Source organism: Paenibacillus sp., from assembly GCF_035645195.1.
Taxonomy (GTDB): Bacteria; Bacillota; Bacilli; order Paenibacillales; family YIM-B00363; genus Paenibacillus_AE.
The window spans coordinates 115,343-158,915 of the sequence record NZ_DASQNA010000027.1; the positions used below are offsets into that span (position 1 = coordinate 115,343).

The following is a 43,573-nucleotide window of genomic DNA, read 5'->3' on the forward strand; positions in this document are numbered from 1 at the left end:
TGCTACGAATGTTATGGGGACAGTTCATCTTCTAGAAGCCGTCAGAAGTTGCCGGAACGTTAAAGCGGTTGTGAATGTGACGACGGATAAATGTTACGAGAATAAGGAATGGGTTTGGGGATACCGTGAAAACGAACCCATGGGTGGCTACGACCCTTATTCGAACAGTAAAGCCTGCTCTGAATTGGTGACGTCCGCATATAGGAGTTCTTATTTTAATCCAAGCAAATATGAAGAACACGGGGTTGCGCTGGCATCCGCAAGAGCGGGTAACGTGATCGGCGGGGGAGATTGGGCTACGGACAGGCTGATACCTGATTGTGTTCGTTCACTGTTAAATGGCGAAAAAATCGTTATTAGAAATCCAAGCGCTATTAGGCCTTGGCAGCATGTTTTGGAACCGCTCAGCGGTTACCTATTGCTTGCTGAAAAGCTATTCGAGGGTAACGGCAAATATGCGGAAGGTTGGAATTTCGGTCCGAACGACGATGACGCCAAACCGGTCGAGTGGATTGTGCGGAAATTGTGTGAAAAATGGCCCGATTCAGCTGGTTATAATGTTGATAACAACCCACATCCACATGAAGCTAATTTCTTAAAGTTGGATTGCTCTAAAGCTAAAACAGTTTTGGGATGGCATCCGGCTTGGAGTCTCGATGAGGCGCTTAGTCAAATACTCAAATGGGTATATGCATATCGGGATGGGGAAGACATGAGGAAGATATCCATGGAACAAATTGCAGAGTATACGAGGACGAAAACATATGTTTGAACTTAAAAAGACGATCTTTGACGGTTGCTACGAAATGATCCCCCGCGTCCTATCGGACCAACGGGGGAAATTCATAAAAACATTTCATAGCATTGCATTCTCAACTTTGGGACTTGATTTCCAATCACAGGAAGAGTACTATTCTGTGTCACACAAGAACGTGATCCGCGGGCTCCATTTCCAGATTCCGCCGATGGACCATAAAAAAATAGTCTACTGCGTATCAGGAGAAGTATTGGACGTTGTCGTCGACCTTAGGGTCGGTTCACCGACCTATGGTCAATTTCAAATGTTTGAACTTAATGAGGCTAAGGCGAATATGATCTACATCCCGAGCGGGTTAGCACATGGATTCCTTACTTTAAGCGAATCCGCGATTTTATTGTACAAAGTGACGTCAGTCTATTCACCAGAGCATGATGGAGGAATTCATTGGAATTCCATTGGGATCCCTTGGGGGGTTGATCGACCGATCATTTCGGATCGAGACAAATCTTTTCCGAGTCTGGTGGACTTCGAAAGTCCATTTACATTTTAATAGGGGATTGCGGATATGTTTAACAACGTAGTGGTGACGGGTGGAACTGGTTTTGTCGGATCCCATCTGGTGAAACGTTTGGTAGATTTAGATTGTCAAGTTCATGTAATAGTTAGGCCCTCTTCGGAACTACACTTACTGAAGTCCGTCGAAAACAAAGTCAACTTTCATGTGTTTAGCGGTGAAACGAACCACCTATCCGAAATGTTCAAGCAATTTCAACCAGAACTTGTGTTCCATCTAGCCTCGTTATTTATTTCCGAACATACTTCGGAACAGGTCTTGCCATTAATTGGTAGTAATGTCGCTTTTTCCGCGCAAATCCTTGAGGCAATGGCGGTATCGGGTACCAATTATATCGTGAACACAGGAACAGCGTGGCAGCATTTTAAGGGCGAAGATTACAACCCAGTAAATTTGTATGCTGCAACCAAACAGGCGTTTGAAAGTATTTTAACATACTATGTTGAGGCTAGAGGGGTTAGGGCTACAACACTAAAATTATTTGATACTTACGGGCCCGATGATCCGAGAAAGAAATTGTTTCATTTGTTGCACCATGTCTCAATGAGTGGACAAAGATTGGATATGTCACCGGGGGAACAACTTATTAACGTCGTTTACATCGATGATGTAGTCGACGCTTTCATATTAGCCGGTCGGTTATTGATAGAACAAGCGATAGGGAATAATTCACACTTTGCTGTAGCTTCTAATGAAGTAGTTTCTCTAAGAAAACTAGTATCTATATATTCTGAGCTAACTGGAAGAGATTTAAATATTAATTGGGGCGGGAGACAGTACCGCTCGCGCGAAGTAATGTTTCCCTGGAGTAATGGACCAACATTACCTGGCTGGACACCCAAAGTAAGCCTTGAGAAAGGGATTAGATTGCTTGAACAAGCGGTCAGATCGAATAGCAAGATATGAGTCCCATAGCAAAGAAAATCGCATTCGGCATCCTTAGCGGTGGCGGGTTAACCCTCATCCAAATCTTTGTGTCCTTGGTTCAAATTCGGTTGGTTGTCGAATTTTTGCCTGATAGTCTCGGCGGAGTTTGGTTTTTGTTTCTAACGTTTGGATTATATATATCCTTTTTTGATTTGGGGATAAGTCCCACTATAAGTAGGGAAATTAGTTTTATTCGCGGAACAGCAAACGTTTCGGAACCGGAAAAACAAACACAAATTGCCGACTTAATCCAAACAAATTTACGGATGTTTCAAATCATTGCCTTAATCGTTTTTGTAGTTGGTTTGTTTGCCGGGGAGGGGTATTTCCATGCAATCGGTCATGAGGGCGTTTGGTGGGCTTGGTTCGTCTTCATGCTGGGCGCTTCCTTTAACCTTTGGGGAAATGCGAATTTTTCAGCTTTGTACGGTCTCGGCAATGTTGCCGAGGAACGAGTGATCCGCTCAGTTACTCAAATCATTGGGTTAATCTTGAGCATCGTTTTATTGTACTTAGGGTTTGACTTGTTGGGCCTGGCTTTTGCCTGGACGTTGCAAAATTCGTTGGCAAGAGTAATTGGAAGAATAGTGTTATATCGGAGATATCCATTTCTTCGGGAAGTACAAGGAAGATACTCGAAGGAGCTCCTTAAAAAAATTGTAATGCCCAGTTTAAAATGGGCAATTACGAGTTTAGGGGCTTTATTAATTTTGAATACAGGAAATGTCATTATTTCCATAAATCTTGGAACAGAAAAAATTCCGTCATATGAGGCTGTAGTTAAAATTGTAACAACACTATCGACACTGTCCATCATGATCATTAATACTTCGACCCCTTTCGTTTCAAATGCTTTTGCTGCCGGAAAAATTGAGGATGTAAAGCAATTGTTCACGCGAAATGTAAAGTTGGGTATGGCTTTAATGATCTCCTTAGTTTCATTCATCGCGGTGTTCGGTAGGGGGATCGTCGGTATTTGGCTTGGGGAAGAGAATTTCGCCGGGGAACTAGTCTTATGGACTCTGCTACTTATGCTTACATTGGAAGTTCATCATGTCATACACGCTACAGTCATAATGGCTTGCGGTAAAGTTATTTTCCACTGGGTTGCCATTTTTGCGGGAATTTTTAATGTTATCTTAGCAACTGTTCTTGTAAAGCATTATGACCTTTGGGGCGTTGCCTTAGCAATTTTTCTAGCCCAAATTTTAACGAATAATTGGTACGCACCATATAAAACGTTACGTTTTTTCAAGATGTCTATACGTAAATATATATTGAGTACAGGGTTACCGTTAACGATTTATTCCATAATCGGGTTATGCGTGGCGGTAGGATTACAATTAGTAACTCAAGGACTTCCCTCTATTTTGTCGATTGTAATTTCGTTCCTCTGCTGCATTGCGGTATCTGTGGCTCTAACATACATTTTACTGCTGAACGAGAAGGATAAAGACGCAATAAAAGCGGTGTTTACAAAATGGAGGCTTGTTTATGGCACCAACCGATAATATGTTGATCAGTGTTGCTGTCCCTACATTGAACCGTTGCGCCTATCTTAGAGAAGCGCTCGAGAGCATCTTAAGCCAGACCTACACCAATATTGAAGTCATTGTTTCTAATAACCAATCTACGGATGAAACACGGGAATTTCTTGATTTAATAAGAGACCCGAGGGTAGCGGTCTTCCACCATGAAAAAAGGCTCTCTATGGTGGAGAATTGGAATTTCTGCCTTAGCAAGAGTTCCGGTGTTTATTTCCTTCTGTTATCCGACGACGATTTTCTGGACGCGAAATTTATCGAGGAATGTATATCGGCTATTAATAGGCTCCGAGTGGAGGAGAAGGAAGACATTTCAGTAATATATGGGAATGTCATAACAGTTGATACTCACGGGATGCAATTATACAGTCGAAAGAATGAAAGTATTACAGAACCCGAATTAGGTTGGCAGTTTCTTGCGGGTTGGTTCCGTGAAAACCGAAATGTTCAACTATGTTCTACGCTTTTTGAAACGGAACAATTGAAGGCCATCGGAGGCTTCACAAGTGATAATTTATATGCACCGGATGCGATTTCCAGGAATTTGTTATTAATTAATGCGAAAACGCTGTTTGTTCCGAATGCCAAATCCTATTACCGAGTGCACCTCTCAAGCGAAACCAATTCGACTTTTAGTGCTTCGACAAGATTAGATTGGGATTTGAAGATGGTATCACTGATCTTATCAAAGATGGATAAAGCCGAATATATCCCTTGGTTAACGAAACTTGGTTTCAGGTACGCAAAAAAACGGTATATTTTAAGTTCTTTGGAACGCATTCAATCGGGGAATTGGCTGGAAAACCTAAGTTCCTTCAACCAAAAATATGTTCGGGTTTTTGGGCGCAAGGACTTATTCTTGCTGGGATTGCCGGAGTTGGCGCTGCGCTTTATATTGAACAACAGATTAGGCCGACAATTTAAAGGTGTTGTAAGAAATGTTATAAACTTAAGGAGTGCTTGAGGTGAGTGAAAGGAACGAACCGGAAATCTCAATCGTAATATGCACGTATAACAGGGCAGACGTCCTTGAAAGAACGCTAACGTATTTGTTAGGAGTTAACGGGATCAACCTTACTGAAGTGATTATTGTTGATAATAATTCAACGGATCATACGCGGCAAATCGTCGAGAAGTTCGTACCTCGCTTTCAGCGGATGATTTATGTATTGGAGATTAAGCAAGGCCTTTCCATTGCTAGGAATACTGGAGTCAAGCGTGCGCAAGCACCCATTATTGCATTTTTAGACGATGACGCTTTTCCGGAAAAACATTGGTGTAAAAGCATTCTTGAGGGATTCCAGGTAAATGATAAGATCATGGCGCTTGGCGGAATCATAGAATTGGAGTTCGATGGGGAAAGGCCTTCATGGCTGTTGCCCCAACTGGAACCTTTATACTCCTGCTTGGATTTAGGAGATACACAGGGTCCGTTTCCAAACTTGCTCCACCCGCTAGGGGCTAACATGGCCTTTAGGTGCGAAGTGTTCCACCAACATAAGTTTCCAGAAAATTTAGGTAGGAAAGGGAAGTCGTTGTTATCGGGTGAGGAGTCGTATCTATTTTCCTTAATACGTAGAGACAAGGGAATTATATATTATTTTCCTAAAATGAAGGTTAGGCATTTTGTAGCAAAAGATAGGCTTTCTAAAGATTGGTTAATCAGGCGATACAAGGCGGAGGGGGTTTCTAAGGCGATGGGGGCAATGACCATTTTCCGACGGTTCGCTCTGTTTGCCGTCACCATCACTAAAATTCTCCTTCTGATCGCTGAGAAACCGTTTCTCAAACTAAAAGGGGACGGGCACACTTTGTTAAATAATTGCAGGCTAACAAGTCAATTTGCTGCAATGAATGAATTGTTTCGTGGGAAGACAGGTACGTGACAAGTATAAGAGGAGGGTTTCCACATGGATATACTTGTCGTTACCGACAAGCTATACCCCGATGAATCAGGTGGTTCCTGCACCTACGCATTTGAAACAACAAACCACTTGACCAAACTAGGGAATAACGTAAGTATTTTTACGGGTTATCCGGAGAAACGAACGAATGATGCCTTTTTCCCTGGTATTACCATATACAGAGATCTTGAAAAGAAAAACTTGTTAAAATCCGCTAAAAGTTTAGAGACGGTCTTGAAGTCAAATCATTACGACGTTATTATCTTCCATTCCATTATATCATGGTTTCTATATTATCTTGCTGTACGTCTCTTTAACCACAGGAAAACGTACACCACGCTCGGCATTTACCATGGGCCGTGGTACAAAGAGGCTTTATTAAAATTCAAGGGGAATAAATCCTATTTTAAATATTCGTTAGTTCCGGTAATGAGATTGTTAGAATATTTTTATGCGAATTCAGTCGATTCTTTCCTTTTCTTGAGTAATTACATGAAACATCAACTGGCGAATACAAATAAAAGAGTATTGAATAAAACCTCCAAAATAATTCCAGGAGGTGTCAATGTTGCTGAATTTCAGAGGAGGATGGACAAAGCCAATGCCCGAAAGATCCTCAAAATACCAGAAAATAAATTTGTAATCTTTTCACTTAGAAGATTAGAATATAGGATGGGAATACAGAATGGCATTGAAGCTATTTCAAGAATCCCAAATGATAATATAATATTTATGGTTGGCGGCAAGGGTCCTTACGAAACAGTTTTAAAGGAGAAGGCGGCAACATCAGGAATCGATTGCGTGTTTCTTGGCTATATCCCTCAGGATCAGTTGCATCTATATTTTTGCGCCGCGGACCTTTTCTTGGTACCGTCCATCGATCTAGAGGGCTTCGGTTTGGTTAATCTCGAAGCATTGGCTATGGAATTGCCCGTATTAGTAACCCCACAAGGCGGTATGAAGGAAATCCAGGGTGTATTTAAATACTTTTACGTGTCAGAGAGCAATACCGTAGAAGACTTGGCAATAAAAATTAAAGAACTGCAAGATAATCTAAGAGGAACGGAATCATTCGTTGATGAAACAATCAAAAGGTTTGATTGGAGTCATATAACGGAGGAAATATACCTATATGTTAAAGAACTCGCAGCTCGAACCCAAGCAGATTAACTCACTGTTATGGCTTTTTATTTTATATTGCGGAAGTATTGGATTTGCTTACCTTGTGCCGCATATATTGCATGGAAAATTTTATATTGATAGTTACTCGATTATTCATAGCCCGTCCGCCATTGGGATCGGGGTAGGGTCTTACCCATCTACAAAATTTCTGTTGTCACCGATTTTAGCATTTTTGGAACTATTGGGTGCGGATGTGGAGCAATATTCGCTAAGATATGACTTGGATTTCATGCTGGTCAATACGGTCTTTATTTTCTTGTTCTTAGCTACATTTACGGTTACGTTTTTGTCGAAGCCGATGAAGTGGAATGTTATCGGCATTTTCACGTTGTTCATGATGATTGTTATCTATGCCCCGTATTACGGCGTGCCTAACAAAGAAGTCATTCCGTACTTCATAACGTTTCTGTTTGTGTTGAAGGTTGTCAGAAACGAAACAAGGAATATACCTATTCAAACCGTATTACTAATCTACAGCTTATTAATTTGCATTTATTCTGTTTATGGGAGATTTTATTATCTAATTTTCGTGATTTTATTTTTAACGCATTGGTTCTTCAGAAAAAGCTATCCAAAAATATTACTGGTATATTTCCTTGGATGCTTAGGAGTTTTGCTTGTATTTGATAAAAGCTTTTTCTCAATCATTTATTATGCAAGACCGTCAACTATAATAGATATTACGAACACGTGGATACACTATTACTTTCCTGATGACCAATACATTGGATTTATGCTGAACAGAGGTACGGAGCTATTTAGATTGCTGTTTCCGTTTGAGCTGCTATTAAGTTCGCCTGAGTACCTCCCATTCGTATTTTTCCAGCTCATGACGACATACTTAGTCTTCCTTTATATCGTGAAACGTAAATATAATATCACTTATATTTCCGCGATTGGTGTTCTTGCGTTTACAATAAGCCAAGCTGTTTTCGAACCCGATTTCGGATCTTATTTTAGGCATAAAATATTTATATTTCCATTCTTATATATTCTGTTTTATCAATTTGCTAAGGATTATAAGGGGACCGTTTTCGGCAAGAAAATTACTTTCAAATAGGGCTAGGAGCTTACGCGACTATGAGAATACTGCATATCGGCGAATATGCCAAAGGTGGGGTGGCAACGTACTTAAGAGGTGTCATCGACTGTCAACTGCAAAACCATGATGTTCACTTAATGGTATCAGACAACAGTGAAGAGTTTCCGAACATACCTCCTGAAAAATTACATCGGTACCAATATAGAAGGAGTGTTGGCGATCTCATTCGGGGGGCATTACAAATTCACAAGGTAATCCGCAAAATTCGACCCGATGTGATCCATGTTCATAGCAGTTTTGCGGGATTCATGGTTAGGGCAATGTTATTAATTAAAAAAAAAGGATCGTATAAATTGATATACTGTCCTCATGGATGGTCTTTTTTAATGGAAACAGGATCGGTTCGTAAATGGATCTATTCTTTAATCGAAAGAATCTTATCCGTTAAAACAGACATTATTATTAACATATCGAAGTTTGAATTAGATCAAGCTTTAGCCAGAAAATTGCCTAGTTCCAAAAACGTGCTCGTGTATAACGGAACTAAAGAATGTCCTGTGAAGATGGATAGGAATGGACTGGAACCGGGGAAGGAGATACGGTTATTATTCGTCGGGCGACTAGACCGCCAGAAAGGACTCGATATACTTCTTGATATTTTCCGTGAGTATCCAATGGGGCACATTAAATTATTTGTTGTAGGGGATAGCGTTCTTAAAGATCAAAAGATAGATTTCCCCAAAAACGTGGTACACATCGGTTGGGTAGAAAATGATCGAATTGACGAGTATTATATAAGGTGCGACGCCGTCATTATCCCGTCTCGCTGGGAAGGCTTTGGCCTGGTTGCTATTGAAGCAATGCGGAATAAAAGAGCGGTACTTGCCAGCAATCGAGGCGCGTTGCCGGAACTCGTGGAGCATGGGGTTAATGGCTACATTTTTGATATCAACAACAAGTCGGAAGTTGCCGATTTGCTGTCGAATATAAGTAAGGATACTTTAATTCAGATGGGGGATAAGGGTTATAGCTTATTTCAAAAGAAATTTACATTGGAAAGAATGAATGAGGAAATACTTAGATTATATACGAATGGAGTGCGGTAAATGAAACAGGGAGATCTGTTGAAGATAAAGGGAGAATTGTTTGTTGTTGTCGAAGTGCTTAAGGCAAGCTTGAAAACAATTCGGGTGACGGAAAATCCAGAAAGTGAATACAGTTTCCACGATGAAATGGAGTGGACACATGAAGAGCTGAAGCAAATCGGTGGTTTTACACAAGCAGGGCAATTAACGCAACAACATCTTAACAAGGCAAAACGGGAAGAAATTTTCAACAAAGTGAAGCAATTTTACAACCTATTTCATCAGCGTCCTGATTTTGTCCCCGGAAGTTCTCATATAAACTATGCAGGAAAAGTGTATGACGAGAAAGAAATGGTCGCGCTCGCCGACGCCTCGTTGGATTTTTGGCTTACATCAGGGAGATTCAGTAAAAAGTTCGAGCAAGAATTTGCAAGGTTTTTAGGAGTTAGATATGCATTATTAACGAATTCCGGTTCATCGGCGAACTTGTTGGCAATGTCTGCTTTGACATCGCCAAAACTTGGTGAACGCAGACTGCGCCCGGGGGATGAAGTGATTACGGTTGCTGCAGGGTTTCCTACGACTGTTGCACCAATTGTACAAAATAAGCTGATTCCGGTTTTTGTTGATGTAGATTTGGCGACTTACAATATCAGCGTGAATGAAATTGAGCAGGCAATTTCACCTAAGACCAAAGCAATTATGATTGCTCATACAATGGGCAACCCGTTTAATCTTAAAGCTGTTATGGAAATCGCCGAAAAGTACAAACTTTGGGTTGTCGAGGATAACTGTGACGCACTTGGCTCTAAATACGACGGAAAATTAACGGGGACCTTCGGGCATATCGGCACATCCAGCTTTTACCCACCACATCATATTACGATGGGAGAAGGTGGGGCTGTATATACTAATGATCCCATTTTGAAAATGGCGATCGAATCATTCAGAGACTGGGGAAGGGATTGTTGGTGCCCATCTGGATGTGACAATACATGCAACAAACGTTTCGGTTGGCAGTTAGGCCAGTTGCCGCACGGGTACGATCACAAATATACTTATTCGCATTTAGGATATAACTTAAAAGTAACGGATATGCAGGCAGCAATAGGATTGGAGCAACTAAAGAAACTGCCGGAATTCGTTGAAAGACGGATTCATAATTTCAACCGTTTGAAAGAGAAGCTTAGTGTTTTGGAGGACATTGTTATACTGCCGGAAGCAACGACAAACACTGAGCCAAGCTGGTTTGGGTTTATTATGACGGTGCGCGACGGGAATATGTATTCTAGAAACAAAATCACTCAAATGCTAGAAGCATCTAATGTGCAAACGAGAATGCTCTTTGCCGGAAATTTAATAAAACAGCCTGCATTTGAAGGCGTCGAATATAGACAGGCGTCTCATTTAACGAATACAGACAAAATTATGAACGATACCTTCTTGGTCGGTGTTTATCCGGGTTTGAACGATGATATGATTGACCACATGGCGGAAAAAATAATTGAATCTGTAAACAAGGCGAAGTTATGAATCCGGCAACTCAAAACATGCATTTAGTTTTGTTGTCCGGGGGTTCGGGCAAACGGCTTTGGCCCCTCTCAAATGACTCCCGCTCAAAACAGTTTTTGAAAGTGTTGAAAAATCCCGAAAATGGGATGGAATCTATGGTACAGAGGGTCTGGAGACAGATTACTCTTGCCGGATTTGCCGACCAAACCACAATAACGACAAGCAAAGCGCAAAGCGAACTACTGGAGAACCAACTGGGGAACGTGCAATCTCTTATCATTGAGCCGGAAAGAAGAGATACTTTCCCCGCAATCGCTCTTAGTGCAACCTATTTGTATTCGAAAAAAAGAGCGAGACCGGATGATGTCGTTATTGTTTTGCCGGTGGATCCTTATGTCGAGTCAGGTTTTTTTGAGAGGATTAAATTGCTTGGAAACGTGCTGCAAGAAAGCGGATCGAACCTCGCCTTATTAGGAGTACGACCGACATATCCTTCAACTAAATATGGGTACATTGTGCCGCAGGAAGGAACCGTAAATCTAAATCATTTCGCGAAAGTAAGTCATTTTAAAGAAAAGCCGACTATAAGTGAAGCGGAAGTTCTGATAGAGCAAAATGCTAAGTGGAATTGCGGAGTATTCGCATTCCGTTTAAACTACTTGTTTAAAATATTAACTAACAAAGGTTTACCCGTTGAGTACGATTTTCTATACCGCGAATATCGACGCCTGCCCAAAATCAGCTTTGATTATGAAGTCGTGGAGAAAGAAAATAGTATTGTAATGGTTAGTTACGATGGGTACTGGAAAGACTTGGGTACTTGGAACACTCTCACGGAAGAGATGGACAGCTTGGTGATCGGGAATGCATTTTTAGACAATACCTCCGAGAATACACACGTGATAAATGAATTAGATATCCCGATTACCGTCTTGGGAACCTCCAATGCAGTTATTGCCGCAAGCCCGGACGGAATCCTTGTCTGCGATAAAAACCATAGTCCTTTTATAAAAGATATCGTTTCAACTTACGACAACCTCCCTATGCATATGGAGAGACGGTGGGGATATTACAGGATATTGGATTATACGCAGAAAGAATCAAAAGAGATTTTAACAAGAAGAGTGACATTACACGAGGGAAAAAATCTAAGCTACCAATTCCATAACCATCGTACCGAAACGTGGACAATTATCTCTGGCAAAGGTGAGGTCGTTATTGACGGTAAAGCGAGAAAGGTTCTTCCGGGCGACGTCGTCAAAATTCCAAATAAGTGCAAGCATTCGATACGGGCAGAGACAACGCTTGAATTCATAGAAATACAGTACGGGACGATTTCCGAGGAAGATGTCCACAGACTCACGTATTCTTGGGAAGATGCACTTATTATTAAATAAGCGGGGGAGTGCTTTGAGGGTAACAAAAGCTATTATTCCAGCGGCTGGGTTGGGCACAAGGTTTTTGCCGGCGACAAAGGCGCAGCCGAAAGAAATGCTTCCGTTGGTAGATAAACCGACTATTCAGTACATTGTTGAAGAGGCACTCCGTTCCGGAATTCAGGATATCATAATTGTTACCGGTAGAGGAAAGCGCGCAATTGAAGACCACTTCGATTATTCCGTTGAATTGGAGTTGGCTCTTCTGAAAAAAGGAAATACAAAAGTCGTTAACGAACTTCGGGCAATCACGGAAATGGTTAATATCCATTACATTCGCCAAAAAGAGCCTAAAGGTTTGGGGCATGCGATATGGTGCGCAAGGAAATTTATCGGCAATGAACCATTTGCGGTATTGCTTGGTGACGATATTGTGGTTTCCGATACACCATGTTTAAAACAATTAGCAGATGTTTACGAAGAATACGAGGGTACCGTGTTAGGCGTGAAAGAGGTTGCGTCATCGGAGGCGTCGAAGTATGGCATCATTGCGCCTGATCAACGTTACAGTACTGATCTCTATAAGGTAAACTCTCTGGTAGAGAAACCTAAAAAAGAAGAGGCGCCATCTAATATAGCAATAATGGGACGTTATATCTTAACGCCTGATATATTCGATATTCTGGAGCGGTTAGAACCCGGAGCTGGCGATGAGATTCAACTTACGGATGCGCTAAACGTATTGGCGAAGACACGGCAGGTGCTGGCTTACCGGTTCGAAGGTGAACGTTACGATGTAGGTGATAAATTTGGTTTCGTAAAAGCCACGATTGATTTCGCATTAGGACGAGAAGATTTGGGCACAGAGGTTGTAAATTACTTGCAGGAAGTATTGGAGAAAAAATTGGTTAAGAAAGTATAGTTACTGAGTTTACTACGTAATTTCCCCATACTACTCGCATATATTAGTATGGGGTGATTACTTATGAAAAATAGTGACATTCCCGATGCCGACCGGAAAGTTTGGCAGGGGATTTTTTTTGGACTGTTGCTGGGCACTTGGATGTGGGCAGGAATCCTATGGCTGTTATGGTTGTGTTGCTTTTAACCAACTTGATGCGTCGAACTCGAATTATACTCGAATCGGCGCCTTTTTATTTTAGTAGTGTTCCAATGAAATATTTTGCAGTAACGAAGGTGTTGATTATCATATTAGTTAAGTCTAGTTGGCATTATCGTTTCCTCCTTGTTATCCCGCTTCTTTTGATTTGTCTATACACATCTTATGCGCCAATACTCAAATCGGCAGGAAACGTTCTAAAGATCAACTGCTCAGATCCCGCTCGCTCCGACGTCATCATCGTCCTCGGCGGCGAGATGGACGGCGAGCGTACGCGGAAGGGTGCGGAGTTGTACAAGCAGGGGGTCGCGCCGAAGGTGATGCTGTCCGACGGGACGAAGATGTCTTGGCGGACGACGGCGATCAAGGAGATGTACGATTTGGCGGTGCTGGAGGGCGTGCCGGAGGAGGACATCATCCAGGAGAATCGGTCCCGCAGCACTTATGAGAATGCGTTGTTTACGAGAGAACTGATGGAACGGCACGGGATGACGTCCGCCATCGTGGTAACGTCCGATTGGCACGCGAAGCGGTCCGAGTTTATCTTTAATAAGCTGTTCGAAGGGAGCGGCATCCATGTTAATGTTTGCGGAACGCCCGACGACCGCAGCGACTTCAACGAATGGTGGAAAGACGGCGAGAAGCAGCAGGTCGTACTGACAGAGTGGGCGAAATTGCTAACTTACTGGGCAAGATACTTATTCTGATGCAGCAGGTTTATCCGTCTATCCATTTTCCCATACTGAAAGCATATACTACTTTCGGGAGGGACGGCCATGAAAGACAAGCAACGGTATTTGGACGAGACGGGATTATCGGTGTGGCGCGGCATCTTCTATGGGATCTTGTTCGGTGTATGCATGTGGGCGGTTATTTTGTGGCTGGTTTGGTCATGGCTGTTCTAATGAATCGGTAGATGAGACGCCGAGCGCAGCAGCTCGGTCTTTTTTTTTTGCTCGGATGGGAAAAATGGGCTGTGATTCGGAGCGGTTTTCAAGTATATCTTTAGTAGGGCTAATGGGTGATTGGGCGAAAAGTTAACCGTCGAAATGAGCCGAAGGGTATGGTACGATGGAGGTGTCCGCGGATCGGCAGGCCTTGCGTTTGGTGCGGTTTTTCCGATGTTGGAGCGAAGGAGTACGCCCTTTGGAAAAAATATTGGTGATTGTTCCCGTCTACAACGAAGAAGCGACGATCGTGAATACTGTGAAGCTCCTCGAGCAGATAGATTTTGTCGATTATATCGTTGTTAACGACGGATCGACGGATCGTACGCTGGAGAGGTTAAGGGAGTATAATTTTAATTTTATAAATCTTTCTACCAATCTAGGCATCGGGGGCGCGGTGCAGACCGGGTATCGGTATGCGCTGAAGCATGGGTACGATTATGCGATTCAACTTGATGCGGATGGGCAGCACAATCCGCGCGATCTGCTGGCCTTGTACCGCGAAATGGTTGAGCGGAAGTGCGATATGGTGATCGGCTCGAGATTCGTGAAGAAGACGGGGTACAGGGGAGAGAAAAGCCGGCGGTTCGGGATTTATTTCTTTTACCGGCTGATTTTCCTGCTGACGGGGAAGCGGATTACGGATCCGACCTCCGGATACCGGTTGGTGAACCGGAAGGTGATCGAAGAGTTCGCGGCGTATTACCCCGTGGATTACCCGGAGGTGGAGGTGCTCGTGCTGCTCTTTAAGAAAGGCTTCGACATTCGCGAGATCAGCGTGGAAATGAACGAGCGCCAGGGAGGCACGTCGTCGATCAATTTGCGCAGGGCCATTTATTACATGATCAAGGTCACCATATTCTCGATTATCCGCAAGGCGTTCTAGGAGGGGTTATGAGCAGCGTCCAAGTGATTTCCTTGGTGGTGAGCTTCGGGTTTACGTTGATCGTTATTTACTTTACCGGGAAGCATAAACTCAAGGATAAGTACGCCTTCTTTTGGCTTGTGCTGTCATTCATTTCGTTGCTGCTCGTGCCGTTGATTCCGCTGTTGAACCGCTTTGCGGAGACAGTTGGCATCCAGTATATGCCGAGTTTATTTTTCCTGTTGGCTTTTATTTTGATGTTTTCCATCTCTATATATATCATGACCGTGCTCAGCAACCATCAAGAGTCGATTCGACGATTGATCCAAGACAACGCGTTCTTGCTGCGCGAGGTCGAAGAATTGAGAAAGCAGCTCGAGCGAACGAGGGGAAAAAACGATGTCGATCCATAATTTGCTGCTGGTGTTGGCGAATGCGGTGTTGCTGATCGCAGGCCAGTTTTGCTGGAAGCTCGGCGTCGAAAGCCGCAAGATCCATTCTCTGGCGGATTCGCTGCATCTGCTCTTCACGCCGATGGTGATGGCGGGCCTGATTTTGTACGGCGTAGCAACGATTCTGTGGCTGTTTATTTTGTCCCGCGTACCCCTCAGCGTTGCGTACCCGATACAAAGCGTCGCGTACGTCTTCGGCGTCGTCGGGGCGCATTATTTGTTTAAAGAAACGATCACCGTTTGGAAGATCGCTGGCTGTCTGCTGATTGTGGCGGGCGTGTCATTGATCGCGATCAAAGGGAGGTAAGCGTCAGGCCGAGGCGGTCTGGCGCTATATCCATTTGCGGAAAAAAGGATCCTGCCGCATCCGATCGGCGGCGTCCGGGCAGACGTTCTGTTCGGACTCGATGACCCAGCCGGCGACTTTGGTGCCGCTGACGACGGCTTGGTCGAGGGGCATACCTCGCGAAAGCCCCCACACCGTGCCTGCGGAGAAGGCGTCTCCGGCGCCGCTGGCGTCCCGGAGCGTCGCCGGGAACGTCGGCTGGAAGCCGCGCAGAAGCGCCTCGCGGTCGCAATAGACGGCGCCCTCGGCCCCGAGGGTGACGACCATCGCGCGGACGCCGCGCGCCTCCATGAACGCCTCCAGCGCCTCCAGACGGCGTTCGTTCGACAGGCCCTCCCAATCGTCCCCGGTCAGCCGCCCGGCCTCGACATGATTGCAAATAAAACAATCCAGCTCTCCAAGCAAATCCTGATGCTCCATGACGATTTGGAAGTGGCCGGGCAGGCCGTAGATCGGCTTCCGATGCCGGCGGGCCAATTCGATGCTGCGGCGGGCGATCGGCTCCGTCAGATCGACGGACAGCACGATGCGATCCGTGTCCCGCATCAGCTCCTCCCCGCGCTGCTCGAGCGTGCGCTGCAGCGCGTCAAACCGGGGCTGCTGCGAGATGCCGCCCCGTACGTTACCGGCTTCGTCCATGACCGCGAGCCACATGCCCATGCCTCGCTCCGCGACGGCGAGATAGGCCGTGTCGACGCCGGCATCGGCCAGCCGGCGGACGACCTCGGCGCCGAGGGCGCTCTCGTCGACGGAGGCGACGAGCCGCGTCGGCGCGCCCAGCGCAGCCAAGTTGTCGGCGACGTTGCGGCCGACGCCGCCGTGGACGAAACGCACGTCGCCGATGTTTTTGCCGTACGGGTCGTAGGCGCGGTGCGCGAAGCCTTTGATATCGATAAAGACGTTGCCGATAACGGTAAGATACGATAGCATGCTGCGTGTTCTCTCCTCGAAGATTGGTACGCTTATTGTAGCCGACAAGAAACGACCCCCACAAGCCGGACATCCCCTGCGAACGATATAACAAACCGGTGAACAAATAGGCTGCTGCGGCAAGCGAAAAAGTCGAAATCCAAGGAGGAGTATGAAATGAACAAGACAGCATGGAATCGGAGAGCGGCGATGACGGCCCTGGCGGCGTTGGTGGCGAGCATGAGCATCGGCGCGGCGATCGCGGGTGCGGAGCCGGGCAAAGGGAAAGGCAAGAGCGCGGAAGCGTCGGCGCAAACGGAAGCGAGCGCGCAGACGAAGGCGGACGCGAAGACGAAGAGCGAAGCCGGCGGTTCCGCGAGCGTCACGGCGGACGTATACGGCGGCGGCAGCGCGAATGCGAATCATGGCGGCGGGCAGACGCACGGCGTCGAAAACGCGGCTTCGCATAAGAAAGAGGGCAGCCCGGCGGCGGCGATCCTCGCGGACATCCTGATCGACCGCGAGGCGGCGCTGGCGGCGGCGCAAGAGGCGCTCGCACTGGAGGCGAAGGGCGAGCTGCAAGCGGCGATCGAGGCGCAGCAGGAAGCGGCTGTCCTGGATCCGACCGATGCGAAGCTGGTGAAAAAGCTGGCGAAGCTGCTCGGCAAGGCGGGCGATACGAGCCTGAAGGCGTTCGTCAACGGCAAGCAGCCGGAGTTCGACGTGCAGCCGTTCGCGAAGAACGGGCGCACGCTGGTGCCGTTCCGCGCGATCGCGGCGGCGCTGCAGGCGGACGTGTCGTTCGACGCGGCGACGCGGACGGTGACGGTCGTGCGCGGCGGCACGACGGTGCAGTTGACGCTCGGCAGCGATACGGCGTACGTGAACGGCGCGGCGGTTAAGCTCGACGTCGCGGCGGAATCGGTCAGCGGCCGGACGGTCATTCCGCTCCGTTTCCTGAGTGAGGCGTTCGGTGCAGACGTGCAGTTCGACGCGGAAACGCAGAGCGTGATCATTACGGAGAAGCCGGCGAAATAAGTTCCTAGGACCCAAGGTTCCTGCTAAAGATCTATAACGCCCCGTTCGTTGACGGGGCGTTTTTGCCGTTGGAGCTCGGGGGCGGGGCGGTCCGACAAGCGGATAATGTCGCAACTTGCAGAAACTTTTCGGATTATGCAAAAATCCCGTTGTCATTATTTGGGGATTCTACTATAATAGGACACACGACCCACTAGAGTTGACGCGCGTAAATAACGCTTGACAGGAAGGGGGTTGATTATATATGGAGATGTCCGAGGGCTTGACGAAGCAGCTGAACATGGTGTTCGGGAAGCTGAACGAGGAGCTGGCCAGTCTGTCTTCCGGCATCGTATTCGTTCAGATCCGGAATAACGTGATCGGGAAGTTCGGCATCCGTCACGATCCGTTCGAGACGAGCAAGACGAGGCCGTTCCAGGGGACTACCGGGCTTACCGAGACGCAGCGCAACGATTTCCGCCGCATGGCCATCCAAGCGCTGACGCACAAGGTCGGCTGGACGCACGGGGAAATTCAGTTCGAGTTCGCCGTTCGCCAGGGGAAGCTGCGCCTCAGCATTACGTTCGAGTCGAATTACAACATGGCAAGTCTGCTGCCGAAGTTCGACATCGGCGGCGGTTGGGGCGGCACGGGAGAACGAGAAGTGGAAGGCGCGTAACCGGGTTCGGAACCGAAGGATTCCTAATTTCATATACCGATTGTAGTTTCAGGGCAAACCCGCCGAAAGTCGGGGACGCAAAGCTATAGGGGCTATCGTTCTTCGGAGCATGCCAGCCAGCTGCCGCAATTGGAGCCACGTTTTTTAACGGACGAAGCACGTACCGGCTCACTTGCAGCGCCAGCTGTCAGTGAGCTTTTGTGTTTTTCACTTTGAAAATAGGGAAGGCAGGAGGGTCTGAAGCATGTGGGGAATCCTTTTCCGCGTCGTCATGTTAACGTCTTTGGCGGTGCATTCGCTGCAAGCCGCCGAATTGGAACGCGCCGCTTCGCGTTGGGACGGTACACCCTCGGCGGCGGCAGCCGCCGCGCAGGCGCCGCCGAGCGACCCGCCTTCGGAACGGAGCCAAGACGCCGTGACGAGCAAGGGAGTGCTGGAACGCAGCTTACGCCTCCGCTCCCGATTAAATACGCATATCATGATGCTGCGGTTCAAGATGTAACCAAGCCCCGTTTCGCCCCCGCGAACGGGGCTTGTTGCCGCCTCGGGCCGGGCGCGCCGCTTGTCATGCTAGTCTGCATATTTGGCCAACCCCTCTCATAGACATGTTATCGGGAATCAAGAAATCGATCGGAGGGGTGCACCTCATGAAGCGGAACAGGTGGTTCGTCGCCGTAGCGCTCGCGCTGGCGGTCGCGATGCTGCTCTCGGCGTGCGGCGGCGGCACGAAGGATGCAGCGGGTGTCGTCAGCGACATCGAGAAGTTGTCGGGCAAGCTGGAGAGTTACCATGCGGAGGGCACGATGGTGCTCAATACCGGGCAGGAGCCGCAAACGTACGGCGTCGTCGTCAGTTTCCAAAAGCCGGACTATTACCGGATCGCCCTGACGAACGAAACGAACGACATTACGCAAATCGTGCTTCGCAACGACGAGGGCGTGTTCGTGTTGACGCCGCATTTGAATAAGAGCTTCCGCTTTAAAAGCGATTGGCCGAACAATCAAGGGCAGGCGTATTTGTTCGAAACGTTGGCCCAGTCGATCATCAACGACGACGAGCGGCAATTCGCGGCGGAAGAGAACGCGTACGTGTTCGATGTGTTGGCGAATTACCAGAACGCATCGCTCGTGCGGCAAAAAATTTGGCTGAGCAAAAAGGATTACAAGCCGCAGCGCGTCGTCGTAACCGATGCCGACGCGAACGAAATGGTGACGGTCACGTTCAACTCGTTCGAATTCGATAGAGACTTCGAAGACAATTGGTTCGACATGAACCGGAACATGACGAGCGTCTCGATTCAGTCGCTGCCGGTCATGGCCGAAGAGGGCGAGCCGGCGCAGACGGTCGAATCCGCGGACGTCGGCATCATTTATCCGGGGTACGTGCCGGAAGGCGTGGAGGAGCGCACGGCGAAGGAAATCAAGCTCGGCGAGCGGGATGCGGTCATGATTCGTTATGTCGGCGAATACGATTATACCCTCGTACAGTCGAAGGCGGCCGAAGAGCGGATGGCGTCCGGCTCCGTCGGCACGGTCATCGAGCTCGACCTTGGGCAGACGGTCGGCGTGCTGTTCGGGGAGAACGAGCAGCGGACGCTGATGTGGACGCACGGCGGCATCGACTATCGGCTGTCGACGGGCAATCTGCCATACGAGGAAATGGTGAAGGTCGCGCAGTCGGTGTTCGACCAAGTCGGCAAGTAAGGGCGGCAGCGCCAACGTTTGGCAGGAGACATTCGTTGACACGACCTCTCTTAGATTCTAAGATAATACAATGGTAAAATCTTAGACGCTAAGAAAAAACGGTTCGGATGTGACATCTGAGTGGATACGTATCGATGGACGCGGGCCGAGATCGATCTGGACGCGCTGCACCATAACTTGGGGCAGTTCCAGGCGGCGCTCGGCCCGGATATCAAGCTGATGGCGGTCGTGAAGGCGAATGCGTACGGCCACGGCGCGGTCAAGGTGGCGGAAGAGGCGATTCGGTTCGGCGTCGAATATTTGGCGGTCGCGTTCCTGGACGAGGCGCTGGAGCTTCGGCACTTCGGCATCGAAGCGCCGATTCTCGTCCTCGGCTACACGCCGGCGGCCGGCGTCGACGTGGCGCGCTCGCACGGCATCACGTTGACCGTGTTCGACGACGAGGTGCTGGAGGCGGCCCGGACGGACGATCCGGCGGTGTCCCCGCTCAAAATCCACGTGAAGGTCGATACGGGCATGGGGCGCATCGGCATAACGGACGAAGGCGAGGCGATCCGCTTCCTCGGGAAAGCGCTCGACACGCCGGGCGTCGAGGTCGAAGGGCTGTTTACGCATTACGCCTGCGCGGACGAATGCGACAAGTCGCATATCCAGGGTCAGTATCGCAAATTCGCGCGGCTGTTGGATACGTTCCGCGCGAGGGGGGTCGAGTTCCGCTACGTGCATGCGGGCAACAGCGCCACGGGCATCGATACGCCCGAGTATACGTGCAATATGCTGCGGCTCGGCGTCGGCATGTACGGATTGTACCCGTCGGAAGAGGTGAACCGCGCCCGGGTGCGGCTGAAGCCGGTCATGTCGCTCAAGACGGGAATCGTCATGGTGAAGACGCTGCCGCAGGGATGCGGCATTTCGTATGGCGCGCGCTACGTGACGCAGCGCGACGGCGAAACGATCGCGACGCTGCCGATCGGCTACGCGGACGGGTATTCCAGGCTGCTGAGCGGGAAGGCGGAAGCGCTCATCCGCGGCAGGCGGGCTCCGGTGGTCGGCAACATATGCATGGATCAATGCATGGTCCGCGTCGACGACGGCGAAGCGGCGGTCGGGGACGAGGTCGTCCTGTTCGGCGCGCAGGGCGGGGAATCGATCGCGGTCGAGGAGCTCGCGAGCAAGCTCGGCACGATCAATTACGAAATCACGTGCATGGTGTCCCACCGGGTGCCGCGCGTGTACGTCAAAGGCGGCCGGGTCGCGGAGTTCCACAATCCGCTGCTGCATTTTACCAGTCAAAAAGACATACAGTGTTAAAGGAGTTTTCCGGCGTTTGGCGAATATGTATAAAGCCGCAATCACGGGTTTCATCAAGACCTGATAGATCGGTCATGCATCATATTTGATATACCCGCGGCATATACTTAATTTTGTATATTTTGCCTTCCCTTTCGACATAATGGTAATAGTCCGGACGAATATGCTCAGGCATTCCGGAGGCGGGGCCATACGTCGGGAGGATGGAATGTTTCTGGGGGTGCGTACTACGGTGTCCAATGTTCACAACACGAAACGGATCATGATCAGCTTACCGGATCACCTGCTGCAGGAAGTCGACGGCATCGTCGAGAAGGAAAATTCGAACCGCAGCGAGTTTATACGCCAGGCCATGAAGCTGTATTTGACGGAGCGGAAAAAGCGTCACCTTCGGGAGACCATGCAGCGCGGATATATGGAGATGGCGAAAATCAATCTCTCCATGTGTTCCGAAGCGTTCTTGGCCGAAGAAGAAGCCGACCACACCCTTGGCCGCTTAGTTAGCGGGGTGTAGCCCTTGATCGTCAAGCGCGGAGACGTATTCTTTGCGGATCTCTCTCCGGTCGTCGGATCGGAGCAGGGAGGGGTTCGGCCGGTCTTAGTCATTCAGAACGACATTGGTAACCGCTTCAGCCCGACCGTCATCGTGGCCGCCGTCACGGCGCAAATCCAGAAGGCGAAGCTCCCGACGCACGTCGAAATCGATGCGGCCTCGCACGGGTTCGACCGGGACTCCGTCATCCTGCTGGAGCAAATCCGGACCATCGACAAGCAGCGGCTGACGGACAAAATTACGCATCTGGACGAAGAGACGATGCGCAAAGTCGACGAGGCGCTGCAGATCAGCGTCGGCTTGATCGATTTTTAAAACGCGCGGCATGAGCGGGGGAGCAGACACCCTCGTTTTTTTGTGTTTGCGGGCATAGTTGGGAAACAGACAGAGCAGGGAGAGGTGCGGCATGACAGAGAAGACGCAGGGGACGACGCGGCGCATCGCGCCGGAGGAATTGGTATGGACGGAGGCGGACGAACGGGCCGCGAAAGACCGGATCGTGCGGCAGATCGCCGCGGAGACGGGGACGACGGCGAAGCAGGTGGCGACGACCGTCGGATTGCTCGACGAAGGGAACACGATTCCGTTCATCGCGCGGTATCGGAAGGAAATGACCGGCGAGCTCGATGAGAACGCGCTGCGCGGCATCGAGGAGCGGCTTACATATTTGCGGGGGTTAGAAGAGCGGAAGCGGGAAGTGCTGCGGCTCATCGCCGAGCAGGACAAGCTGACGGTCGAGCTGCGGGATGGAATCGCGAAAGCGGCGAAGCTGCAGGAAGTCGAAGACCTGTACCGCCCGTATCGCCAAAAGCGGAAGACGCGCGCGAGCGTGGCGAAGGAGCGGGGGCTCGAGCCGCTGGCGGCTTGGATGCTGTCCGGCCCGACGTCGGGCTCGCTGCTCGCGGAAGCGGCGAAGTACGTCGACGCGGACAAAGGCGTGGCGACGCCGGAGGACGCGGCGCAGGGCGCGTCGGACATCATCGCGGAAATGATCGCGGACGATCCGAACATTCGCGCGTGGACGCGCCGCCATACGTTCCAATACGCGTCGATCGTCACCGAAGCGAAGGACAAGTCCGTCGAGTCGGTGTACGAGATGTACTACGCCTACCGGGAGCCGGTGAAAAAGCTGCCGCCGCACCGGACGCTCGCGATCAATCGCGGCGAGAAAGAGGATATATTGAAGGTCGGGCTCGAGCTCGACCCGGCGGCGATCCATATGTATATCGCGAAACGGTTCGTGCAGGAGCGGTCCGTCGTGCGCGACGCGATGATGGCGACGGTGGAAGACGCCTACAAGCGGCTCATTGCGCCGGCGGTCGAGCGCGAGGTGCGCAATGAGCTGACGGAGAAAGCGGAGGAGCATGCGATCGTCATATTCGCGGAAAACCTGCGCAACCTGCTGCTCCAGCCGCCTGTACGCGGAAGGCGCGTGCTCGGCGTCGATCCGGCGTTCCGGACGGGGTGCAAGCTCGCCGCGGTGGACGATACGGGCAAGGTGCTCGACATCGCGGTGACGTACCCGACGGCGCCGCATCATAAGACGGCCGAGGCGGAGAAGATCATCCGCGGGCTGATCGCGAAGCACGATCTCGACTTGATCGTCATCGGCAACGGCACCGCGTCGCGGGAGACGGAGCAGTTCATCGCCGAGCTGATTCGCAAGATCGCCGCCGAAGGCGGGAAGAAGCTGCAGTATTTGATCGTCAGCGAAGCGGGGGCGTCGGTGTATTCGGCCTCCAAGGTCGCGCAGGAGGAGTTCCCGGACTTCGACGTGGCTGAGCGCTCGGCCGTGTCGATCGCGCGGCGCGTGCAGGACCCGCTCGCCGAGCTGGTCAAAATCGAGCCGAAGGCGATCGGGGTCGGGCAGTACCAGCACGACGTGTCGCCGAAGCGGCTCGAAGCGTCTCTCGGCGCCGTCGTCGAATCGGCGGTCAATCACGTCGGCGTCGACGTGAACACGGCGTCGGCGTCGCTGCTCGGCTATGTCGCCGGCGTCAACGCCACGATCGCGAAGAACATCGTGAAGTTCCGCGAGGAGAACGGCAAGTTCACGAGCCGCGCGCAGCTCGCGAAGGTGCCCCGTCTCGGCGCGAAGACGTACGAGCAGTGCATCGGCTTCATCCGCGTGCCGGAGGCGGCGAACCCGCTCGACAACACGCCGATCCACCCGGAATCGTACGGCGTCGTGGACAAGCTGTTCCGCGAACTGCGGCTCGAGCTGTCGATGCTCGGCACGGCGGAGCTGCACTCGCGGCTCGACGCGGTCGACCCGGCGGCGGTCGCGGAGCGGCTCGGCGTCGGCGTGCCGACGCTGCGCGACATTTTCGACAGCTTGAAGCGTCCGGGCCGCGACCCGCGCGAGGAGCTGCCGCCGCCGATTTTCAAGACGGACGTGCTGCAGCTCGAGGACCTCGCCGTCGGCATGGAGCTGCAGGGCACGGTGCGCAACGTGACCGACTTCGGCGCGTTCGTGGACATCGGGCTCAAAAATGACGGACTCGTCCACATTTCGCAGCTGGCCGACCGGTTCGTGAAGCATCCGATGGACGTCGTGTCCGTCGGCGACAATGTCACGGTTTGGGTGCTCGGCGTCGATATGAACAAAGGCCGCGTGTCGCTGACGATGAAATCGCCGCGCGGCTGAGGCGGGCTTGTCTTTTGTTAGGGATTTTCCATGGCGATGGAAAATGAGTTGTTTCGTTTCGGAAAATCTCATAACAAACCGGCTGATATTATGGCGAATTCCCTCATTTGTTAGTCGTTTGTTCGACATTGCTAACAAAAATGGAACTTCGGCTAACAACCGAAAAACCGCATTGTGCGGCTTGCCAACGATCGCCATTTCCGGTACGATATATTCAAATAGTACAACGAGCGAAGCACGCTCGAATGGTTCCCCAGGGGACGATTCGGGCGTGCTTTTTCGCGTTGGCGAAAGGGGCGAACGTAACGGTGCATCCGGCAGTGGCGGCTTATATCAGAGCCATGGAGGAAGAAGCTGTTCGAAGAGGCAGCTACCGGCATCGCATCGGTCCGAACGAAACAGCTTTCCTGGAACAGGTGTGGGGACCGGAGTTCACCGGAAGCAGCCGATGCTGTGCAGACGCCATTTGAAGCAAGCGATCGGCAATTGGTGGGTACGAACGCAAACCGATAATCCGTTTCGAAATTCTGACCGCGTTGCCCTATGCCGCAGCCGGTTGTTGGAGATGGCGATCCATCAGCAGAAACCGCTGAAGACCTCCGACGTGGCGAGGGCATTCCAAATCAGCAGGCCGACGGCTTTGCTCTGGTTGAGACGATTTGTGGAAGAAGGGGTGTTTATCTCGATTCAGGCGGAACGGAAGGTGGTCGGCTATCGGTTGCGGGACGAGTATATTAGGAAATGAGCCGCCCAGACGGATCGCAATCCTTCATTCCACCCGATAATCATTAGATTGGATGTTGCGTACGAACCGCGCGGAGCGGGCGAACCAATCGGATGATTGTGTACGTTACGGCAGCGCTTTCAATATACTTGGAGGCGGGCCCGGCAGCGGGTAATCTCACCGGAACGGAAGGAGATCGATGCATTGATGGGTTGGAACGGATGGAGAAGAGGATGGGCGGCGCTAGTCTTGGCGGGTGCGGTCGCGGCGGGACCGCTTGGCGGCTTCGGCTTTAGCGCGGGCACGGCGCAGGCGGCCGACGGCATTTATGAAGCCGAGGAAGCGGCCGGTTCGGGCATCATCGTCGACAACAAGCACCCCGGCTATACGGGAACGGGCTTCATCGACTACAGCCCGAACGCGCCCGGCGGCTGGGTCGAATGGACGGTGCCGATGGCGGAAGCGGGCGAATATACGCTGGAATTCCGCTACGCGATCGGAGCGGCGGACGACCGGCCGGCCGAAATTCGGGTGAACGGCGCGGTCGTCGCGGATCAGTTGCCGTTCCCGTCGACGGGCGATTGGACCGCATGGCGAACGTCCTCCGTCCAGGCGGCGCTCGTCGCCGGCGAGAACGTCATCCGCGCGACGGCGACGGGGGCGAGCGGCGGGCCGAATATCGACCACCTTCGCGTACATACCGGCGCTCCGGGCGGCGGCGAGCCGGGGCCTTCCGGACCGCAGCCGGTCGCACTGACTGACCTCGTGGACGGCGTGCTAATGAAGAAGCTGAAAGCGATCGGCATGATCGGCACGGAGAAACAGGCCGCGGAGCCGATACCGCGCATCGAATTTATGGCGATGATGAACGATGCGCTCGGGTATGCGCCGAGCAACCGGTTCCCGCACGTCGACGTCGAGACGCATGCGTGGGAGACGCCGCTCGCCCAATGGGACGCCTATGTGCTGGAAGCCGCGAAGGACGCGGGCTACGTGCGGATCGGCGACGACGGGCTCGCGCGTCCGGACGATCCGCTGACGCGCAAAGACGCGGCGAACATGATCGCCCGCGCGCTGCAGCTGACGAAGGCCGACGAAGACGGCAACGGCAGCGTCGGGGCCGTCGTGCGCGCCGGGTATATGTCCGCGGAAGGCGGCAGAGGATTCGGCGAGCACGATTACTTAACCGTCGAAGAGGCGCGGCAAATTGCGGCCCGCATCGATGCGGAGCGTCCGGGAGCGCCGCACATCGGCATCGCCGGCGTGCACGCGATCGGGAACCGGCTCGTCGCCGTCACGTTGAACGGCGCGCTGGAGCATGTCGATTACGCGGATCTCGCGCTCAGCGCGCCGACGGGCAGCTGGCGGTCGCTGACGCCGGCGTTCCAGCCGCTGCAGCTGCGCAAGGCGGCGGCCGGCGAGAACCGGTTCGGCCACACGGTTATCGTGTACGAAACGGCGGAAACGCTGGGAAGCGGGGCGACGTACGCGCCGCCGAAGACGCCGCCGCAATTCAGCGGCAATTTGGCGGAAGCGGTGAAGCAGGCGCAGTACTACGTGTCTTGGCAGATGGACCACGGCGGCTGGACGAAATCGATGCCGTACAACCGGGCGTGGAACGGCGTCGAACCGAAATCGTCGCAGCTCGGCCCGACGGGCATCGAGCTCGGCACGATCGACAATAACGCGACGATCAAGGAAATTCGCTACATCGCCGAAGTGTTCCGCGCGACCGGGGACGAAACGTTCCGGGCGAGCGTGCGCAAAGGGATCGAGTTTTTGCTGGAGATGCAGTACGATACCGGCGGGTGGCCGCAGGTGTATCCGGAGCGGGGTAAGCCGGGCGACGGCGTCTATTACTCGAACTATGTCACGTTCAACGACAATGCGATGATCAACGTGCTCGATCTAATCGACGACATCGTCGCGAAGTCGTATCCGTTCGACACGGGGCTCGTCGACGACGCGACGATCGAGCGGCTGAAGCAGGCGCGGGACAAAGGCATCGATTATATTCTGAAATCGCAAATCGTCGTAGACGGCAAACTGACGGCATGGTGCGCGCAGCACGATCCGTTCACGTACGAGCCGCGGGGAGCGCGTTCGTACGAGCACCCGTCCATCTCCGGCTCCGAGTCGGTCGGCATCGTCCGATATTTGATGGGGCTGCCGGAACAGACGGACGCCGTTCGCCGGGCGGTGCACGGCGCGCTGACCTGGTTCGACGAAGCGAAGCTCGAAAATATCCGGTACGTCAGCGCCGATCCGAACGGCCAATATTTCGTGGAAGAGCCGGGGGCGGTAACATGGTACCGGTTCTATGAAATCGGAACGAACCGAGGCATTTTTTCGGGCCGGGCCGGCGTCATCAAGTACAGCATTCAGGAGATCGAGGAGGAACGCCGCAACGGCTACTCGTGGGGAGGCAGCTACGCGAAGAAGCTGCTCGACACAGCCAAGGCGACAGGCTATTACGGCAATTACGTGTACGCGCAGGTGGTCAAGACGGGATCGGCGGACGCCGAAGGGCGAACGCTCCGCGCGGGCGAGGCGAAACGAGCGGAAGATGCGAGAGAGGTGTTGAGGCAGATGCCGAACGAGCTGGTCGTCGCGCAAGACGGCACGGGCGATTACGCGACGGTGCAGGCGGCGGTCGACGCGGTGCCCGCGAACAACGCGGAGCGGGTGACGATCTACATCAAGAACGGCGTATATCGAGAAGTCGTCACGGTACCGGCGAACAAACCGTTCGTGACGATGATCGGCGAGAGCGCCGAAGGGACCGTCATCACGTACGACAACTATTCCGGCAAGGAGCGGCCGACGGGCGGAACGTACGGCACGAGCGGCAGCGCGAGCATGTTCGTGTTCGGCAACGATTTCGAGGCGCGACATTTGACGATCGAGAACTCGTTCGACGAATCGAGCGTCACCGTAACGAACAAGCAAGCGGTAGCGCTGAACGTGCGGGGAGAGCGGCAGTCGTTCACGGACGTCCGGTTCATCGGCAATCAGGACACGCTGCTGACGAACGGCGGCACGCAATATTTCTATCAGTGCTATATAGAGGGCGACGTCGACTTTATTTTCGGCGGCTCCCGGGCCGTGTTCGAGGAGTGCGTCATCCATTCGCTCGATCGCGGGTCGCAGACGAATAACGGGTACATTACGGCGGCGAGCACGCTCATTACGGAGCCGTACGGATATTTGATCTTGAACAGCAAATTGACGAGCGACGCGGCGCCGGGCACCGTTTGGCTCGGTCGGCCGTGGCATCCGGGGGGCAATCCGGACGCAATCGCGAGCGTCGTCTACATGAATACCGAGATGGGGGCGCACATCAATCCGATCGGCTGGACCGACATGGGCGGGTTCTCGGCGAAGGACGCGCGGTTCGCGGAATACCGGAATTACGGTCCGGGCGCGGTCGCGACCGACACCCGTCCGCAGCTGACGGACGAAGAGGCGGCGTCCTGGACGATCGAGAACGTGCTGAAAGGATGGAACCCGAAAGCGCAATAACGGCGCGCGCGCAGAAAGACGGCCTTCGTTCTCCGAAGGCCGTCTTCGTCGCTTACGATTCCGGCTTGCCGTATTTGGCGCGGTACTGCCCGGGCGTCATGCCCTCTTGTTTGCGGAACGAGCGGATAAAGTTTTGCGGGTTGGTGTACGTCAGCCGCTCCGCGATGTCTTTGACCGACATGTTCGTCTCGACGAGCCATTTCTTCGACATCGTGAGCCGGAACTGGGCCAAATAGTCGCTGAACGGCATGCCGGTTTCCTTCTTGAAGACGCTGCTTAAATAAAAGACGTTATAATGCAGCCGCGCCGCGCATTCTTCGAGCGTAATGTCGGTGTCGAATTCGCTTCGGATAATATCGATGATCTGTTCCGAAATGTTGTGGTACTGCGACTGCTGCCGGTCTTGAAACACGCGGATGACCGGCGAGACGATCCGGCTGCGGAACCATTTCTCGATTTCCGGTTTGACGTACAGCTGCAGCAGTTCTTCGTAAAGCGAACTTTCCTGGATATCGAGCTGGTCGAGCCGAATGCCGGCCTCCTGCATCACGACCATGAGCGAATTGAGCAGCCGAATGAGCGAAATTTGGTACTCGTGAGGCGTCCGATCCTTCAGGAACACTTCGTCGAGCCACTGCTGGAGCAGTGAGAAGGCCAGCTCTTCATCGGCGAGCTTGATCGCGTCGATCAGCTGGTTCTCCAGCTGCATCGGGTAGAAATATACCTGCGGGTGTTTCCCCGAGTTCAAGCTGAAGTACGGGACGATGACGCCCGTGCCGAGCTTGATGCGGTGCTTCAGCGCCTCGAGCCCTTCCTGGAACGCGCGCGGCGCGCGATGCAGCCCGGCGAACGGCAGGCTGATGCCGATGCTGACGTCAAGGTCCAAGTAAGTGCGCATGTTTCGTTGAATCGTTTCGGTCAGTTTGTTGACGTGATTGTCGAATTGCTCGTCCGTCATGTCTTTGCCGCCGATCAGCGTAACGAGCGTCTGGTCGATGATGACGGGCGGCAGCCGATCCGGCTGCGGCACCATCTCTTCGATGATGTTGCTGGCGGCGAACAGCAGCAGGTCGAGATCTTTCTGCTTGTAGCGGGTTTGCTCCAGGATGTCGATCTGCAGCGCGAACACGGCGAGCCTGCTCCAAGACGTCACTTGGGCGGCGTAACCGAACATGGCGATCCGCTCGTCGATTTCGGACGGCGGAATTTGGCCTTGAAACAGCTTGTGCAGGAAAAAGATGCGCACCTGCTGGCTGTGCTGATGGAGCTCCGTTCGCATTTTCGCGTTGGTGGCGAACAGCTCTCGGATGTGCTCGTCGATGACCTGGAGCTCGTTTTTCTTCATCGCCTGCGTTTCCGGCAGACGTTCGGCGATCTGCTGTAAAATGCGCCGTACCGGCGAATACACCCTGCGGCTGCCGAGCCAAACGAGCAGCACGCTCGCGGCGGCGATGCCGAGGCAGAGATACAGCGTAAACCAGCCGATCGAGCGCGCTTCCTTCGTAAACTCTTCCATTTCCGTAAAGGAAGCGTACGTCCACCCGTTAAAATCCGACCGGACGTACGTCACGGAAATGTCGCCGCGGTCGGACGACGTCCGGAATTGCCCCGATGCAGCGGTAAACCGTTCCAAGTCGCGGTCACCGATCAGGTTCCCCTCCGAGACGTGCAGCCCGAGGAAGGCCGGATCCGGATGCAGCACGATCCGGAAATTGCGATCGAACGCGATCGCTTGGCTGGACGTCAGCGCAATGTCCATCATTTCGGCCAAGCTGCAGTTCGGGATCGTCGCGACGGCGACCCCGCGGTTGCCGGACGTATGCAGGGGCATCTTTTTCACGAGCGCGACCGTATAGGGACAGCCGTAGCTCTGCGTGTCGCTCGAATCGAATTCGTCGGTGTGGAGCATGACCCAATTCGTGGCGCCTTCCAGCTCCATCAAGCGGAGCAACGTATCGCGCGACGCGTAAGTGTCGAACGCGAACAGTCCGCGGTTGTTGATGACCCAATCGGAAGCCGCGTTCGCCAAAATCACGTCGGTGACGCGAGTGTCGGGCGATTGCAGCAGATTCAACTCTTCTTTTAACTGGTTGTACAGCTGGAAATCGGTATAGGATAATGTCCGGTACAGCGCATCCTGCACTTGATTCGTGTTGACGATGTAATTCAGCGTGTAATCCACGGTGCGGAGCACCTGCTCTACGTTCCCGTTCAACTGCTGCATCACTTGGATATTGCTCTCGTTGACTTGCGTTTGTATGGCGTCCGACGATTTCATGTACGAGAAAAACCCGAGCGCGAGAATCGGCAGGAAGCTGATGGCGAAACCGAACAATACCAAGTTGGTATAGAGACTGAATTTTTTCAAGAAGCGTCCGCCACCTTATCGATCGATTGGAATTATTGTAAAAGAAATCGATTACAAGATTCAACATCGCAGGCATGTACATTTGCGAGGAATATGTCATAATCGATTATACAGCAAACGAAGCAGGGGGCGAGAACATGTTTTCGAAGCCGATTCGGCGCACCGCGGCCGCGCTTGCCGCGCTCGCGCTCTCGACGGGCTGCGCGGCGCAGGGCGGGGCATCGCACGGCGCTTCTTCGTCCGCGGCCGCGAAGGACGCGGTATCGTTTACGATCATGGCCAATTTGCATACGCCGGTCGTGCCCTCCCCGAAGCTTGAGCTGCTGCTCGAGGAGAAGACGGGGGCCCGAATTACGTTTCAGTGGGCGCCGGACGGGAGCTACGAGGAGAAGTTCAACGCCTCGTTCACGACGGATACGCTGCCCGAGGCCGTCTTTTTGAAGAACGCAGCCATGATGAATCTCGTCGCCGATCCGATCCGCAACGGCTTGTTTTGGGAAGTCGGGCCGTATTTGGAGCGGTTCCCGAATTTGCGCAAGCTGAACCCTGACGTACTGCGCAATATTGCGGTCGACGGCAAAATTTACGGGTTGTACCAGGAAAGACCGCTGTCTCGACAGGGGATCATTTACCGCAAAGATTGGGCTGACAGACTCGGTCTGAAAGCGCCTACAACGGTCGATGAATTGTATACGATGCTTTATCGTTTCACCTACGACGACCCGGACGGCAACGGCGTCGACGATACGATCGGGCTCACCGACCGCAACGATCTCGTCTACGGCGCGTTCAAGACGATCGCTTCGTATTTGGGGACGCCGAACGGCTGGGGCGAGCGGGAGGGGAAGCTGCTGCCGGAGTTTCTGTTCCCGGAGTACAAGGATACGATGGACTTCTTTCGGAAAATGCATCGGGAAGGCGTCATGAACAAAGATTTCCCCGTGACGTCGAAGGCGGATCAGCAGGAGATGCTGACCTCCGGCAAAGCCGGCGTCTATGTGGGGGCGATGGGCGACGTCATCTCGCTGCAGAAGGAGACCGCGGAGGCGGTGCCCGAAGCGGAATTCGACGTGCACAACCGGATCCAAGGCCCGAAAGGCGAGCGCGTCTGGGCGACGCCGGGCTTCGGCACGGTCGTGATGTTCCCGAAGTCGGCGGTGGAGACGGAAGAGGAGCTGCTGCAGGTGCTCGGCTTCTTCGACCGGCTGATGGACGCGGAGCTCGCGAATCTGCTGCGATGGGGCGTCGAGGGCGAGCATTACGCCGTCCAAGGAGGCAAGGCGGTGCCGATCGACGATTTCGCGAAACTGGATAAGGAAGTGAAAGCGTACCAAGGCATCGAAATCGGCGGACCGAACACGATTCCCGGGCTGCTGGACCCGGATTTCCAATCGCCGGTGAAAGCGAAGGCGGAGCTGCTGACGCGGGACAACGAAACGATGCTCGTGCACAATCCGGCGGAAGCGCTCGAATCGGTCACGTACCATGAACGGGGAGAACGGCTCCAGAAATACATTACCGACGCGACGTACAAATACATTCTCGGCTTGATCGACGAGGCGGGGTTCGACGCGGAAGTGAACCGCTGGCTCGCCGAAGGCGGCCATCTCATGATCGAGGAAATGAACGCAGCCTACAAGGCCGCGTCGAAATAATCGCAGCGCTCGCCGGCGGAAACGCCGGCGGGCGTTTTTGCGTCCGGGGAAGTTTACAACATCAATAATCATTAGATTGGATCTCTCGCGATGCTAGGCGCGGCGCGGCTTCCCGTGTCCGAAAACAGCCGTCGCCGGGAGGCGCTAATCCGCGGATTATGTACGTAATGCCATGCCCCGTTTTATGCTGACCGTGGAAGCCAAACACAACCAAATACATGGCATGGAGGTCAATGCGACATGACAAAAAGAAAAGTCAATACGTTGCTGGCGGCCGTTACGTCGCTGGCGGTACTGGCAGGCTGCGGGGGCAACGCGGCTACGAGTACGGAGCAGCCATCCGGGGGGGCGACCCAAGGTTCCGAGACGGGACAAACGACGAAGCCGGCGGAACCGTTTAAATTTACGATGATGGCGAATCTGCATACGCCGGAGGTGCCGTCGGACCGGATCGAAAAGCTGCTCGAAGAAGCGACGAACACGCAGCTCGAAATTCAATGGGTGCCGGACGGCAGCTACGACGAGAAAATGAACGCGTCGTTCGCAACGGGAACGCTGCCGCAGGCAGTGTACATTAAAAACCAGACGTCGCTCATCATGCTCCGCGACGCGATCCGCAACGGCCAGTTCTGGGAGATCGGGCCGCTGCTCAAGGATTACCCGAACCTGAAAAACTTGGACGAGCAAGTGCTGATGAACACGTCGGTCGACGGCAAGGTGTACGGCATTTACCAAGAGCGTCCGCTCTCGCGTCAAGGCGTCATTTACCGGAAGGACTGGGCGGAGAAGCTGGGTCTCTCCGAGCCGACGAACGTCGACGAATTTTACACGATGCTCGAGAAGTTCACGAAGGAAGACCCGGACGGCAACGGCAAGAACGACACGATCGGCCTGACGGACCGGAACGACCTCGTCTACGGCGCGTTCAAAACGATCGCTTCGTGGTTCGGCACGCCGAACAACTGGGGCGAGCAGGACGGCAAATTGATGCCGGAATTCATGTTCCCGCAATACGTCGAAACGATGAAGTATATCAAGAGCATTCATTCGAACGGATTCATGAACCAGGACTTCCCGGTAACGAGCAAAACGGACCAGCAAAACCTGCTCATCACGGGCAAAGCCGGCGTATACGTCGGATCGATGGCCGACGTGAAGAGCTTGCACGACAAGCTGGTCGAAGTGAACCCGGACGCGCTGCTCGACGTGCATCACAAAGTGACCGGACCGGACGGCAATTACGGCATCTGGGCGATCCCGGGGTACGGCTCCGTCGTGCTGTTCCCGAAATCTTCGGTCAAGACGGAAGAAGAGCTGCGCAACATCCTCGCGTTTTTCGACAAGCTGATGGGCGCGGATTTGGTGAACCTGATCAACTGGGGCGTCGAAGGCGAGCACTACACGCTCCAAGACGGCAAAGTCGTTCCGTCGGACGAAACGGATAAGCTCGAGCGCGAAGTGAAGGCGTACTTGTCGCTGCAGGTCGGCGGTCCGTCCACGATTCCGGGCTACCTGGAAGCGTTGCACAAGCTGCCTTCGAAAGCGAAGTCCGAAGAACTGATCAAGGACAACAACAACTTCTTGATCCACGATCCGGCGGCGGCGCTCGATTCCGCGACGTTCACGCAAGACGGCAACCGTCTGCAGGAGATCATCAAAGACGCAACGTACCGCTTTATCGTCGGCGACATCGACGAAGCCGGCTTCCAAGCGGCCGTCGATAACTGGCTCAAGCAAGGCGGGCAGAAGATCATCGACGAGTTCAACGCTTCGTACGCACAGTCGAAGTAAACCGATTCGCCCTACAGGAGGCTGCCCGGCATCGGCCAGCAGCCTCCCATTTTTCATACGGAAAGGAAGTTAACGCATGGCGAACGCGGCGATCGGCAGGCCGGCCGTCCCGAAAGCGAAGACGGGCGAGTCCAGCCTCCTTCAGAGAATCGTTAAAAATCGGGCCGTGTACATGATGATTTTGCCCGGACTTTTGTTTTTCTGCATCTTTAAGTACATTCCGATGTTCGGACTCGTAATCGCGTTTCAGGATTATCAGCCGTACAACGGTTTTATGAACAGTCCATGGGTCGGACTCAAGCATTTCGAACGGCTGTTCAGCGACCCGATGTTTTTTACGATTTTGCGCAATACGCTTCTGCTGTTTTTCATGAATCTCGTGTTTTATTTTCCGGTGCCGATCATCTTGGCGCTTATGCTGAACGAAGTGCGGCGCGAAGCGTTCAAGCGCGTCGTCCAGACGCTCGTTTATGTGCCTCACTTTATGTCGTGGGTCATCATCGTTTCGATTTCGTTCGTCATGCTGTCCATGGACCGCGGCATCATCAACGAGCTGCTGGTCATGATGGGGTTCGAAAAAATCAATTTCCTCATGAGCAACGAGTGGTTCCGCCCGATGTACGTGCTGCAGGTCATTTGGCGCGAGGCCGGCTGGGGCACGATCATTTACTTGGCCGCGATGGCCGCCATCGATCCGGGCTTGTACGAAGCCGCGCGGATGGACGGCGCGGGGCGTTTCCGGCAAATGTGGCACATCACGCTGCCGTCGATCCGGAGCGTCATCGTCGTCCTGCTCATTCTGAAAATCGGCGACGTGCTGGAGCTCGGCTTCGAGCATATTTACCTGCTGCTCAACTCGATGAACCGCGAGGTCGCGGAAATTTTCGACACGTATGTTTATACGGCGGGTCTGAAACAAGGCCAATTCAGCTTTAGTACGGCCGTCGGATTTTTCAAGTCGTTCGTCGGGCTGCTGCTCGTCATGTTCGCGAACTGGGCGGCGAAGAAGGCCGGCGAAGAAGGCATCTATTAAACGGTACCGGGAGCCGCAATATCGGGAAAAAGGTGGAGTAAACCATGGTGCAAGACAAAACATTCGGAAGCCGCCTCTTCGACGCGGTCAACTATACGCTGCTCGCGCTCGTGGCGCTCGTGACGATTTTGCCTTTCATTCACGTCATCGCCGGATCGTTCACGACGGCAGGGGAGCTGGCGCAAAAGCAATTTGTCCTAATTCCTACGATCTGGTCGCTCAACGCGTATAAGTTCATTTTTTCGACGAACACGCTGTTTAAGGCGCTCGGCGTCTCGATCGGCGTCACCGCTTTGGGTACGCTGTTCAGCATGTTCCTCACGGCGCTTATGGCGTACGGATTGTCCCGCCGCGATTTGGACGGGCGCAACGCCATCATGTTTTTGGTCGTCTTCACGATGCTGTTCAGCGGCGGCATGATCCCGACGTTCCTCGTCGTCAAGTCGATGGGGCTCATCGATACGTATGCCGCGCTCGTCATCCCTACGGCAATCAACGCGTTTAACTTGATCATTATGCGCAACTTCTTCCAGAACTTGCCGGAAGGCTTGGAAGAGTCGGCGAAAATCGACGGCTGCGGCGACTGGGGCATCCTGTTCCGCATCGTCATTCCGCTGTCGATGCCGGCGATCGCAACGATCTCGTTGTTTTACGCGGTCACATATTGGAATACGTATTTGCAAGCGATTCTGTATTTGAACGACGCGGCGAAATGGCCGATTCAAGTCATTCTGCGGCAGATCGTCATTTTGGCGAGCGGCTTGACTGCGGATACGTCCGGCATGGAGGATCTCGTCCGGCCGCCGGAGCAGACGGTAAAGATGGCGGTCATCGTCGTGGCGACGCTGCCGATCCTGCTCGTCTATCCGTTCCTGCAAAAGCATTTCGCCAAAGGCGCGCTGCTCGGTTCGATCAAAGGGTAAGACGGGAGGATGAATCGTTTGCAGCAGCCTGCTTTGTTCGCCCCTATTATCGGCGGCAACTACGCCGATCCGTCCGTCGTGCGCGCGGGCGACGATTATTACATGACGCACTCGTCGTATAAACTGACGCCGGGGCTCGTCATATGGCATTCGCGCGATTTGCTGCACTGGACGCCGGTGTCGGCGGCGCTGACGGACTATCTCGGCGACGTCTGGGCGCCCGACTTCGTCGAGCATGAGGGAACGTATTACATTTACTTCCCGGCGAATCGGTCGAATTGGGTCGTGACGGCGCCCCATCCGACCGGGCCGTGGAGCCGTCCGATCGACCTCGGCATTAAGGGCATCGATCCCGGCCACGCGGTCGGTCCGGACGGGCAGCGGTATTTGCACCTGTCGGGCGGGTACATCGTGCCGCTCGCCGCCGACGGCTTGTCGGTCGCGGGCGAGCCGCGGCATGTGTACGACGGCTGGCGATACCCGGACGACTGGGTCGTCGAGGCGTACAGCTTGGAAGGCCCGAAGGTGACGTACCGGGACGGGTATTATTATTTGACCGTCGCGGTCGGCGGCACCGCCGGCCCGCCAACGAGCCATATGGCGGTATCCTCGCGGTCGCGCACGCCTTGGGGACCGTGGGAGCACTCCCCGTACAATCCGATCGTGCATACGGTTTCCGCCGAGGAGCGCTGGTGGTCGAAGGGACACGGCTCGCTCGTCGAAGGGCCGGACGGGCGTTGGTGGATCGTGTACCACGCCTATCTGAACGGCTTCCATACGCTCGGGCGCCATACGTTGATCGAACCGATCGAATGGACGGAAGACGGATGGTTTCGCACGGCCGGCGTCGAGCCGATCGAGCGGCCGATCGGGCCGCCGTTCGTCGACGACTTCGCGGGGGAGACGCTCGGGCTGCATTGGCAGCGCGAAGGCGGGAAGCGCGAGGAGCGGTTTCGCGCCGCGGACGGCGCACTCGTCGCGGAGGGCGGCGAGGGCGGTTCGCCGCTGCTGTATATGCCGGCGCACGAGCGGTACGAGATCGAGGTCGACGTCGAGACGGAGGGCGAAGCCGAGGGCCGGGTGCTGCTGTACTACAACGACGCCGCCTATTTCGGCATGGGCGTGAGCGGGAGCGGCGTTCGGCATTTCCGCTCGTTCAAAAACTACGCGGCCGTTCCGGGCGGCGGAGGCAAGGCGAGCATTCGCATCCGCAACGACCGCCATATCGTCTCTTTTTATTACCGGTTCGAAGGCGAGCCTTGGCGGAAGTACGACAAGGTGATCGACGCCTCGGGCTTTCACCATAACACGTTCGGCGGATTTTTAAGCTTGCGCGCCGCGCTGGACGCGGTGGACGGGCGGGCGACGTTTCGCCGCTTCGCGTACACAGCATTGGACAACTAAAAGGTGGGGAATCGTCGATGACACAAACATTAGAGCATTTGCTCGCGGACGGGGACCGGCTGTTTCAAGGCTTCTTCGAATGGTTGGATGGACAATACGACGAGGAGAGCGGCGGTTTTTATTACGCGCGCAGCTCGAAGCGGTCCGGCCGGTTTACGCCGGATATCGAATCGACGGCGCAGGCGCTCAACATTATGGACCGATGCGATCTGCTCGAGCGGTGGAGCGAACGCCGCAAGCAGGCGGCGGTCCGCTTCTTTCAGGAGCGGCAGGACGCGGCGACCGGGTTTTTCTACGACGCGGACCCGAATATGCGGCTCGACGGCGTCATGGTCGGCCGGGCGCTCGGCTACAGCTTGAACGCGCTGCGCCGGTTCGGCGCGGCGCCGCTGCACCCGCTGCCGCGTCAGAGCGAGGCGACGCCGGAGTACATGGCGTCCGTCGCCGCCTACGGCGACTGGCTGCGCTCGATCAGCCTGTCCAACAGCTGGCGCGGCTGCGACCTGCTGTCCAGCTCGGCGGCGCATCTGCTGGCGCTGACGCCGGCGGAGCGGGAGCCGTACGTGAACGAGGCGTTCGCGTATTTGGCGTCGATTCAGCATCCGGACAGCGGCTTATGGGGCGAAGGCTCGCGGTACGTGCAAATTTCGGGCACGTTCAAGCTGCACCTGTTCTATCAGCGGTTCGAGGTGCCGATCCCGCGTCAAGACGCGATTTATCGCTCGCTCTTGGAGACGCTGCGAGAGGACGAAGCGTTCGACATGTGCTACGTGCGCAATCCGATCAGCCTGCTCATGTCGATGCGCCCTAGCATCTCCGCCGCGGAAATGCTGGAGATCGCCGAAGTGACGCTCGCGAACATGGCGAAGCTGAAGCGCGACGACGGCGGCTTCTCGCGCGAGATCGATCACTCGCCCCCGGCGCCGAACGTGGCGCAGGTGAAGCCCGGCGAGACGTATCCCGATATGCCGGCGCCCGTCTTGATCGGCCTCGGCGAAGTCGAAGGGGATATGAACGCCGGCACGCAGGCGATCCTCATTCGACATGCGCTGCGCGAGCTCGCCGGTCTGCCGGCCGACCCGCTGCCGGTCGCGGAGCATCTGTTCCGAGATCGGCCGGTCGCCGCCGAATGAGCGGAGCGAACGGCGCGATGTCGAAGCCGCCGGCGCGCACCTCCGGGAAGCTGTCGGCGGAGGCGAAGATTACGCTCTTCAATCACGGCATTTACCAGTTCGGCACCGCGCTGTCGGCGATCCTCGTCAACTTGTATTTATGGCGGCTCACGAACGATTTATGGATTAACGGCGCCTTCAATTTCATCATGCTGTGCGCCGCGCCGCTCTCGAGCATCGTCATCGGCAAAATCGCCAAACAGAAAGACCGCCTGTTCGCGTACCGGGCGGGCATTTTTTCGACGGCGCTCTTTTATTTATTGATCGTGATCGCCCAGGAGCGGATGGTGGATTTTTACATCTTCTTCGCGGTGCTGAAGGGCGTGTCGAATTCGCTCTACTGGCTCGGCCATTTTACGATGATTACCGATGTCACGGACGACGCGAACCGTCACCGATACCTGGGCGTCAACTTGATGATTACGAACGCGGCGATGCTGGCGGGCCCGGCGGCGGCGGGGGTAATTAACGATTTGGCAGGCGGCATGGCCGGCTACACGTATGTGTACGCGCTCGCGTTCCTCATGTTCGCGTACGCTTCGGTCAACAGCCTGAAGATGAAGCCGAAGGCGACGCATCACAAGACGTACTATCTCAAATACGCGTTTGCACTGATGCGCAAGCGCCCCGATTTCACCCGGTCGCTGTGGGGCTGGTTTTTGTTCGGGCTGCCGCAAGGGGTGCTCGCCTACATACCGGCCATTTTGCTGTTCCAGGCGGTGCCGAAGGAATCGTTCGTCAATTATATGAACGTGCTATTTTTGAGCGTGACGATTGTTTCGGGGTACTGGCTGGCGAGGAAGGGGCGATCCGAAAAAAACGGCGCGTATTTAACATATTCGGCGTGGGGGTTTATCGCCGGCGCCGCGCTGCTGTTTTTCGGCGTCAATGTGTGGACGGTCGTTGCGTTCATGATTTTGTTCTCCTTCGTCAAGCCGCTGCAAAACAACGCGTACACCGCTCACTACTATAAGTTAAGCGGCGAGCTGCCGCTCAAAGCGCATTTTCGCGTCGAGGCGGTCGTGCTGCGCGAAGTGTTTACGAACGCCGGGCGCGCCGCGGGCGTCGTCGCGCTGATGGTCACGAACTTGTACGCCGAAGGCGAGGCGCTGACATGGGTGCTGTCCGCGGTCGCGATTTTGCAGTTGTTCATTGCGCGCCTTGCGTCGCCGATGACGGCGGAGCGGGCCGAGGGTAGAAAGGTCAAAGGAGGGGTGGTTTCCAATGAGCAGGCATGACATTATGGCATATGGCGCAGTAGGGGACGGGACGACGGACAATTCGGAGGCGATCGCGAAAGCGTTCGCGGCGTGCCGCGAGGCGGGCGGCGGGACGGTATTCGTGCCGGCGGGCGTCTGGCTGACCGGGCCGATCGAGCTCGCGAGCCGGACGACGCTGGAGCTCGAAGCCGGCGCGACGCTGAAGTTTACGGACCGGTTCGAGGCGTACCCGCCGACGTTCACCCGGTGGTCGGGCTACGAATGCTACGGGCACCGGCCGCTGCTGTACGGGAAAGATTTGGAGCGGGTCGCGATCAAAGGGGAAGGCGTGATCGACGGCCAAGGGGAAGCGTGGTGGAACGCGTACCGCCGTCTGAAGAACGGGGAAACCGAAGGCATCTCGCCGTTCCGGGAGGAGCTGATCGAACGAAACCGTCATCTGTACGAGACGGCGGACAGCACGTTCGCCGAATGGAAGACGCAGTTTTTGCGTCCGGCGCTGCTGCAGCTGATCGACTGCAAGCATGTGCTGCTCGAAGGCGTGACGCTGCAAAACTCCCCGTTCTGGAATACGCATCTGGTGTATTGCGACCAAGTGAAAATTCGCGGCGTTACGTTTTACAATCCGGCGGACACGCCGAACGGCGACGGGCTCGACATCGATTCGTGCACGCATGTGACGGTGTCCGACTGCCATTTCGACGTGGGCGACGACTGCCTTTGCCTGAAATCCGGCATTAACGAGGACGGGCGGCGCGTCGGCCGGCCGACGGAGCATGTGACCGTGGCGAACTGCATCATGCTGCGCGGACACGGCGGCGTCGTCATGGGCAGCGAGACGAGCGGCGATATCCGCGGCGTCGTCGTAACGAACTGCATGTTTCTCGGCACCGACCGCGGCATCCGGATCAAGACGAACCGGGCGCGGGGCGGCGGCGTGAAGGACGTTATGATCAGCAACGTGTTCATGAAGGACGTCCTATGCCCGATCGCGATCAATTCGTTCTACCGGTATGGAGTGAATACGAACGATCCGCTCATGACGACGCCGGAAGCGGTGCCGGTGACCGAGCGGACCCCGGTGATCCGCGGCATTACGATCAGCGACGTGACGGCGAAGAACGCGAAGGCCGCGGCGGCGTTCATTTACGGCCTGCCGGAGATGCCGATCGACGATTTGACGCTTCGCAACGTGACGATCGAAATGACGGAAGATCCGAACGAAGAAGGCGGCGAGCCGGACATGGTGCGGGAGCATCTCGTCATGGCGGGCGAAGGGATGTACTGCAAGCATGTGCGCCATTTGACGCTCCGCGACGTCCGCATCGAGACGCGGCAAGGGCCCGCGGTGCGGCTGGAAGACGTCGAAGGGGAACGGATCGAAGCGGTGACGATGCGGCGCCGCGCAGGGGCGGACGCCGTCGTCCGGGGCGGGGCGGCAGCGCAGATCTGAACGCGGAAAGCGGAATAATAGTCGCAGGCTCGTCCTGTCCGCAGAAAAGCCGGCTGTCGCAAACGGACAGTCCGGCTTTTCGTTTCTTATTTCATATGTTCTTCTTTTGTCCGGTAAAAAAACCAGCAGTCGTTCAACAACCGTATTTGCCGCCGGTCTTTTTTTCGGTATGCGCGCATCAGTTGATTGAGAAGCCATTGCGGCAAGGAAGCCAGCCCCTTTCCTCCGGTTTGCTTCCATATATACGTCGGGCTCCGGGGCGGCGTGCAGGTCCGAGGCGAAGTCGCCGGGTTATTCGTACTCCTCTTCGTACCACTGCTCGAGCTGCGCCTGCAGGGCGCGAATCTCGGTCAGCAGGGAGACGAGCGGATAGCTCTTCTCCTCGACGGAAGCGAACGCATTCTCCAGTTGGTTCATGTATGCCAAACCGCTCGTCACGGCATACCCTTTGTCGACGATTTCGAGTTCGTCGCATTCGGCGACCGCGTGAGGCAGCCCCGGCACGTTCTCGGCCGTCAATTTGCCGATTTCTTTGTGCAGCCGCTGATGGAGCGCGGTCAGCTGGTATGCGTGGGAAGCGGGCATTTCGACGAATTCGAGCCGGCCTTCGTGCAGCAAAATGTGATAACGCATGGTAGGCTTGGACACCGATAGTTTCTCCTTCCGTTCGTTCCGGATATACATTCCTGTTTCTTCTACTTGACAGTGTAGCTTACTCATTCGGTACAATTCAAGAAGGTATGTCGCGGCGGCAGGGGCAGGGAAGGGCGGAAAGCGCGGAGCCGCTCCTAGGGAGCGCCGACAAGCATGTAACGAATGAGGGGTAATACGATGACGGACGAGCAGCTGCAGCAGTGGGTGGAGCGCGTTTCGCTCGAAGCGTTCGGATGGCCGTTCTTGCACAAGGCGACGTTCAACGCGCGGCTGCGGACGACGGGGGGCAGATACTTGCTGCGCTCGCATAATATTGAAATCAATCGAAAACAATACGAAACGTACGGCGCCGAAGAAACGGAGAGCATTATCAAGCACGAGCTCTGCCATTATCATCTGCATTTGCAGCGGCGAGGCTACAAGCATCAAGACGCCGACTTCAAGCAGCTGCTGGCCAAGGTCGGGGGCTCGCGCTACTGTCAAGCGCTGCCGGGGGCGATGCGCCGCCTGCCGATCCGGTACGTGCTGCGCTGCGTCGACTGCGCCATGCAGTATCCGCGCAAGCGGAAGGTCGAAGCGAAGCGGTATCGGTGCGGGAAATGCAGGGGGAAGTTACAACTTCTTCACCTTGACTAGCCTTCCTTAGCCGTGATAAATTAGTGCATGTAACGTTCCCTGATAGCTCAGTTGGTAGAGCACTCGACTGTTAATCGAGTTGTCACAGGTTCGAGTCCTGTTCGGGGAGCCATTTCATCTGGAGAGATACCCAAGTGGCTCAAGGGGACCCTCTGCTAAGGGGTTAGACTGTGTAAACGGTGCGAGGGTTCGAATCCCTCTCTCTCCGCCATACATATTACTCATTAAGCTCCCGTCTCGATTGGAATCGAGGCGGGGGCTTTTGCTTTCTACCGGTATCGATCGACCGACGCACCCTCGGCCGATCGCGTTATCGCTGTGCGAAATTTTTTTGAAAAAACATATTGCGTTTTTGATAGCCGTATGCTAAATTATTTCTTGTCGCCAAAAAACAAAGATTGTCTTGCGAGGCCCGTTGGTCAAGGGGTTAAGACACCTCCCTTTCACGGAGGTAACAGGGGTTCGAATCCCCTACGGGTCACCATGAGCCATTAGCTCAGTCGGTAGAGCACCTGACTTTTAATCAGGGTGTCGAAGGTTCGAGTCCTTCATGGCTCACTTTT

The 43,573-nt window shown here is 54.0% G+C and carries 39 protein-coding genes, 4 tRNA genes and 1 riboswitch (1 of these 44 only partly in view); of the genes, 39 read left to right on the plus strand and 4 right to left on the minus strand.

Annotated features, from left to right (window positions below):
* The 16 genes from rfbG to VE009_RS14940 form a co-directional block, all read left to right on the plus strand.
* Positions 1-772: the 3' portion of a CDP-glucose 4,6-dehydratase gene (rfbG, locus tag VE009_RS14865; protein WP_325008899.1), read on the plus strand. Its footprint begins 311 nt before the window's first position; 772 of the gene's 1,083 nt are visible here — the last part of the coding sequence; its start codon lies beyond the left edge, outside the window; its stop codon occupies positions 770-772.
* Entirely contained in the window at positions 765-1,310 is a 546-nt protein-coding gene (rfbC, locus tag VE009_RS14870) for a dTDP-4-dehydrorhamnose 3,5-epimerase (RefSeq protein WP_325008901.1), read from the plus strand. Before rfbG ends, rfbC begins: the two co-directional genes overlap by 8 nt.
* 15 nt (positions 1,311-1,325) lie before the next feature.
* Positions 1,326-2,240: an NAD-dependent epimerase/dehydratase family protein gene (locus tag VE009_RS14875; protein ID WP_325008903.1), complete on the plus strand. Its 915-nt coding sequence runs from the start codon at positions 1,326-1,328 to the stop codon at positions 2,238-2,240.
* Entirely contained in the window at positions 2,237-3,772 is a 1,536-nt protein-coding gene (locus VE009_RS14880; protein ID WP_325008905.1) for a lipopolysaccharide biosynthesis protein, read from the plus strand. The genes VE009_RS14875 and VE009_RS14880 overlap by 4 nt, the downstream gene beginning before the upstream one ends.
* Positions 3,756-4,769, plus strand: a complete 1,014-nt coding sequence (locus tag VE009_RS14885; RefSeq protein ID WP_325008907.1) for a glycosyltransferase family 2 protein — start codon at positions 3,756-3,758, stop codon at positions 4,767-4,769. Before VE009_RS14880 ends, VE009_RS14885 begins: the two co-directional genes overlap by 17 nt.
* Before the next feature lies 1 nt (position 4,770).
* Positions 4,771-5,691 (plus strand): glycosyltransferase, encoded by a 921-nt coding sequence (locus tag VE009_RS14890; protein WP_325008909.1) that lies wholly within the window; start codon positions 4,771-4,773, stop codon positions 5,689-5,691.
* Between the two features lie 24 nt (positions 5,692-5,715).
* Positions 5,716-6,879, plus strand: a complete 1,164-nt coding sequence (locus VE009_RS14895) for a glycosyltransferase family 4 protein (RefSeq protein ID WP_325008911.1) — start codon at positions 5,716-5,718, stop codon at positions 6,877-6,879.
* 1,092 nt (positions 6,880-7,971) lie between these two features.
* Positions 7,972-9,039: a glycosyltransferase gene (locus VE009_RS14900; protein ID WP_325008912.1), complete on the plus strand. Its 1,068-nt coding sequence runs from the start codon at positions 7,972-7,974 to the stop codon at positions 9,037-9,039.
* The gene (gene rfbH, locus VE009_RS14905; RefSeq protein WP_325008914.1) at positions 9,040-10,551 is read left to right on the plus strand and encodes a lipopolysaccharide biosynthesis protein RfbH; all 1,512 of its coding nucleotides are present in this window, start codon (positions 9,040-9,042) and stop codon (positions 10,549-10,551) included.
* Positions 10,548-11,927 carry a sugar phosphate nucleotidyltransferase gene (locus VE009_RS14910; RefSeq protein WP_325008916.1) on the plus strand — a complete coding sequence of 460 codons (1,380 nt, stop codon included), beginning with the start codon at positions 10,548-10,550 and terminating at the stop codon, positions 11,925-11,927. Before rfbH ends, VE009_RS14910 begins: the two co-directional genes overlap by 4 nt.
* A 13-nt stretch (positions 11,928-11,940) precedes the next feature.
* Entirely contained in the window at positions 11,941-12,828 is an 888-nt protein-coding gene (galU, locus tag VE009_RS14915; protein ID WP_325008917.1) for a UTP--glucose-1-phosphate uridylyltransferase GalU, read from the plus strand.
* A 251-nt stretch (positions 12,829-13,079) separates the two neighbouring features.
* Positions 13,080-13,733: a YdcF family protein gene (locus tag VE009_RS14920; RefSeq protein WP_325008919.1), complete on the plus strand. Its 654-nt coding sequence runs from the start codon at positions 13,080-13,082 to the stop codon at positions 13,731-13,733.
* Between the two features lie 69 nt (positions 13,734-13,802).
* Positions 13,803-13,931, plus strand: a complete 129-nt coding sequence (locus tag VE009_RS14925; protein ID WP_325008921.1) for a hypothetical protein — start codon at positions 13,803-13,805, stop codon at positions 13,929-13,931.
* 241 nt (positions 13,932-14,172) lie between these two features.
* On the plus strand, positions 14,173-14,859 hold the full coding sequence (locus VE009_RS14930) for a glycosyltransferase family 2 protein (protein WP_325008923.1): 687 nt from the start codon (positions 14,173-14,175) through the stop codon (positions 14,857-14,859).
* Between the two features lie 8 nt (positions 14,860-14,867).
* A complete protein-coding gene (locus tag VE009_RS14935) occupies positions 14,868-15,251 on the plus strand; it encodes a DUF2304 domain-containing protein (RefSeq protein WP_325008925.1) in 384 nt (127 codons plus the stop codon).
* Positions 15,238-15,597 (plus strand): EamA family transporter, encoded by a 360-nt coding sequence (locus VE009_RS14940; RefSeq protein WP_325008927.1) that lies wholly within the window; start codon positions 15,238-15,240, stop codon positions 15,595-15,597. Before VE009_RS14935 ends, VE009_RS14940 begins: the two co-directional genes overlap by 14 nt.
* 24 nt (positions 15,598-15,621) lie before the next feature.
* Here VE009_RS14940 and VE009_RS14945 read toward each other — a convergent pair whose 3' ends face one another.
* Entirely contained in the window at positions 15,622-16,566 is a 945-nt protein-coding gene (locus tag VE009_RS14945) for a carbohydrate kinase family protein (RefSeq protein WP_325008929.1), read from the minus strand.
* A 156-nt stretch (positions 16,567-16,722) separates the two neighbouring features.
* Here VE009_RS14945 and VE009_RS14950 point away from each other — a divergent pair, with 156 nt between their 5' ends.
* The 10 genes from VE009_RS14950 to pelA all read left to right on the plus strand — a co-directional run bounded on the left by VE009_RS14950 (position 16,723) and on the right by pelA (position 28,701).
* On the plus strand, positions 16,723-17,583 hold the full coding sequence (locus tag VE009_RS14950) for a copper amine oxidase N-terminal domain-containing protein (protein WP_325008930.1): 861 nt from the start codon (positions 16,723-16,725) through the stop codon (positions 17,581-17,583).
* A gap of 244 nt (positions 17,584-17,827) precedes the next feature.
* Entirely contained in the window at positions 17,828-18,241 is a 414-nt protein-coding gene (locus tag VE009_RS14955; protein ID WP_325008932.1) for an O-methyltransferase, read from the plus strand.
* A 42-nt stretch (positions 18,242-18,283) separates the two neighbouring features.
* A riboswitch (cyclic di-GMP riboswitch) is annotated at positions 18,284-18,369 on the plus strand.
* 116 nt (positions 18,370-18,485) lie between these two features.
* Positions 18,486-18,743 (plus strand): hypothetical protein, encoded by a 258-nt coding sequence (locus tag VE009_RS14960; protein WP_325008933.1) that lies wholly within the window; start codon positions 18,486-18,488, stop codon positions 18,741-18,743.
* 145 nt (positions 18,744-18,888) lie between these two features.
* On the plus strand, positions 18,889-19,944 hold the full coding sequence (locus VE009_RS14965; RefSeq protein WP_325008935.1) for an outer membrane lipoprotein-sorting protein: 1,056 nt from the start codon (positions 18,889-18,891) through the stop codon (positions 19,942-19,944).
* Between the two features lie 120 nt (positions 19,945-20,064).
* Entirely contained in the window at positions 20,065-21,255 is a 1,191-nt protein-coding gene (gene alr, locus VE009_RS14970; protein WP_325008937.1) for an alanine racemase, read from the plus strand.
* Positions 21,256-21,487: 232 nt separating this feature from the next.
* The gene (locus VE009_RS14975) at positions 21,488-21,769 is read left to right on the plus strand and encodes a CopG family ribbon-helix-helix protein (RefSeq protein WP_325008974.1); all 282 of its coding nucleotides are present in this window, start codon (positions 21,488-21,490) and stop codon (positions 21,767-21,769) included.
* Positions 21,770-21,772: 3 nt separating this feature from the next.
* Positions 21,773-22,123 carry a type II toxin-antitoxin system PemK/MazF family toxin gene (locus tag VE009_RS14980; protein ID WP_325008939.1) on the plus strand — a complete coding sequence of 117 codons (351 nt, stop codon included), beginning with the start codon at positions 21,773-21,775 and terminating at the stop codon, positions 22,121-22,123.
* 91 nt (positions 22,124-22,214) lie between these two features.
* The gene (locus VE009_RS14985; protein WP_325008941.1) at positions 22,215-24,455 is read left to right on the plus strand and encodes a Tex family protein; all 2,241 of its coding nucleotides are present in this window, start codon (positions 22,215-22,217) and stop codon (positions 24,453-24,455) included.
* A 448-nt stretch (positions 24,456-24,903) separates the two neighbouring features.
* On the plus strand, positions 24,904-25,200 hold the full coding sequence (locus tag VE009_RS14990) for a hypothetical protein (RefSeq protein WP_325008942.1): 297 nt from the start codon (positions 24,904-24,906) through the stop codon (positions 25,198-25,200).
* 186 nt (positions 25,201-25,386) lie between these two features.
* The gene (gene pelA, locus VE009_RS14995) at positions 25,387-28,701 is read left to right on the plus strand and encodes a pectate lyase (RefSeq protein ID WP_325008944.1); all 3,315 of its coding nucleotides are present in this window, start codon (positions 25,387-25,389) and stop codon (positions 28,699-28,701) included.
* Between the two features lie 52 nt (positions 28,702-28,753).
* Here the strand turns inward: pelA and VE009_RS15000 are convergent, their stop codons facing one another.
* On the minus strand, positions 28,754-31,069 hold the full coding sequence (locus VE009_RS15000) for a helix-turn-helix domain-containing protein (RefSeq protein ID WP_325008946.1): 2,316 nt from the start codon (positions 31,067-31,069) through the stop codon (positions 28,754-28,756).
* Positions 31,070-31,206: 137 nt separating this feature from the next.
* Here VE009_RS15000 and VE009_RS15005 point away from each other — a divergent pair, with 137 nt between their 5' ends.
* The 8 genes from VE009_RS15005 (at position 31,207) to VE009_RS15040 (ending at position 41,720) form a co-directional block, all read left to right on the plus strand.
* A complete protein-coding gene (locus VE009_RS15005; protein ID WP_325008948.1) occupies positions 31,207-32,724 on the plus strand; it encodes an extracellular solute-binding protein in 1,518 nt (505 codons plus the stop codon).
* 240 nt (positions 32,725-32,964) lie between these two features.
* Entirely contained in the window at positions 32,965-34,515 is a 1,551-nt protein-coding gene (locus VE009_RS15010; RefSeq protein ID WP_325008950.1) for an extracellular solute-binding protein, read from the plus strand.
* 76 nt (positions 34,516-34,591) lie between these two features.
* Complete coding sequence (locus tag VE009_RS15015; protein WP_325008952.1) at positions 34,592-35,548, plus strand: sugar ABC transporter permease; 957 nt, start codon at positions 34,592-34,594, stop codon at positions 35,546-35,548.
* 44 nt (positions 35,549-35,592) lie between these two features.
* Positions 35,593-36,471, plus strand: a complete 879-nt coding sequence (locus tag VE009_RS15020; RefSeq protein ID WP_325008953.1) for a carbohydrate ABC transporter permease — start codon at positions 35,593-35,595, stop codon at positions 36,469-36,471.
* A 9-nt stretch (positions 36,472-36,480) separates the two neighbouring features.
* On the plus strand, positions 36,481-37,875 hold the full coding sequence (locus tag VE009_RS15025; protein WP_325008955.1) for a family 43 glycosylhydrolase: 1,395 nt from the start codon (positions 36,481-36,483) through the stop codon (positions 37,873-37,875).
* A 17-nt stretch (positions 37,876-37,892) separates the two neighbouring features.
* Positions 37,893-39,008, plus strand: coding sequence for a prenyltransferase/squalene oxidase repeat-containing protein (locus tag VE009_RS15030; RefSeq protein WP_325008956.1), 1,116 nt, complete (start codon positions 37,893-37,895; stop codon positions 39,006-39,008).
* Entirely contained in the window at positions 39,005-40,285 is a 1,281-nt protein-coding gene (locus VE009_RS15035; protein ID WP_325008958.1) for an MFS transporter, read from the plus strand. The genes VE009_RS15030 and VE009_RS15035 overlap by 4 nt, the downstream gene beginning before the upstream one ends.
* The gene (locus VE009_RS15040; RefSeq protein WP_325008960.1) at positions 40,272-41,720 is read left to right on the plus strand and encodes a glycoside hydrolase family 28 protein; all 1,449 of its coding nucleotides are present in this window, start codon (positions 40,272-40,274) and stop codon (positions 41,718-41,720) included. The genes VE009_RS15035 and VE009_RS15040 overlap by 14 nt, the downstream gene beginning before the upstream one ends.
* Positions 41,721-41,806: 86 nt before the next feature.
* On the opposite strand, the gene cmpA is transcribed toward VE009_RS15040, so the two are convergent.
* Positions 41,807-41,926 carry a cortex morphogenetic protein CmpA gene (cmpA, locus tag VE009_RS15045; protein ID WP_325008962.1) on the minus strand — a complete coding sequence of 40 codons (120 nt, stop codon included), beginning with the start codon at positions 41,924-41,926 and terminating at the stop codon, positions 41,807-41,809.
* 85 nt (positions 41,927-42,011) lie between these two features.
* Complete coding sequence (locus tag VE009_RS15050) at positions 42,012-42,353, minus strand: hydrolase/acyltransferase (RefSeq protein ID WP_325008976.1); 342 nt, start codon at positions 42,351-42,353, stop codon at positions 42,012-42,014.
* Between the two features lie 198 nt (positions 42,354-42,551).
* Between VE009_RS15050 and VE009_RS15055 the strand changes: the two genes are divergently transcribed.
* The 5 genes from VE009_RS15055 to VE009_RS15075 all read left to right on the plus strand — a co-directional run bounded on the left by VE009_RS15055 (position 42,552) and on the right by VE009_RS15075 (position 43,568).
* Positions 42,552-43,010 carry a SprT family protein gene (locus tag VE009_RS15055; protein ID WP_325008964.1) on the plus strand — a complete coding sequence of 153 codons (459 nt, stop codon included), beginning with the start codon at positions 42,552-42,554 and terminating at the stop codon, positions 43,008-43,010.
* 36 nt (positions 43,011-43,046) lie between these two features.
* Positions 43,047-43,122: transfer RNA gene (locus tag VE009_RS15060), tRNA-Asn, on the plus strand.
* 8 nt (positions 43,123-43,130) lie between these two features.
* A tRNA-Ser gene (locus VE009_RS15065) sits at positions 43,131-43,221 on the plus strand.
* A 198-nt stretch (positions 43,222-43,419) separates the two neighbouring features.
* Positions 43,420-43,494 (plus strand) — tRNA-Glu (locus VE009_RS15070).
* A 1-nt stretch (position 43,495) separates the two neighbouring features.
* Positions 43,496-43,568 (plus strand) — tRNA-Lys (locus VE009_RS15075).
* Positions 43,569-43,573: the final 5 nt, after the last annotated feature.

Bases quoted from the DNA above. Each gene is read 5' to 3' on its own strand.
- VE009_RS14990 (WP_325008942.1), top strand. From the start codon at position 24,904: ATGCTGTGCAGACGCCATTTGAAGCAAGCGATCGGCAATTGGTGGGTA.
- VE009_RS15035 (WP_325008958.1), top strand. From the start codon at position 39,005: ATGAGCGGAGCGAACGGCGCGATGTCGAAGCCGCCGGCGCGCACCTCC.
- pelA (WP_325008944.1), top strand. From the start codon at position 25,387: ATGGGTTGGAACGGATGGAGAAGAGGATGGGCGGCGCTAGTCTTGGCG.
- VE009_RS14965 (WP_325008935.1), top strand. From the start codon at position 18,889: ATGAAGCGGAACAGGTGGTTCGTCGCCGTAGCGCTCGCGCTGGCGGTC.
- VE009_RS15010 (WP_325008950.1), top strand. From the start codon at position 32,965: ATGACAAAAAGAAAAGTCAATACGTTGCTGGCGGCCGTTACGTCGCTG.
- VE009_RS15030 (WP_325008956.1), top strand. From the start codon at position 37,893: ATGACACAAACATTAGAGCATTTGCTCGCGGACGGGGACCGGCTGTTT.
- VE009_RS15005 (WP_325008948.1), top strand. From the start codon at position 31,207: ATGTTTTCGAAGCCGATTCGGCGCACCGCGGCCGCGCTTGCCGCGCTC.
- VE009_RS15040 (WP_325008960.1), top strand. From the start codon at position 40,272: ATGAGCAGGCATGACATTATGGCATATGGCGCAGTAGGGGACGGGACG.
- VE009_RS14880 (WP_325008905.1), top strand. From the start codon at position 2,237: ATGAGTCCCATAGCAAAGAAAATCGCATTCGGCATCCTTAGCGGTGGC.
- VE009_RS14950 (WP_325008930.1), top strand. From the start codon at position 16,723: ATGAACAAGACAGCATGGAATCGGAGAGCGGCGATGACGGCCCTGGCG.
- VE009_RS14910 (WP_325008916.1), top strand. From the start codon at position 10,548: ATGAATCCGGCAACTCAAAACATGCATTTAGTTTTGTTGTCCGGGGGT.
- VE009_RS14925 (WP_325008921.1), top strand. From the start codon at position 13,803: ATGAAAGACAAGCAACGGTATTTGGACGAGACGGGATTATCGGTGTGG.
- VE009_RS14900 (WP_325008912.1), top strand. From the start codon at position 7,972: ATGAGAATACTGCATATCGGCGAATATGCCAAAGGTGGGGTGGCAACG.
- VE009_RS15055 (WP_325008964.1), top strand. From the start codon at position 42,552: ATGACGGACGAGCAGCTGCAGCAGTGGGTGGAGCGCGTTTCGCTCGAA.
- VE009_RS14955 (WP_325008932.1), top strand. From the start codon at position 17,828: ATGGAGATGTCCGAGGGCTTGACGAAGCAGCTGAACATGGTGTTCGGG.
- VE009_RS15050 (WP_325008976.1), bottom strand. From the start codon at position 42,353: ATGCGTTATCACATTTTGCTGCACGAAGGCCGGCTCGAATTCGTCGAA.
- VE009_RS14945 (WP_325008929.1), bottom strand. From the start codon at position 16,566: ATGCTATCGTATCTTACCGTTATCGGCAACGTCTTTATCGATATCAAA.
- VE009_RS14920 (WP_325008919.1), top strand. From the start codon at position 13,080: ATGAAATATTTTGCAGTAACGAAGGTGTTGATTATCATATTAGTTAAG.
- VE009_RS14885 (WP_325008907.1), top strand. From the start codon at position 3,756: ATGGCACCAACCGATAATATGTTGATCAGTGTTGCTGTCCCTACATTG.
- VE009_RS14875 (WP_325008903.1), top strand. From the start codon at position 1,326: ATGTTTAACAACGTAGTGGTGACGGGTGGAACTGGTTTTGTCGGATCC.
- VE009_RS14960 (WP_325008933.1), top strand. From the start codon at position 18,486: ATGTGGGGAATCCTTTTCCGCGTCGTCATGTTAACGTCTTTGGCGGTG.
- VE009_RS15020 (WP_325008953.1), top strand. From the start codon at position 35,593: ATGGTGCAAGACAAAACATTCGGAAGCCGCCTCTTCGACGCGGTCAAC.
- rfbH (WP_325008914.1), top strand. From the start codon at position 9,040: ATGAAACAGGGAGATCTGTTGAAGATAAAGGGAGAATTGTTTGTTGTT.
- VE009_RS14940 (WP_325008927.1), top strand. From the start codon at position 15,238: ATGTCGATCCATAATTTGCTGCTGGTGTTGGCGAATGCGGTGTTGCTG.
- rfbC (WP_325008901.1), top strand. From the start codon at position 765: ATGTTTGAACTTAAAAAGACGATCTTTGACGGTTGCTACGAAATGATC.
- VE009_RS14935 (WP_325008925.1), top strand. From the start codon at position 14,868: ATGAGCAGCGTCCAAGTGATTTCCTTGGTGGTGAGCTTCGGGTTTACG.
- VE009_RS15015 (WP_325008952.1), top strand. From the start codon at position 34,592: ATGGCGAACGCGGCGATCGGCAGGCCGGCCGTCCCGAAAGCGAAGACG.
- VE009_RS14985 (WP_325008941.1), top strand. From the start codon at position 22,215: ATGACAGAGAAGACGCAGGGGACGACGCGGCGCATCGCGCCGGAGGAA.
- VE009_RS15025 (WP_325008955.1), top strand. From the start codon at position 36,481: ATGAATCGTTTGCAGCAGCCTGCTTTGTTCGCCCCTATTATCGGCGGC.
- VE009_RS14895 (WP_325008911.1), top strand. From the start codon at position 5,716: ATGGATATACTTGTCGTTACCGACAAGCTATACCCCGATGAATCAGGT.